Origin of the sequence: Candidatus Methylobacter favarea, assembly GCF_902806695.1 — a bacterium.
Classification (GTDB): domain Bacteria; phylum Pseudomonadota; class Gammaproteobacteria; order Methylococcales; family Methylomonadaceae; genus Methylobacter_B; species Methylobacter_B favarea.
On the sequence record NZ_CADCXN010000053.1, the window covers coordinates 1 to 49,320 of the forward strand.

Annotated in this window: 43 protein-coding genes, 1 tRNA gene and 1 pseudogene; 21 read left to right on the plus strand and 24 right to left on the minus strand. The window is 46.3% G+C overall.

All coding sequences use genetic code 11. From position 1 onward, the window contains the following. Positions 1-729: 729 nt before the first annotated feature. The 19 genes from pnp to HUX64_RS06990 all read right to left on the minus strand — a co-directional run bounded on the left by pnp (position 730) and on the right by HUX64_RS06990 (position 17,936). On the minus strand, positions 730-2,808 hold the full coding sequence (gene pnp / locus HUX64_RS06900) for a polyribonucleotide nucleotidyltransferase (protein WP_174625506.1): 2,079 nt from the start codon (positions 2,806-2,808) through the stop codon (positions 730-732). 96 nt (positions 2,809-2,904) lie between these two features. After that, complete coding sequence (rpsO, locus tag HUX64_RS06905; RefSeq protein WP_174625507.1) at positions 2,905-3,174, minus strand: 30S ribosomal protein S15; 270 nt, start codon at positions 3,172-3,174, stop codon at positions 2,905-2,907. A 127-nt stretch (positions 3,175-3,301) separates the two neighbouring features. After that, on the minus strand, positions 3,302-4,216 hold the full coding sequence (gene truB / locus HUX64_RS06910; RefSeq protein ID WP_174625508.1) for a tRNA pseudouridine(55) synthase TruB: 915 nt from the start codon (positions 4,214-4,216) through the stop codon (positions 3,302-3,304). Between the two features lie 11 nt (positions 4,217-4,227). Continuing rightward, positions 4,228-4,605 carry a 30S ribosome-binding factor RbfA gene (gene rbfA / locus HUX64_RS06915; protein WP_174625509.1) on the minus strand — a complete coding sequence of 126 codons (378 nt, stop codon included), beginning with the start codon at positions 4,603-4,605 and terminating at the stop codon, positions 4,228-4,230. Between the two features lie 5 nt (positions 4,606-4,610). Then, positions 4,611-7,310 carry a translation initiation factor IF-2 gene (gene infB / locus HUX64_RS06920; protein ID WP_174625510.1) on the minus strand — a complete coding sequence of 900 codons (2,700 nt, stop codon included), beginning with the start codon at positions 7,308-7,310 and terminating at the stop codon, positions 4,611-4,613. Positions 7,311-7,323: 13 nt separating this feature from the next. Beyond that, the gene (nusA, locus tag HUX64_RS06925) at positions 7,324-8,838 is read right to left on the minus strand and encodes a transcription termination factor NusA (protein WP_174625511.1); all 1,515 of its coding nucleotides are present in this window, start codon (positions 8,836-8,838) and stop codon (positions 7,324-7,326) included. Beyond that, a complete protein-coding gene (gene rimP / locus HUX64_RS06930; RefSeq protein WP_174625512.1) occupies positions 8,828-9,319 on the minus strand; it encodes a ribosome maturation factor RimP in 492 nt (163 codons plus the stop codon). Before rimP ends, nusA begins: the two co-directional genes overlap by 11 nt. 121 nt (positions 9,320-9,440) lie before the next feature. Next, positions 9,441-9,517 (minus strand) — tRNA-Met (locus HUX64_RS06935). A 379-nt stretch (positions 9,518-9,896) separates the two neighbouring features. Continuing rightward, entirely contained in the window at positions 9,897-10,394 is a 498-nt protein-coding gene (locus HUX64_RS06940; protein WP_174625513.1) for a phosphatidylglycerophosphatase A family protein, read from the minus strand. Beyond that, positions 10,378-11,313, minus strand: coding sequence for a thiamine-phosphate kinase (gene thiL / locus HUX64_RS06945; protein ID WP_174625514.1), 936 nt, complete (start codon positions 11,311-11,313; stop codon positions 10,378-10,380). The genes HUX64_RS06940 and thiL overlap by 17 nt, the downstream gene beginning before the upstream one ends. A gap of 6 nt (positions 11,314-11,319) precedes the next feature. Continuing rightward, positions 11,320-11,757: a transcription antitermination factor NusB gene (gene nusB / locus HUX64_RS06950; protein ID WP_174625515.1), complete on the minus strand. Its 438-nt coding sequence runs from the start codon at positions 11,755-11,757 to the stop codon at positions 11,320-11,322. Next, complete coding sequence (gene ribH, locus HUX64_RS06955; protein ID WP_174625516.1) at positions 11,757-12,233, minus strand: 6,7-dimethyl-8-ribityllumazine synthase; 477 nt, start codon at positions 12,231-12,233, stop codon at positions 11,757-11,759. Before ribH ends, nusB begins: the two co-directional genes overlap by 1 nt. Then, positions 12,211-13,392, minus strand: a complete 1,182-nt coding sequence (ribBA, locus tag HUX64_RS06960) for a bifunctional 3,4-dihydroxy-2-butanone-4-phosphate synthase/GTP cyclohydrolase II (protein WP_174625517.1) — start codon at positions 13,390-13,392, stop codon at positions 12,211-12,213. The genes ribH and ribBA overlap by 23 nt, the downstream gene beginning before the upstream one ends. 12 nt (positions 13,393-13,404) lie before the next feature. Then, complete coding sequence (locus HUX64_RS06965) at positions 13,405-14,058, minus strand: riboflavin synthase (protein ID WP_174625518.1); 654 nt, start codon at positions 14,056-14,058, stop codon at positions 13,405-13,407. A gap of 32 nt (positions 14,059-14,090) precedes the next feature. Further along, complete coding sequence (gene ribD, locus HUX64_RS06970) at positions 14,091-15,179, minus strand: bifunctional diaminohydroxyphosphoribosylaminopyrimidine deaminase/5-amino-6-(5-phosphoribosylamino)uracil reductase RibD (protein WP_174625519.1); 1,089 nt, start codon at positions 15,177-15,179, stop codon at positions 14,091-14,093. A 1-nt stretch (position 15,180) separates the two neighbouring features. Further along, positions 15,181-15,633 carry a transcriptional regulator NrdR gene (gene nrdR, locus HUX64_RS06975; protein WP_174625520.1) on the minus strand — a complete coding sequence of 151 codons (453 nt, stop codon included), beginning with the start codon at positions 15,631-15,633 and terminating at the stop codon, positions 15,181-15,183. Between the two features lie 196 nt (positions 15,634-15,829). After that, positions 15,830-16,237, minus strand: coding sequence for a ketosteroid isomerase-related protein (locus tag HUX64_RS06980; protein WP_174625521.1), 408 nt, complete (start codon positions 16,235-16,237; stop codon positions 15,830-15,832). Positions 16,238-16,390: 153 nt separating this feature from the next. After that, positions 16,391-17,173: a lysophospholipid acyltransferase family protein gene (locus HUX64_RS06985; protein ID WP_174625522.1), complete on the minus strand. Its 783-nt coding sequence runs from the start codon at positions 17,171-17,173 to the stop codon at positions 16,391-16,393. Continuing rightward, positions 17,145-17,936, minus strand: a complete 792-nt coding sequence (locus HUX64_RS06990; protein WP_174625546.1) for a GNAT family N-acetyltransferase — start codon at positions 17,934-17,936, stop codon at positions 17,145-17,147. The genes HUX64_RS06985 and HUX64_RS06990 overlap by 29 nt, the downstream gene beginning before the upstream one ends. 250 nt (positions 17,937-18,186) lie before the next feature. Between HUX64_RS06990 and radA the strand changes: the two genes are divergently transcribed. The 3 genes from radA (at position 18,187) to HUX64_RS07005 (ending at position 21,000) form a co-directional block, all read left to right on the plus strand. Further along, the gene (gene radA / locus HUX64_RS06995) at positions 18,187-19,563 is read left to right on the plus strand and encodes a DNA repair protein RadA (protein ID WP_174625523.1); all 1,377 of its coding nucleotides are present in this window, start codon (positions 18,187-18,189) and stop codon (positions 19,561-19,563) included. Positions 19,564-19,733: 170 nt separating this feature from the next. Beyond that, on the plus strand, positions 19,734-20,219 hold the full coding sequence (locus tag HUX64_RS07000; RefSeq protein ID WP_174625524.1) for a low molecular weight protein-tyrosine-phosphatase: 486 nt from the start codon (positions 19,734-19,736) through the stop codon (positions 20,217-20,219). A gap of 61 nt (positions 20,220-20,280) precedes the next feature. Then, positions 20,281-21,000 (plus strand): dienelactone hydrolase family protein, encoded by a 720-nt coding sequence (locus tag HUX64_RS07005; protein ID WP_174625525.1) that lies wholly within the window; start codon positions 20,281-20,283, stop codon positions 20,998-21,000. Between the two features lie 666 nt (positions 21,001-21,666). Here the strand turns inward: HUX64_RS07005 and HUX64_RS20405 are convergent. After that, a complete protein-coding gene (locus HUX64_RS20405) occupies positions 21,667-21,789 on the minus strand; it encodes a FitA-like ribbon-helix-helix domain-containing protein (protein WP_425484249.1) in 123 nt (40 codons plus the stop codon). Positions 21,790-22,008: 219 nt separating this feature from the next. Between HUX64_RS20405 and gyrA the strand changes: the two genes are divergently transcribed. The 18 genes and pseudogenes from gyrA (at position 22,009) to HUX64_RS07095 (ending at position 46,439) form a co-directional block, all read left to right on the plus strand. After that, the gene (gyrA, locus tag HUX64_RS07010) at positions 22,009-24,636 is read left to right on the plus strand and encodes a DNA gyrase subunit A (protein WP_174625526.1); all 2,628 of its coding nucleotides are present in this window, start codon (positions 22,009-22,011) and stop codon (positions 24,634-24,636) included. Next, the gene (serC, locus tag HUX64_RS07015; protein ID WP_174625527.1) at positions 24,636-25,715 is read left to right on the plus strand and encodes a 3-phosphoserine/phosphohydroxythreonine transaminase; all 1,080 of its coding nucleotides are present in this window, start codon (positions 24,636-24,638) and stop codon (positions 25,713-25,715) included. The genes gyrA and serC overlap by 1 nt, the downstream gene beginning before the upstream one ends. A 27-nt stretch (positions 25,716-25,742) precedes the next feature. After that, a complete protein-coding gene (pheA, locus tag HUX64_RS07020; RefSeq protein ID WP_174625528.1) occupies positions 25,743-26,828 on the plus strand; it encodes a prephenate dehydratase in 1,086 nt (361 codons plus the stop codon). Positions 26,829-26,860: 32 nt separating this feature from the next. Then, entirely contained in the window at positions 26,861-27,973 is a 1,113-nt protein-coding gene (gene hisC / locus HUX64_RS07025; RefSeq protein ID WP_174625529.1) for a histidinol-phosphate transaminase, read from the plus strand. Next, positions 27,966-30,161, plus strand: a complete 2,196-nt coding sequence (locus HUX64_RS07030; protein WP_174625530.1) for a bifunctional prephenate dehydrogenase/3-phosphoshikimate 1-carboxyvinyltransferase — start codon at positions 27,966-27,968, stop codon at positions 30,159-30,161. Before hisC ends, HUX64_RS07030 begins: the two co-directional genes overlap by 8 nt. Continuing rightward, a complete protein-coding gene (gene cmk / locus HUX64_RS07035; RefSeq protein ID WP_425484250.1) occupies positions 30,161-30,817 on the plus strand; it encodes a (d)CMP kinase in 657 nt (218 codons plus the stop codon). The genes HUX64_RS07030 and cmk overlap by 1 nt, the downstream gene beginning before the upstream one ends. 100 nt (positions 30,818-30,917) lie before the next feature. Continuing rightward, positions 30,918-32,579, plus strand: a complete 1,662-nt coding sequence (rpsA, locus tag HUX64_RS07040) for a 30S ribosomal protein S1 (protein WP_174625532.1) — start codon at positions 30,918-30,920, stop codon at positions 32,577-32,579. Positions 32,580-32,640: 61 nt separating this feature from the next. Then, positions 32,641-32,949 (plus strand): annotated as a pseudogene (locus HUX64_RS07045) (integration host factor subunit beta); the annotation flags it as partial. 236 nt (positions 32,950-33,185) lie between these two features. Beyond that, a complete protein-coding gene (locus HUX64_RS07050) occupies positions 33,186-33,419 on the plus strand; it encodes a FeoA family protein (protein WP_174625547.1) in 234 nt (77 codons plus the stop codon). Continuing rightward, entirely contained in the window at positions 33,419-35,758 is a 2,340-nt protein-coding gene (gene feoB / locus HUX64_RS07055; protein ID WP_174625534.1) for a Fe(2+) transporter permease subunit FeoB, read from the plus strand. The genes HUX64_RS07050 and feoB overlap by 1 nt, the downstream gene beginning before the upstream one ends. Then, positions 35,745-35,972: a FeoC-like transcriptional regulator gene (locus tag HUX64_RS07060; RefSeq protein WP_174625535.1), complete on the plus strand. Its 228-nt coding sequence runs from the start codon at positions 35,745-35,747 to the stop codon at positions 35,970-35,972. Before feoB ends, HUX64_RS07060 begins: the two co-directional genes overlap by 14 nt. 73 nt (positions 35,973-36,045) lie before the next feature. After that, positions 36,046-37,707, plus strand: coding sequence for an ATP-binding protein (locus HUX64_RS07065; RefSeq protein WP_174625536.1), 1,662 nt, complete (start codon positions 36,046-36,048; stop codon positions 37,705-37,707). Between the two features lie 419 nt (positions 37,708-38,126). Beyond that, positions 38,127-38,351: an OadG family protein gene (locus HUX64_RS07070; RefSeq protein ID WP_246246938.1), complete on the plus strand. Its 225-nt coding sequence runs from the start codon at positions 38,127-38,129 to the stop codon at positions 38,349-38,351. A 134-nt stretch (positions 38,352-38,485) separates the two neighbouring features. Beyond that, positions 38,486-40,264 carry a sodium-extruding oxaloacetate decarboxylase subunit alpha gene (gene oadA / locus HUX64_RS07075; protein ID WP_174625538.1) on the plus strand — a complete coding sequence of 593 codons (1,779 nt, stop codon included), beginning with the start codon at positions 38,486-38,488 and terminating at the stop codon, positions 40,262-40,264. Between the two features lie 40 nt (positions 40,265-40,304). Further along, a complete protein-coding gene (locus tag HUX64_RS07080) occupies positions 40,305-41,432 on the plus strand; it encodes a sodium ion-translocating decarboxylase subunit beta (RefSeq protein WP_174625539.1) in 1,128 nt (375 codons plus the stop codon). Positions 41,433-41,515: 83 nt separating this feature from the next. After that, positions 41,516-42,739, plus strand: a complete 1,224-nt coding sequence (locus tag HUX64_RS07085) for an alanine--glyoxylate aminotransferase family protein (RefSeq protein WP_174625540.1) — start codon at positions 41,516-41,518, stop codon at positions 42,737-42,739. 177 nt (positions 42,740-42,916) lie between these two features. Then, positions 42,917-45,106: a glycoside hydrolase family 3 N-terminal domain-containing protein gene (locus HUX64_RS07090; protein WP_246246939.1), complete on the plus strand. Its 2,190-nt coding sequence runs from the start codon at positions 42,917-42,919 to the stop codon at positions 45,104-45,106. A 13-nt stretch (positions 45,107-45,119) separates the two neighbouring features. Continuing rightward, positions 45,120-46,439, plus strand: coding sequence for a sugar MFS transporter (locus tag HUX64_RS07095; protein ID WP_174625541.1), 1,320 nt, complete (start codon positions 45,120-45,122; stop codon positions 46,437-46,439). Between the two features lie 173 nt (positions 46,440-46,612). Here HUX64_RS07095 and HUX64_RS07100 read toward each other — a convergent pair whose 3' ends face one another. From HUX64_RS07100 to HUX64_RS07115, 4 genes are all read right to left on the minus strand, one after another. After that, the gene (locus HUX64_RS07100) at positions 46,613-46,762 is read right to left on the minus strand and encodes a lmo0937 family membrane protein (protein WP_174625542.1); all 150 of its coding nucleotides are present in this window, start codon (positions 46,760-46,762) and stop codon (positions 46,613-46,615) included. A gap of 250 nt (positions 46,763-47,012) precedes the next feature. Continuing rightward, positions 47,013-48,131: a DUF1207 domain-containing protein gene (locus HUX64_RS07105; protein WP_174625543.1), complete on the minus strand. Its 1,119-nt coding sequence runs from the start codon at positions 48,129-48,131 to the stop codon at positions 47,013-47,015. Continuing rightward, entirely contained in the window at positions 48,131-48,724 is a 594-nt protein-coding gene (locus tag HUX64_RS07110) for a BON domain-containing protein (RefSeq protein WP_174625544.1), read from the minus strand. The genes HUX64_RS07105 and HUX64_RS07110 overlap by 1 nt, the downstream gene beginning before the upstream one ends. A gap of 107 nt (positions 48,725-48,831) precedes the next feature. Continuing rightward, a complete protein-coding gene (locus HUX64_RS07115) occupies positions 48,832-48,990 on the minus strand; it encodes a DUF3309 family protein (RefSeq protein ID WP_174625545.1) in 159 nt (52 codons plus the stop codon). Positions 48,991-49,320: the final 330 nt, after the last annotated feature.

Genomic DNA, 49,320 nt, shown 5'->3' on the forward strand with positions numbered 1-49,320 from the left:
AATGTAGCGGCACAGTATGCGGGAGTTTTTAAGTTCAGTGCGCTGGATATCAACTATAAAAATGCCGAGAAGGAATTACTGGGCAATAATAGTTTCCAGTAAATCGCTTACCTTAGTGGCGGCTAGTGATGAATATCCGCGTTACTATTGAACGAAACCCATGTGCAAATCGCTATTAAGATAGCCGTGCGCAAAAGCCGGGTCTTGAAACGAGCTTTGTGGCGCATACTCTTAGGCATCTTTTCGCCAGCCAGCCTTTTATTGTATGCAAAATAAGATATCCGCACCATTCATGAATAGCTGGGCCACAGCGATTTAACGGCGGCAATGATCTATACCATACCATGCAGAGGGTGACCCTCAAGCAAGCGAAAAGTCACTTGGATTTTCAGGGCTAGGTTTGCAATTATGTCTTATCAATGAGGAGTCAAGCCTATTTGAAGATATTTTACGGATGTCAGCCTATCCCTCTATTTTGGGATCATTCGTTGCATGGGGTGAAAGACTGCTAGGGTTCGGTTGGAGGCGATCAGAAAACAAAATATTTGCCTGTTTGGAATGACCGATTTAGAGTGTCTTGCAAAGCCGGATTTTATCGAAACCTCAAGTTTCTTAACGAATGCTTCTTAGTCCCACTATTGCTCAGTCGGCTGAACGGTTTATTCAATAGTCACAAAAAAGGGCCGTCAGGCCCTTTATTTTCATCCCAAGAAAGGCTCTATAGGCAGGTTAGACTTTTTCTGCTTCCTTCATGCTGAGTCTGACTCGGCCTTGGCGGTCGATTTCAAGTACTTTAACTTTGACCATATCGCCTTCGGATAATTTATCACTTACCTTATCAACGCGTTCATCGGAAATTTGCGAAATATGAACCAGGCCGTCCTTACCTGGCAAAATGGTGACGAAAGCACCGAAATCCATCAGTCTGACGACTTTGCCCTCGTAAACTTTACCTACTTCAACTTCAGCGGTGATTTCTTCAATAAGACGACGCGCTTCTTCACCCGCGGCTTTATCAACTGAAGCCACTTTAACTACGCCATCGTCGGTTAAATCAATACTGGCGCCGGTTATTTCAGTAATACTGCGGATAGTTGCTCCGCCTTTACCGATAACTTCACGGATTTTGCTGGGGTCAATTTTGAAAGTAATGATACGCGGAGCAAAATCAGACATCTGCTCACGCGTGGCCGGCAACGCCTTGTTCATTTCGCCCAGAATATGCAAACGGCCTCGTTTGGCTTGCTCCAGAGCCGATTTCATGATTTCTGCAGTAATGCCATCTATTTTGATGTCCATTTGCAAGGCGGTAATGCCGTCTTCCGAGCCGGCCACTTTAAAATCCATATCGCCCAGATGATCTTCATCACCCATAATGTCCGATAAAACGGCAAAGCTGTCGCCTTCCTTAATCAACCCCATGGCAATACCGGCAACCGGCGATTTAATAGGTACCCCGGCATCCATTAAGGCCAGGCTGCTGCCGCAGACCGAAGCCATGGAGCTTGAACCGTTCGATTCAGTAACTTCAGAGACAACCCGAATAACGTAGGGAAATTCATTCATATCCGGCAGCACCGCAGCTACGCCGCGCTTGGCTAAACGGCCATGACCAATTTCACGGCGTTTTGGCGAACCGACAAAGCCGGTTTCACCGACACTGTAGGGAGGGAAGTTGTAATGCAGCATAAAAGGCTCTTTATACTCACCCGCCAAGGCATCAATTATTTGAGCATCACGCTGAGTTCCCAAGGTGGCAACCACCAAAGCCTGGGTTTCCCCCCGCGTGAACAAGGCAGAGCCGTGGGTCCTGGGCAATACGCCTATTCTGATGCTAATGGGTCTGATTGAGTCTAAAGCACGTCCGTCGATCCGTTTTCCTTCGTAAAGAATGGCATGACGGACAAGCCTGGATTCTACATGTTCGATAACAGGCCGGATCTCGCTTTCAAAGTACTGGCCGTCAGCGGTCAGTTTTTCTATTACGGCATTCCTGATGCTTTTCAACTGTTCCTGTCTAATCTGTTTTGCCGCGATTTGGTAAGTCTCTTTAATGCCTGCTTCCACTTCTGCAGTTATCAGATTTTCGAGTTCATCATTAACTTTGGGCGCTGTCCACTGAATAACTGCGGTTCCGGCGGCTTTAGCGAAGTCATTAATAGCGTTAATGGCAATCTGCATTTGTTCATGGCCGAATAAAACAGCATTGAGCATGACTTCTTCAGGCAAATTATCAGCTTCGGACTCAACCATTAATACGGCATGGGCCGTACCGGCGACAATCAATTCCAAGCGGGATTCCTTTATAGCGGCCGGGGATGGATTTAGGAGATAGGCGCCGTCCTTATAACCCACACAGGCAGCTCCTATCGGGCCGTTAAAAGGCAACCCCGAGATAGCCAACGCCGCAGACGCACCCAGTAAGGCAGGAATTTCGGGGTCAACTTCAGGATTCAGTGAGACAAGTGTCGCAATAATCTGAACCTCGTTAGTATAGCCTGCAGGGAAAAGCGGACGGATAGGCCTGTCTATCAAACGCGATGTTAATGTCTCCTTTTCATTTGGACGACCTTCTCTTTTAAAAAACCCACCCGGTATTTTACCGGCCGCATACGATTTTTCCTGATAATTCACTGTAAGGGGGAAAAAATCTCCGCCATTGGCTTCTTTTTTACCGACGACGGTAACGAGAACGGAGGTACCCTCTACATCAATCATTACCGCCCCGTCCGCCTGACGGGCTATTTCACCGGTCTCCAGGATAATTTTTTGATTGCCGTACTGAAATTCTTTCCTGATAGGGTTCACTATAGGGTTCCTGTGTAGAAGATTATTAAAAATGTGTTCAATTCGAAGTGCTAAAACAAAAACGGCACTCACCAGGTGCCGTTTTTGTTGTGCTTATTATTTGCGCAAACCGAGGCGCTCAATCAGTAAACGATAGCGGTTGCTGTCCTTGTTTTTGAGATAGTCCAGCAATTTACGCCGTTGATTAACCATGCGCAACAGTCCGCGACGTGAATGATTGTCTTTTTTATGGACTGCAAAGTGTGGCGTCAGGTGGGCAATATGGGCAGTCAGCAAAGCAACCTGAACTTCAGGCGAGCCGGTATCGGTTTCTGATTGACGGTACGCTTCTACGACCGCTTTTTTTTGTTCTGCAGTAAATGGCATTTGTAATCCCTATTAGATTAAAAATTAAAAATAGAGCTTGTCCGAGGACGGCTCCTCAATACACTGTCTCCACGATAGGGTGTAGAGTTTCAATCGCTACTTGCGATGCTTCCTCTGAGCGTGTACCTCAGCCTTTTTCATTGCTCAAATTGAACAATTTTTTCGGCGCTAGTTTACCATCCAATAGCATTTCTCCCAAGCCTAAAAAAACTTCTGAATTATACATTCGCACCAGACCTTGAAAGCTTTCTTTTTTATAGATAAGCGATTGCCCATACTTTATACGAATGGCTTGTTCGTCAGACAACTGGACAGCAGGCAGGGCTGCCAGGGGTTTATCAACCTTGATCAGGCGCAGCAACAAGCTTTGCTTATCCATTGCCGTTAGCTGGTCAATGGTAAGGGCATTTTTAATGCTAAACGGCCCTGCCTGCAAGCGGCGCAGTTCTTTCACCATGCCGCAGCAACCGAGATAATGGCCAATATCTTCGGCCAGTGACCTGATATATGTGCCTTTTGAACACCATACATGCAGGGTTAATGTATCAGTCGAAAAATCAACGAGCGACAGTTCAAATATATTGACTTGCCGGGCCTTCCTTTCGACTGTTTTACCTTCCCGCGCCAATTCATAAAGCTTTCTGCCCTTATGCTTCAAGGCTGAATACATCGGAGGAACCTGATTTATTTTGCCGGTAAATTTTTTCAGGCAGGCGTCAATATTGCCAATCGACAGGGCAGGGAGCGCTTTTGTTTCAATTACGACCCCTTCCATATCACCGGTATCCGTCATAATGCCAAGCTGAATAACAACCTGATAGCGCTTGTCGTCTTCCAGCATCATCGCGGAGACTTTTGTCGCTTCGCCAAAACACAGCGGCAGCAAGCCTGTAGCCAGAGGGTCCAGACTACCGGTATGCCCCGCTTTATTGGCATTGAACAAGCGTCTTACTTCCTGCAAGGCTTTATTGGAAGATACTCCCGGCCGTTTATCCAGCAATAATATTCCATCAATATTATGCCCGGACTTGCGTTTACTCATGCAGGCTTGATTCAGGTCTTGCCGGACTTATCCAGATCAGGCTTGGGTAAATCATTCAGGAGTTCTGCAACCCGCATACCCGCATCAAATGAATCATCATAATAAAAACGCAATTCCGAGATATGTCGCAAGCGCATTCTTTTGGCTAATTCATGGCGAATAACAGGCACCAACTCATTCAACCATTTAACATTGTTTTGTTTGCCCTGCTCGTCAACATTTAAGACGGTAAAGTAAACTTTTGCCAGGGCGAGATCTTTACTGACAACCACTTCGTTAATCGTGATTAAGCCCAATCTTGAGTCATCAATATCGCGTTGCAGAATTGAAGAAAGTTCTTTCTGCATTTGCGATGAAACCCGAGCGCTACGGCCAAATTCTCTTGCCATAAGGATTACAGTCCCCGTTTAACTTCTATGCGTTCAAACACTTCAATTTGATCGCCTGGTTTTACATCGTTATAGTTTTTCACTCCGATACCACATTCCATGCCCATTTTAACTTCGCTTACATCATCCTTGAAGCGGCGTAGAGATTCCAGTTGGCCTTCATAAATTACCACGTTTTCACGCAGGACCCGAATAGGCAGATTTCTTTTAACAAAGCCGTCGATTACCATGCAACCGGCAATGGCGCCGAATTTGGGTGAGCGGAATACATCCCGAACTTCAGCAAGCCCGACAATCTGTTCCTTGATTTCAGGCGCCAGCATTCCGCTGATTGATTTTTTAACCTCATCAATCGCATCGTAAATAACGCTGTAATAATGCAGATCAATGCCTTTTTCTTCAATCAGTTTTCGGGCGGTAGCATCCGCTCTAACATTAAAGCCGATTAAAATCGCCCCTGAGGCCAAAGCCAGGTTGGCATCGCCTTCATTGATACCACCCACTCCGCCGAAAACAACCTTGACTTCTACCTCGTCGGTAGATAATTCGACCAGTGAACTGCGTAAGGCTTCCAGACTGCCTTGAACATCCGTTTTAATGACCAGATTCAGGCTTGCAATTTCGCCCGAGGCCATTCTGGAGAACACCTCATCCAGTTTGGATGCTTGTTGAGCCGCTTGCCGGCTTGATTTTTTCCGCTCTTCCCGATGTTTAGCCAAATCTTTGGCAATACGTTCGTTTTGAACCACCAGAAACTCATCGCCTGCATCGGGCGTACCTGACAAACCCAGAATTTCAACCGGCGCACAAGGTCCGGCGGCTTTAATCGCTTTGCCGTTTTCATTAAACATGGCTCTGACACGGCCAAATTCCTGGCCGCACAAAACCATCTGGCCGCTTTCCAGAGTGCCTTTTAGAACCAGCACTGTTGCCACTGCACCGCGGCCTTTATCCAGTCTCGATTCAATGACAATACCCGAGGCGGGGCCTTCTACAGGGGCTGTCAATTCCAAAATTTCAGTCTGAACAATTAAGGCTTCAATTAAATCATCAATGCCTTCACCGGTTTTAGCTGAAATTTTAAGAAACTGCACATCGCCGCCCCATTCTTCGGGCAGTACATTAATATTGGCCAGTTCCTGCATAACTTTTTCAGGGTTTGCATCCGGCTTGTCAATCTTGTTTATAGCGACAATAATCGGCACATTTGCAGCTCTTGCGTGCTCTACCGCTTCCTTGGTCTGGGGCATGACACCGTCATCCGCAGCAACAACGACAATCACTACGTCGGTCACATCGGCTCCTCTGGCCCGCATGGCGGTAAACGCCGCATGACCCGGCGTATCGAGAAATGTGACTGAGCCGTGATCTGTCTTCACCTGGTAGGCGCCGATATGCTGGGTAATACCGCCGGCTTCTCCGGCAGCAACGCGGGTTTTACGAATATAATCCAATAATGAGGTTTTCCCATGATCGACATGGCCCATAATGGTAACGATAGGCGCCCGCGGCAAGGCCACGCGATTATCCTCTGCCTGTACCTCAGACAGCATTTCCTGCTCAAGATCATCATCACTCTGCATTATTACCTTGTGACCCATTTCCTCAACCAGAATAACGGCTGTGTCCTGATCAATGCTTTGATTGATGGTCGCCATAATGCCGAGCTTCATCAAGTGTTTAATGACCAGCGCAGCTTTAACGCTCATTTTCTGGGCAAGATCGGAAACGAGTATCGATTCCGGGATTGCAACTTCCTTCACTATCGGCGCCACGGGCATTTCAAACTGATGCCTGGTATTGGCCTGGATACTTACACGTTGAGTTTGCTTACCTTTCTTTTTGCCTCTTTTAGCTTCCTTGCCTGTACGTGCTGCTTCTTCCTGATTTTTTCTATGCAAGGTCTCCTGTTTAGCTCCAGCCTGTTGCCTGACTTTTTCAGCATTCCGTTTAATGGATTCCTCAAGCCGGCGTTCTTTTTCCTGCTGTTTTTTTCTGGCCTCATCAAGTTCTTTGGTTTTAGCGGACTGTTCCTGTTTGGTTTTCTTTTCTTCCTTGGCTTTTAATAGGTCGAATTCAACTTCAGGCTTGCTATCCTCTGCTTCAGGTTCAATGACGGCTTCATGTTCCACCTCGACAGCAGCAGGTTGTACTGGTTGTGCTTCAGCAGGTTGTACTTCCGGCTCAAGTTTAGCTTCTTCTGCCAGTGCAGCTTGCGGGTGTTGATCCTTATTAGCTTCTTTTGCATGAGTTTCAATTGCCGGGACTTCCACCGAGGGGATTTTCCCGGCTTGAGTTTGCGCTTGCCCCAACTGAGCTATATGCTGACTCTGATCTATCTGACCAGGCTTTGGCCCAATTTCTTTGTGCTCGTCAACATCGGCTACATTACTACGTTTGATATACGTCTTTTTTTTACGCACTTCAACGCTGATGGTTTTAGTGGAGTTTCCCGGTACACTCGCCTGTTTAATTTCAATAACTTTTCTGCGTTCCAAAGTTACCCGTCTTGGCGAGCTTTTGTCTTCCCCATCGCCTTTGCCGTGGCGCTTGCGCAAATGCGCAAGCAGCTGCATTTTTTCATCTTCACTAATGACATCATCAGCAGCGCTCGCCGATAATCCTGCTTCTTTCAGCTGCACTAATAATCGTTCCAAAGGTATTTTTACAACCTCAGCCAATTGACGTACTGTTTTGTTACTCATTACTTGCCCCATACTAAGCCCTATGCTCCTCAGCAAACCAAGGCTCACGCGCCTTCATAATCAATTTTGCCGCTCGCTCTTCATTCATGTCCGGAAAATTTATCAAATCATCAATCGATTGATCTGCCAAGTCATCCATCGTGATAATACCTTGACTAGCCATATCATAAGCAAGGTCTCTGGTCATACCTTCCATTTCCAGCAAGTCTTGCGCCGGCTCGGCTGTTTCTATTTTCTCTTCATCTGCAATAGCGCTGATCAGCAAGGCGTCTTTGGCCCGGCTTTTCAGTTCATTAACAAGATCTTCATCAAAGCCTTCAATTTCCAGCATTTCACTGACTGGCACATAAGCTATTTCTTCAACTGTATTAAAGCCTTCCTCAACCAGAATCAAGGCAATATCTTCATCAACATCCAGTAGTTCTACAAATAACTGCTTGATCTTATCGGCTTCAGCCTCGCTGCTTTCTTCCGCTTTAGATGCATCGATAACATTTAATTCCCATCCGGTTAGCTGTGTTGCCAACCGTACATTTTGTCCGCCGCGACCGATAGCCTGGGACAGATTTTCCGAATTAACCGCCAAATCCATGCTATGTCGGTCTTCATCAACGACAATGGACTGGATTTCAGCAGGCGACATGGCATTAATAACGAATTGAGCATCACTTGGATTCCAAAGAATAATATCAACACGTTCTCCGGCAAGCTCATTCGAAACTGATTGTACTCTGGATCCTCTCATGCCGACGCACGCTCCAACCGGATCAAGCCGCGGATCGTTGCTTTTTACGGCAACCTTGGCTCTGGAGCCGGGATCGCGTGCGGCGCCCATCACGGCGATCATGCCTTCGCCTACTTCAGGCACTTCAAGACGAAACAGGGCAATCAGTAATTCAGGAGCAGTCCGGCTGACAAACAGTTGAGGGCCGCGAGGCTCTGAGCGTACCGTTTTCAAGTATCCTCTTATCCTGTCGCCTATGCGAATGGGTTCGCGGGGAATCATGTCTTCCCGGGCGATATAGGCTTCTACGTGCCCGCCCAAGTCCAGGAATACACTACCTTTCTCGATGCGCTTTACGATACCTGTTATCAATTCGCCTACACGGTTTTTATAGGCATCAACAATCTTCCTGCGCTCGGCTTCCCTGACCTTGTGGATAATAACCTGTTTGGCAGTCTGCGCGGCAATACGGCCGAAATCAACAGATTCAATTTCTTCCTCTACAAAGTCGCCAACCTGGATATCAGGATCATCCATCCGGGCGACTTCCAGCAAAACTTGCGTTTCCGGAAACTCAACATCACCGTCAATCAGATTATTGGCAGCTACCACTTCCCAAAGCCGGTAAGTCATATAATCACCGGTTTTTCTGTCTATAACAACGCGGACTTTAATTTGATTAGTATGACGTTTGATCGTAGCCGCTTCCAAGGCTGATTCTATCGCTTGAAATACAACTTCTTTTTCGATCTCCTTTTCATTAGAGAAAACTTCCGCTACTAATAAAATTTCTTTATTTGCCACTGCGTGCTCCTTTTTGATTAAATAAACGGGTTTCAGGCACCAAACGCGCTTTGCTCATGGCGTTAAACGGCACCTCAAAAACCTGACCCGCTTCCTGAAGCGTAATAATATCGTCTTCAACCTTTTCAATCCGGCCGGTAATTTTTCTCCGGCCCTCTATAGCTTTAAATAAATTAACGAGTACCGTGCTGCCGATAAATTGTTTAAATTGACTGACCTTAAAGAAAGGCCTGTCTTCCCCTGGCGAAGAAATTTCCAAATGATAATTGCCTTGTATAGGATCTTCAACATCCAGGACGCCGCTGATTTGATGGCTTACCTGGGAACAGTCTTCAATGAGGATTCCTTTTTCGCTATCAATGTAAATTCTTAAGCATCCATGTTTGGGATGCGGGTTATATTCAATGCCTATGCATTCATAGCCTAACCCTTCAACTATTGGCTCAATTAAATTAACCAAATGCTCAGGAGCCTGCTTCATTTTTTCCTCATTTACTAGCGCACATAAAAAAAGAGCCCAAGGCTCTTCCCTTACCAACCTGTGTAAGCTTCCTGAAACCGAAGCCCAAAAATAAAAAACCCCAAAAAGGGGTCTCCATATATGGTAGCGGGGGCAGGATTTGAACCTACGACCTTCGGGTTATGAGCCCGACGAGCTACCAAGCTGCTCCACCCCGCGATTGATTTAATAATTATAAAGACTTAACAGTAATTTAGCAACTTATTTATGCTAAAAAGCTTTCCATCCCTGCAGGAATAAAACCGGATTTTAAGCAAGAACTGATGATTTCAATAGCCTGATCTCAGGCCTAGCCAAAGATGAAATTTACTGCTTAAACCTGCTTCACAAGGTCTAAACCAAGACCCGTTAAAATAATGTAGCTAACAGATTTTTGTCTTTAATGAAGATAAACCCAAGCCTTATCTGCTAACAAAGACATTAGCGGCACTCGATAGTTCATTTTGCAAGGGGCTGGCACTCATATCGCTCCGGACTTTGACTTCCGTAGCAGCGGCTTCAGCTGTTTTTAAGTCCGCTCAGGATATATAATTAGCCTTCAATCAATAAATACCAACAGAATCCCTGCAAATATTCCCGCTAAAACATCATCGAGCATGATGCCGAGGCCGCCTCTCACCTGCTGGTCGACCCATTTGATGGGCCACGGCTTTAATATATCAAATACTCGAAATAGCAGGAAGCCCAATACCAAAGTTTTCCAGGCAAAGGGCACCCACCACATGGTTATTAAAAAACCGGCGATTTCATCCCAGACTATGCCGCCAAAATCATGCTCGCCCAATTTTTCTGCAGCCCATCCACATATCCATACACCGAAAATAGTAACTGCAATCGTTACCAGGCTGTAAACAATGCTGTTTGTCTGGACAATTAACCAATACACCGGGACTGCCGCTATGGTGCCAAACGTCCCGGGGGCTTTTTTGGCCAGTCCGGAACCAAAACCGAAAGCCAGAAACAGGACAGGATCAGACAGAATCTGCTTGGGCGACAGCTTATTCCTTCCATGATGCCGATTATGCAAAATGCTCAAAACCTTTTACCTGCAAGGGCTGAATAATACCCGACTTATTCAGGCGTAAACCCGGCTCGGACTCAATGACGCCAATTTGTTTGCAGCCGATAGTCAGCTTCGCTGCTTTCTCTGGATTTACGGTAAAACACAGTTCATAGTCATCGCCGGCAACCAGGGGCATAGTCCAGTCACCCGTTTCATTTATGTAGGTTAGTATCGCATCAGATAGCGGCAATTCATCCCAATCGAGACATGCCCCTACCTGGCTTTGTTCGAGGATATGTCCCAAATCACTGGCCAAGCCATCGGAGACATCAATGCAGGCGCTGGCAATACCTCTTAAAGCGAGGCCTGCGTTAACCTGAGGGTCAGGCTGATTAAACCGTTTTAATGCAGCTTCTGGATTCACACAGCAGTAACCCTGGTTAACCTTTAGTCCGAGTCCTGCATCGCCCAGGCGGCCGGTCAGGTAAATACAATCGCCGGCTCTTGCAGTGGAGCGCAGTAAAGCCTGACCCTTTGGCACCAGACCCATAGCCTGAACGGTTAAAGTTAATGGGCCCAAAGTGGTATCTCCGCCAATCAAATCCACTGAATATCGCTCAGCTAAAGTCAAAAATCCTTTAGTAAAAGCCGTCAGCCAATTTTCATCAACTGCCGCTAAAGTTAATGCCAGCATTACAGAAACCGGTTTTGCGCCCATGCCAGCCAGGTCGCTTAAATTAACGGCTAACAGCTTATGGCCAAGCTGTGCAGGATCGGCTCCGGCAAAAAAATGCACATTTTCAACCATCGTATCGGTTGTTACAGCCAATTCATAACCAGCCGGAATCGACACTAGCGCGCAGTCATCACCAATACCCAAATGTGTTGAAGGATTTTTTACCTTTTGTCTGGTAAAGAAACGCTGAATCAGGGCAAATTCGGAAATCGGCACAATTATTTATTTGCCTGCGGTTCTGGCTTTAATTTCTACGGCTCTTTCTTTTTGGGCGATCTTATCCAGAATGCCATTAATATATTTATGACTGCCATCGGCGCCAAAACATTTGGCCAGATTAATGCTTTCATTCAGGATCACCCGATAGGGCATATTCAGCCGATGCAGCAGTTCATAAGCGCCTATTCTTAAAATGGCTCTTTCGACCGGATCAATCATATCGACGGGACGGTCGACAAATTCGGCTAAAGACTGATCAAGAGTCTCGAGATTTTTGGGTATTTCGTGAAACAGTTCGGTAAAGTAGCTTTTCTGGGCATCTTTCAGCCGCTCTTCCTCTTGAAACTGTAACTCAATCTCGCCAAGATTCTGGCCGGTCATCTGCCATTGGTACAAGGCCTGCACAGCAGCTTTACGGGCATTGGTACGCGCTTGACTCATCAGCCTTCCAGATTTTTTAGCAGGCTTACCATTTCTATGGCTGACAGCGCAGCTTCAGCGCCCTTGTTGCCGGCTTTGGTGCCGGCACGTTCTATCGCCTGTTCAATCGTATCAACGGTTAGCACGCCAAAGCTGACCGGCACGCCGTATTGCAGAGAAGCATGAGTCAGACCTTTCACGCATTCACCGGCGACATACTCGAAATGGGGGGTGCCGCCCCGTATCACAGCACCTAAGGCAATGATGGCATCATAGGTTTTTTTAGCGGCTATACGCTGCACCACCAGAGGCAATTCAAAAGCGCCTGGGGTTTTTACAAGATGAATATCGGCGCTATCCGCCCCGTGGCGCACCAGAGCATCAATAGCGCCTGACACCAGTTGCTCAACGATAAAGCTATTAAAACGGGACGCTACCAGACAAAACTTACCTCCCTGGGCTAATAAATTTCCTTCAAATGTTGTTATTGTCGACATGATGCTTCTCTACTTTACGAATATTATTTTCTGAAACGACAGCGTCACACCTGTCATAACTAACATGCCCGGATACCTCCAGATCAAACCCGGACAAGCCGACATATTTCTTTTTGGTGCCCAGAACTTTTAATTTATGCACGCCCAAATCCGCCAGTATTCTGGCTCCGGTACCGGTCATGCGCCAATCGGTCGCCTCCGGATTCTGCACCGAACTTAAAATTCCATGGTCTTCCAGTTGATAATGATGGATCAGTTCCACCAAAGACTTATTGTCTTCACTCTGCCTGATAACCACCAAAACACCGCAACCTTCTTCAGCAATTTTTTGCATGGCTTCGCGTATTGAAACCGTGCTGTCGCTGCGCTTTGAGGCAAACACATCATCAAGCAAATTGCGCGCATGGACTCTGACTAGCACCGGCTTATCTCCGGAAATCTGCCCCATCACCATTGCCAGATGCACATTATTGTCATTTCTGTCCTGATAGGCATAGAGCCGAAAATCGCCAAATTCAGTGGGGAAGTTACACTCGCTGATTCGTTCCAGGGTATTTTCATGCTGAATACGGTAATGAATTAAATCAGCAATGGTTCCGATTTTAAGATGATGTTGTTCGGCGAAAGCCTCCAGATCCGGCCTTCTTGCCATCGAACCATCTTCATTGAGTATTTCAACAATGACGGCGGCAGGCTCGACTCCGGACAGTCGGGCTAAGTCGCATCCGGCTTCGGTATGGCCGGCACGGTTTAACACGCCTCCGGGCATGGCCATCAAGGGGAATATATGGCCAGGCTGCACCAGATCATCGGCTTTGGCGTCCGCCGCTACGGCGCATTGCACGGTACGAGCGCGGTCAGCGGCTGAAATCCCGGTTGTTACGCCGGCTGCCGCCTCGATGGAGACAGTAAAATTAGTCGAATGAGCCGTCTTGTTTTCATTGACCATTAACGGCAGGCGCAGCTGCTGACAGCGTTCACTGGTCAAGGTTAAGCAAATCAGGCCGCGGCCGTAACGAGCCATAAAATTGATATCTTCAGGACGCGTAAAAGATGCGGCCATTACCAGATCGCCTTCATTCTCACGATCTTCATCATCCATAATGACGACCATTTTGCCTGCACGTAACTCTGCTATGATTTCTTCAATTGTATTCACAAATGCCCTTCATTAGAAAAAACCGCTTTTTTGCAATAATTCTTCGGTAATGCCGCCATGATTTTTAGCGGCTGCATCGCTCAGCATTAACCGCTCCATATAACGAGCCAGCAAATCGACTTCCAGATTAACCGAGGTTCCGACCGTAGCATCACCGAGCGTTGTTTCCTTAAGCGTGTGCGGTACAATATTAACGCTGAATAATGACCCCTCGACCTCATTGACAGTCAGGCTGATGCCATTGATACAGATAGAGCCTTTTTCAGCGATATATTTGGCCAGAGTATCCGGCGCCTTAAATTTAAAGCGGAATGAGCGTCCATCGGCTTTTTTTTCGATGACCTGGCCAATGCCGTCAACATGCCCGCTGACGATATGTCCCCCCATGCGCGTGGATGGCGTCAAAGCCAGCTCGAGATTAACTCGAGTACTGGTAGTCACGTTCTTAAATATTGTTCTGGATAAGGTTTCATTGGATACATCGGCGCAAAAATAATCCGTACCCAACTCCACAGCCGTTAAACACACGCCATTGACTGCAATGCTATCACCTACTGCAGCATCACTGAGCGCTAATTTGCCGGTATTTACGGTTAACCGGCAATCGCCGGCTTTTTGTTCGATTGCCGATATTTTTCCTACGGCTTGAATAATGCCTGTAAACATCAGTACCTTCTGTTAAAAAGCAGCTTGCCCGCTTAAGGTGTAAGTGTTAATTTTAAATCCTGACCAATTTGCCTGACATCGCACAGCTTTAAATTTTTCCTGTCCGCCATCTGCTGCAAGCCCGGCATTTTAAATAAGCCGCGGCCCTGATCGCCGAGAATGCAGGGGGCTATGTAAACCACATATTCATCGACCAGCCCTTCAGTCAAGAGCGCGCCGTTCAGTATGGGGCCCGACTCAACCAGTACTTCATTGATTTGTTGCCACGCTAAAAAAATCATGACTTCGTGCAGATCAAGCCGGCCATTTTTATCCGGCAATCGGTAAACTTCAAAACCGCTTTTTTCAAAAATCTGTTGCTTCATTTTATCATGAGAGCATGTCAAGATCAGATTGCGTCCCGGCAAAGAGGCCATACGCGCAGTAAAAGGCATTTTCAACTGAGAATCCAATACGACTCTGACCGGTTGTACTACGTTCATATTTATACGCGCAGTCAGCGCCGGATCATCAGCTAAAACGGTATTGATGCCGGTTAAAATCGCCGAACTTTCAGCCCTTAGCCCATGCACGTCAGCTCTGGCCTCAGCTGAAGTAATCCATTTACTCTCGCCCGATGCCATTGCCGTCCGACCATCCAGGCTCATCGCCAGTTTACTGCGCACAAAAGGGCGGTTTTTAGTCATTCTTTTAATAAAACCGCGGTTCAATGCCAGCGCATCTTGCTCTAATACCCCGCATACCACATCAATTCCGGCCGCTTTAAGCTTTTTCAGACCTTTGCCTGACACCTGGGGGTTTGGATCCTGCATGGCCGCCACCACCCTGGTTATGCCGGCTTTTATAAGGGCTTCGCAACAGGGCGGCGTCCGGCCGTAGTGACTGCAGGGCTCCAAGGTCACATAAGCAGTTGCGCCTTTAGCATCCGCTACCTGGTTTAATGCCTCGATTTCCGCGTGTCCAAGCCCGGCTTTAACATGCCAGCCTTCGCCGATAATGACATCATCCCTGACTAAAACACAACCTACACGCGGGTTTGGCTTGGTTGTGTAAAGCCCATTTTTAGCAAGATTAAGTGCCCTCGCCATATAAACAGCATCCTGCCGAGCTAAAAGTGACATATTATTTTTTTTGTAGATGTTCAATTATGTCAGTAAATTCACTGACATCCTGAAAACTTCGATATACCGATGCAAACCGCACAAAAGCCACATGGTCCAGTGAATTCAGCTCTTTCATGACTTTTTCGCCCACTTCCTGCGCAGGTATTTCGCGCTCGCCTTTCGCCAATAATTGTTTTTTGATGCGATGGATGGCGGCTTCAATGTCATCACTGGCAACCGGCCGTTTTTCCAGGGCCTTGATCATTCCTGAACGTAGCTTGTTGTCATCAAAAGGCTCTCGAATTCCGTCGCGCTTAATAATTCGTGGCAGCGTTAATTCCGCCGCTTCATAAGTGGTAAATCTTTCTTTACAAATGTTGCATTCGCGTCGGCGACGAACCTGATCTCCTTCATTGGCCAATCGGGAATCAAGAACGCGAGTATCTTGTGCTGCACAAAACGGACATCGCATAATTAAGTCACTGCTGCAGGTATACGGGAAGCTCGAGCTTTAAATTCAAAGCTGTAAATTTTATAACACTTTTTTATATTTTATCGGTATTTATTTCCATCTTCTCAAGACAATGGAGCTTAAATACGGTTGAAAACTGAAGCCGCCCTCAATTCAGGGCAGGCTGTTAGGCAGGAAGTATACGGCGGCAATTCAGTTATGGATTGACCTGGGCAATCCAGTCCTGGAGATTATAGTAATTGGTAATACGGGCGACTTTGTTATCGCGAATTTCAAAAAAGGCGCCGGCCGGCAGACGATATTTTTGTCCTTGTGCTACGGGCAATCCTTCATCGGTTTGAATATACTCCCCCAACACAACGAATTCGGCGGCAGCCCGGGCCCCGTCGGCTGTAGCCATAATGACTATATCGACCAGTTGTTCTTTATAATTATAGTTCATGCAGGCCATGAACTGAGTGAACGCTTCCTTGCCTATTTCCCGTTTGCCTTGATTGATATCGTGAATGACATCATCGGTGAGCAGGTTCAGGAAAGTCTTCATATCTCCGCTGTTGAAAGCGGCATAGTAGTGTTCCACAAGGTTGATGCTGTCTTGGTTCATATTAATTCCGGGGGTCAAACAGGATAAGGTCAGGCCGCCTATTTTATAGTTAAATAGCAATTTTGCCCTGATTATTTTAGCCGTGTTTGCCCGGTACGGGATAAATGATGTCGATTTTTGATATTAAAATGAACTCTGCCGGCGGCAACGCTATTACGGCGCTATTTTCAAGATTGGAGGGGTGGTTACAGAATAAAGCGCCAGGCAAATGCTGTCTCTGGAATGCTTTGCTAATTCATGACGTTTTTTACCAGCCGTCTTGATGACAGGTAAAATTTTCATACTTATATGAAGCTCCTCCATTGCCAGCATGCGCAATAGGTGGGGTACAAAAGCATCTTCGCCAATGAAAGGAGCCAGTGCTTTGGTATCGCCCAGATATTCGAGAGCGATAGGCTGGATAGCTGCTTTAGTGAGCAAGGCCGGTTGAAAAAGGGAGGAATGAAAAGGCAGTATATGTGAGCCGTCGCTGGTAGTGCCTTCAGGGAAGGCAATAATTTTGCGGTGTTGCTTTAACAACCAGACCATTTTCTCGGCAGTTGTCCGAACCTGCCGTTTGTCGCCGCGGCGAATGAAAACAGTTCCGCCCTGCACAGCCAGGTAACCAATGAGCGGCCAATTCAGAATGTCGTTTTTGGCAACGAAACAGGCCGGCAGAAGTTGGCCGATTGCGATTATATCCAGCCACGAAATATGATTGCTCACCAGAATCGCGTCGCCGTCAACCACTTTGCCGTCTATTTGAATGTGCAGGTTTAAAATACGGCTAAAACATTTTAACCAGTGCATTTTTAACTGATTGCAGTTATCGGTGGCTTTATTGATGCTGCAAGCGGCGTTGATAATCGGAAAAATGATGCCTGCAATAATCAATCCTGCCAGAAACAGTACAATAATCAAGCTGGCCTTATAAATTAAGCGCAGTCTGGTTTTCATGGGTGGATAAGGGATTTTTCAGGTAATGTTTTGTGTATCTGTCAGATAGTTGATCAAGAGGCAGCAGAATAAATAAATCCATTACATTAAAATCCTTATCCCAAAAAGGTGCGCCGCAAACCTGAACGCCGAAGCGTAAATAGGCTTTAAGCAAGGGAGGGATTCCGGACTCATCTCTTTGGCAAGTCAATGAATCCGGAACGGCAATTTTCGGGCTGACATTCAGGCTGGAAGGCGCGATATTTTTTGCGCCAATAGTCCGGTAGACGGCATCCACGGCGAAGCCGCCAGGACCGGGGGAAATACTGGCGCAACCGATCAAATAATCATAGCGGCCTTGCTGAGCGTATTTGACCAGTCCCGACCATAAAGTCGTCAAAACCGCACTGCCGCGAAAATCGGAGTCAACACAAGTGCGGCCTATTTCCAGAAAACGGCCGGGCATTGCAAAAACACGATCGAGATTAAATTCAGTTTGGGAATAAAAGCGGCCCAATTGCCAGGCCTGAAACTGATTTAACAAGCGGGTATAACCGGCGATTTTCCTGGTGACGTCATCAAAGACAATTAAGTGATCGCAATAGTCGTCGATTTCATCATAATCGAGGCCTTCAGCTCCGGTTTTAAGTTTCGCGCCCATTTCTTCGGCAAATATGCGATAGCGAAGTTTCTGGGCCTGCCTGACCCATTGTTCATCGCGGGTAACAAAGCATTCAAGGCGGCCCGACTGTTTTATTTTTATCTGCGCATCCAATATTTTCATCATTAATATAGAAAGAAAAAAAGATGGCAATACGATAAAAAACAAAGATGTTATTTTGATGTCTATGCGGTTACATTTTTATGACAATGAAATTAAGGATGAAGATGAGCCGGCTTCACTTAAATGAAGCTGATCGCACGCCATGATTTCCGGATGAATTTTCAGGCCTCGCAATTACCGGGATAATACGCTTGCGCTTTAGTATAATTGCATCACTTATTAATTATTTTTACCTGCTTTTTTACAATCAATGAGCAAGAAAATCAAAACCGCGTTTGTCTGCGATCAGTGCGGTGCGGATTATCCGCGCTGGGGCGGACAATGCACAAGCTGCGGTGAATGGAATACAATCAAGGAAGTCAGACTGGGATCAACAGCTGCAGACCGCAATAATCGTTCTGCAGGTTATGCTGGAAGCCGGTCGGAAGTTAAGTTATTATCGGATATAAATCTTTTACAGACCGAGAGAATTTCCAGCGGCATTTCAGAATTCGACCGCGTATTGGGCGGCGGCATCGTCAGCGGCAGTGTGGTATTGATTGGCGGAGCGCCGGGGGCAGGAAAGAGCACCATTTTACTTCAGGCCATTGCCAATATTGCCGAACGCGGCGTCAGTGTTCTGTATGTTTCCGGTGAAGAATCCTTGCAACAGGTTGCTGAAAGAGCGCACAGGCTCAGGCTTCCTGCAAACAAGATCATGATGCTTACCGAAACTTCGGTGCAGCGGATTTGTGATGTACTGGATGAAGTCAAACCGCAAATTCTGGTTATCGACTCGATTCAGGTTATGCATACCCAGGAAGCGGATTCAGCGCCAGGATCTGTATCTCAAGTCCGGGAGTCGGCCAGTTATCTGACACAGTATGCAAAAAAACATAATGTTTCCATTTTTATGGTTGGCCATGTGACCAAGGATCATTCCCTGGCCGGCCCTATGACCTTAAGCCATATTGTAGATACGCAGGTGATTCTGTCTGCTACGGATGATGCCCGGCACAGGGTGTTAAGAGCAGATAAAAACAGGTTTGGCAGCGTTGGTGAACTGGGCTTTTTTGCCATGGACAGTTCAGGGCTCAAAGAGGTTAAGAATCCCTCGGCAATGTTTTTGAACAGGCCGGAAAAACCGTCCTCGGGCAGCGTGGTCACTGTTCTTTGGGAAGGCACCCGGCCGCTGTTAGTGGAAATCCAAGCCTTGGTGACAGAATGCCAGTATGGAAACCCGCGGCGGCTGGCCGTAGGTTTTGACCAGAATCGGCTGGCCATGCTGCTTGCCGTGCTGTCGCGGCACGGCGGTATCTTTACGGCAAACGATGAAATTTACGCCAATGTGGTCGGCGGCATTAAAGTCACGGAAACAAGCTCCGACTTGGCCATAGTAGTCGGAATTGTTTCCAGTTTAAAAGATAAGGTTATTGCGCATGATACCTTCTTCTTTGGAGAGATTGGCCTTAGCGGCGAAATCAGGCCGGTGGCGAATGGCCACGCCCGTCTGAATGACGCGGCCAAACACGGCTTTAAAAAGGCTGTAATCCCCAAGGCGAATGCGCCCAAAAAATCAATTGAAGGCCTGGAAATTTATGCCGTTTCGACTGTTTCCGAAGCCCTGGACATTTTTTCACAAATGTAGAATATAGCTGTGAGGAACAACTTTTTTAGCTTTATTTCTATGCGGATCAGCAGCGTTTGTCGGGTGGTGATGGTGTGGCGACTAAAAATGATCAATGTTATCTGCCCCTTTGATTGCCCGGCTTTAGAATAGGCGCTACTTTGTTACAATTTTATTAAATGCACACAGATATGGAAAAAATAAAAGTTCTTTTTGTCTGCATGGGCAACATATGCAGATCCCCGACTGCCGAAGGCGTATTCGCCAAGCTTCTCAGGGAGCATGCTCTGGAAGAGCATTTTATTCTCGATTCAGCCGGCACACATGCTTATCATCTTGGCGAAGCGCCCGATTTGCGCGCGCAGAAGGCAGCTCTTGAAAGAGGCATTGAATTAGGGCATTTGCGCGCTAGAAAAGTCGCCCTGGAGGATTTTGAGGAGTTTGATTTCCTGTTGGCTATGGATTGCGAAAATTATTCTGCGCTAATGGATATCTGTCCCGACAAACATAAAGAGAAAATCGGATATTTTCTTGATTATGCTTCGCATCTCGGTGAACGTGAAGTTCCTGATCCCTATTTTGGCGGTAAACATGGTTTTGAAAGAGTGCTGGATATGATCGAGCATGCATCCGCCGGGTTTTTAAAAACATTGCGCGAAACAGGGCATATTCCTTGAAATGACAGGTAATTTATGCGAATTCGGTCTTTATGACTTTATTATTAAATAGGCAAAGATGATGGCAATCGTATCAAACACCGTTTCTTATCTGGATGGCGAGGTCTTACTTGAAGCCTTTGTTGCTTTTGATGATTCATTCTCAAGCCGCAGGCCGGCTGTTTTAATTAATCATGCCTGGGGGGGACGGGATGATTTTGTAGCCGGAAAAGCCAAAAAAATCGCAGAGTCAGGCTATATCGGCTTTGCGCTGGATATGTACGGAAAAGGTGTTTCAGGTTCAGGCCCAGAACAGAATGCAAAACTGATGCAACCTTTTATGGCCGACCGGTCTATGCTGCAAAAACGGATCAAGGCAGCTTTTGACGCAGTAAAATTAATGCCCTGGGTCGATGATACCAAGATAGCCGCGATTGGTTTTTGTTTTGGCGGATTATGCGTGCTTGACTTGGCCAGAACCGGCGCTGACCTGAAAGGCGCGGTCAGTTTTCATGGCTTGCTGGACGCGCCGAATAATATAAAGGATACTGCAATCAAGGCAAAAATATTGGTCTTGCATGGCCATGATGATCCTCTGGCCCCCCACGAGCAGGTTACTGCCTTTGCAGAGGAAATGACCAGAGCAGGCGCGGACTGGCAATTGCATCTTTATGGTAATACCCAACATGCCTTTACCAATCCTGCCGCCAACGATCCTGACTTCGGCACTGTCTATCAGCCAACTGCCGACCGGCGTTCCTGGATTGCAATGGAAAACTTCCTGACGGAAATTTTTGCTTAGTTTTAGTACTGCTGCGGTTCTCAACTAATTATATGGGAATGCCGTTTAGTCACACAGAGCGGTAAGTTTGTGCTTTGGTGTATTGAAAACCCGTCAGCCTTATCATGCCACACTGCCGTTTTCGGATTGACTTCCAAGACAGTATCCAGGTACTACAGTTTTTGTTCTCTTTACCGAATTTGCACGATCTCAACCTCAATACCTATTAACTCAGTCCATACGGTATCTGCGGTTAAAATGGCAACTGCCTTTTTTCGTCAAGCCCAGACGTGTCCTGTCGCCCGGCGATAAGCCGGGGCGGCGGGTGTAGGGAAGCAGGCGATTCGCATGCAGTAAGTGCAGCTGAGTGAAAAAGACAATCTTTATCGAGGTTTGCTGTATCTGTTGAATTGGCAAGCTTACGTCAATGCCATCACGATTAAATCGTCCTGCTTCCTCACTTAAATTAACGGTGGAGATGCAGGTGCTTTCAATATATTTTCCACGACGTCATGATCCGCTTCCCGAAACAGATAAGCCAGCAACGCCGAAGCATCGAATACCTTCATTCGTTCTTCGCTTCTGATCTGTATTCCTGGATAAGCTGCTCAACCACAGAGGCGGGTTTTTTTCCTTGATAAAGTTGATCCACGAGCTGTTGCAGACTGAAGACAGGTTTTATTCCATTCAGGCATAAGCAGTTAGAATATTTCGAACCTCAGCTTCTACGTTAAGCCTACCCTGGGCCGACAGCACTCGTAATGCCGACTGTATAAGATCAGGTAGATTTCTTATGGTTAATGTTGCCATTGTGGTAGTGGATAAGATATAAAAATTAACTGTATTGCTGTCCTTTATGGACGCTGATTCTTTAACATGAGTAGCAACTATTTGTTATAATTTATAAATTAATCAGACTTGCAATATGCATCTGGCCTCAGGGAATCAGAAGCCGGGCGTTTGCTTTTAATCCAGTAACTAAAAACCATGCCAGTGTCTGTTGCGGCATTTATGTTTATATAGGGATCAATGTCAAACTTCGCTAAAGAAATTATTTCTGTCAATCTCGAAGACGAGATGAAACAGTCTTATCTCGACTACGCCATGAGCGTTATTGTCGGCCGAGCGCTTCCCGATGTCAGAGACGGCCTGAAGCCGGTTCATCGCCGCGTACTCTATGCAATGAGCGAGGTGGGCAACGACTGGAACAAGCCATATAAGAAATCCGCTCGCATTGTCGGGGATGTCATGGGTAAATATCACCCGCATGGCGATATGGCGATTTATGACACCATGGTGCGCATGGCGCAGCCGTTTTCCCTGCGTTATATGCTGATTGACGGGCAGGGCAACTTCGGTTCAGTGGATGGCGATCCCCCTGCGGCTCAGCGTTATACGGAAGTGCGCATGGCGAAAATTGCCCATGAGCTGCTGGCTGATATTGATAAAGAGACGGTCAATTTCATTCCCAACTATGATGAATCGGAGTCCGAACCCCAGGTCTTGCCGACCCGGATTCCGGCCTTGTTGATTAACGGCTCATCCGGCATTGCCGTAGGAATGGCCACCAATATTCCGCCGCATAATCTATCGGAAGTTATCAGTGCCTGTCTCGCCATGATTGACCAGCCGGACGTTACTGTTCAGGATTTAATGAAGCATATTCCGGGGCCTGATTTTCCTACCGCAGCTTTTATTAACGGCGCCTCAGGCATTTATAGTGCTTATATAACCGGGCGCGGGAAAATTTATCTGCGCGCACGCTGTCATTTTGAAGACATTGGCGACAGCAGCCGGCAAGCAATTATTACCACGGAATTACCTTATCAGGTCAACAAGGCCCGCTTGCTGGAAAAGGTCGCCGAGCTGATTAAAGAAGGCAAGCTGGAAGGCATTTCCGGATTGCGCGATGAATCCGATAAAGACGGCATGCGTATGGTGATAGAACTTCGGCGGGGCGAAGTGGCGGAGGTTGTCTTGAATAATCTCTACAAGCAGACGCAATTCCAGACGGTATTCGGCATTAACATGGTTGCCTTGCTGGATGGGCGGCCGCATTGTATGAACCTGAAGGAAATAATCCGCGCCTTCGTTGACCACAGGCGCGAAATTGTTACCCGCAGATCGCTGTTTAATCTCCGCAAAGCCCGCGAAAGAGCACATATTCTGGAAGGACTTGCGGTGGCTTTGGCCAATATCGATGCGATGATCGCGCTGATTAAAACCTCCGGCAATCCGGCAATTGCCAAAGAAGGGTTATTGTCCAGAACATGGGATGCAGGACTCGTTTCCGCCTTGCTGGAACGGGCCGATGCAGACCGGTCAAGACCGGAAGATTTAGCTGCGGAATTCGGTCTTCATGGAGGCATTTATCGCCTTTCCGAAACCCAGGCTCAGGCTATTCTTGACTTGCGCCTGCATCGCTTAACCGGCCTGGAGCAGGACAAGATAGTCAATGAATATAAACAGCTGCTGGAACAAATCGATGAATATCTGGCAATTTTGGGCAGCGATATCCGCTTAATGGAGATTATCAGGGAAGAGCTGGTAGAAATCAGGGAGCAATATTCCGATCCGCGGCGCACGGAAATTATTCAAAGCCATCTGGACTTGTCAGACTCGGATTTAATTACCGAAGAAGATATGGTGGTGACCATGTCTCACGAAGGCTATGTCAAGTCTCAGCCCTTGAGCGATTATAAAGCGCAGCGGCGCGGCGGGCGCGGTAAATCAGCCACGGCAACTAAAGAACTGGATTTTGTCGATAAGCTGATTGTCGCCAATACTCACGATACCATTTTATGCTTCTCATCCTCAGGGAAAGTGTATGGGCTTAAGGTTTATCAGCTGCCTGTTGCAAGTCGGGCATCACGAGGCAAGCCCTTCGTTAATTTACTGCCGCTGGACCAGGGTGAAAAGATTAATGCGATGCTGCCGATTCGCGAGTTCAGCGACAATAAATTTATCTTTATGGCGACTTCCGCCGGCACTGTTAAGAAGACGCCGTTAAACGAGTTTGAGCGCCAGCGCATTTCCGGCAAGATCGCTATCGATTTAAGGGAAAATGACACGCTGGTAGGGGTTGCGGTTACGGACGGCCAGCAGAATGTATTATTATTCGGCAGTACAGGCAAGGCGGTCTGTTTTAATGAAGCCGATGTTCGCTCCATGGGCCGGACGGCTTCCGGGGTGCGGGGCATTCGCCTGCAGGCAGGGCAAAAAGTCATTTCCCTGATCATTGCAACCCAAGGCACCGTATTGAACATTACCGAAAATGGTTTTGGCAAACGTACCCGGCTGGAAGAATTTACCTGCCACAAGCGCGGCGGTCAGGGCTTGATAGCCATACAAACCTCCAAGCGCAACGGCGATGTGGTAGGCGCGGTACTGGTCAATGATAACGATGAAATCATGCTGATTACCGATGCCGGCACACTGGTCAGAACCCGGGTTGACGGTATTTCGATTGTCGGCAGAAATACCCAGGGCGTAAGAATTATTCGTCTGGATAAAAAAGAAAAAGTGATCGGCGTTGACCGGATAGAAGGCTTGATTGGCGAAGAGGAAGACAATGGCAATGAAGATGCTGTGGTATTTGAACAGGACGCCGTGGAAGAAAATGGCAATGATGACATTGAATCGGGAGAAGAATCATAATGTCGAGAATTTATAATTTTAGTGCGGGCCCTTCAGTATTGCCCGAGCCGGTACTACTGCAGGCCCGGGATGAATTACTGGAATGGCGGAACAGCGGCATGAGCGTTCTGGAAATGAGCCATAGAGGCAGGCATTTTTCTATCATTGCAGAAGAACTGGAAAGCGATCTTAGAGGATTGCTTGGAATTCCCAAAAATTATAAAGTTTTATTCCTGCAGGGCGGAGCGACTGCGCAATTCTCTTTCATACCGCAAAATATTCTGCACGATAAGACCAGAGCTTGTTATGTAAATACCGGCGCATGGTCAGAAAAAGCCATAAAAGAGGCGCACAATTATTGCGAGGTTGTAATAAGCGCCAGTTCGGAAAACACCAAATTCACTCGCATTCCAGAGGTTTCAAGCTGGGTGCTGGATAGCGAGGCGGCATATCTTCATTACACAGCCAATGAAACCATACATGGCGTGGAGTTTCCTGAAGTACCAAGCAGTAATGGCTTGACGCTGGTTTCGGATATGTCATCCAATATCTTATCGCGCTCCTGCGATGTCAGCGCGCACGGCTTAATTTATGCGGGCACGCAAAAGAACATGGGGCCGGCGGGTGTTACTGTCGTTATTGTCAGGGAAGATCTGGTGGGCAAAGCCAATAACACTATACCCCCGGTGTTTGATTACGCTGAACAGGCCAAGAATAATTCGCTGCTGAATACACCGCCGACCTATAACTGGTATCTGGTCGGGTTGGTGCTTAAATGGCTGATAGAGCAGGGCGGCATTGAGGCAATCGAACGGCATAATATTACCAAAAGCAAGCTGCTCTATCAAGCCATTGATCAATCCACCTTGTATCATAATCCGGTAGACATAAGTTGCCGCTCACGCATGAATATTCCATTTATTTTAGCCGATGAAACCCTGGACAAGCCATTTCTGGCAGCTGCTGAAGCCAATGGTCTGTGTGAATTAAAAGGCCATCGATCAGTTGGAGGCATGCGGGCGAGCATTTATAATGCAATGCCTGAGGCCGGGGTGTTAGCCCTGATAGATTTTATGGCTGAATTTGAAAGAACGCATTAACTGGGCATCATTTATAACACAGCAGCAATGACCTTCATAACTCCCCTTTGTGAATTAAGAGAAAAAATTGATGCTATCGATCAGCAGATACTGCAATTGATCAACCAGCGTGCTTCATATGCGATAGAGGTTGCCAGAACCAAAATTGCCGAAGGTGAGCAAGGAACTTTTTACCGCCCTGACCGCGAGTCATTAATTTTGAGGCGGATTATAGAGCTAAACCCCGGGCCATTGTCCAATTATACGGCGGTACGTTTTTTCAAAGAATTAATGTCCGCCTGCCTGTCACTGGAAAAGCCGATGGAAATCGCTTTTTTAGGGCCTGAGGGCACTTTTACCCAGCAAGCAGCCATCAAGCATTTCGGACATTCGGTCAATACCGTGCCTGCTGCTACGATAAACGAGATTTTTAATTCGGTAGAGATCGGCAGCTCACACTTTGGCGTGGTTCCTGTTGAAAATTCCACCGAAGGTGTAATTAGCCATACATTGGACAGATTTTTAATTTCAACCTTGAAAATTTGCGGTGAAGTTGAAATCCGGGTGCATCAAAATCTGATGGGGCAAGTAGAAAATTTGGACCAGGTCACGGATGTTTTTTCTCACCAGCAATCACTAGCCCAGTGCCGGCAGTGGCTTGATAAACATTTGCCGCATGCCCGGCGCAACGCCGTTAGCAGCAATGCTGAAGCAGCACGGTTGGCAGCAGCCGATAAACAGACAGTCGCTATTGCCGGTATAATGGCGGCTGAAGTTTATAATTTGAATATTCTGGAAAAAAATATCGAGGATGAACCGCATAATACCACCCGTTTTATTATTATCGGACCCCAGGCAGTTTGTCCTACAGGCAACGATAAAACCTCACTGGTCGTCTCTACCGGCAATCAGCCTGGCGCCCTGCATCAGATACTTGAACCGTTCGCCCTGGCCGGAATCGGAATGGTTCATATTGAATCCAGACCGTCACGCCAGGGCTTGTGGGATTATGTCTTTTTCATCGATATTGAAGGTCATAGCGATGATAAAAACGTCGCCGAAGCCCTGGAAATATTAAAAGGCAGGGTTAATATGATCAAGTTGTTGGGATCTTATCCCAAGGCAGTTCTTTAAAACGTCCGTATTAATCCTTTCTGCATAAAATAATGAACAGTGCCGATAAAATTTACCACCTCGCCATACCGGGGGTTCAACAGCTTATACCCTATAAACCCGGAAAACCGATTGAAGAGCTGGAGCGTGAGTTTGGACTTACCCGAGTTATTAAACTGGCGTCTAACGAAAATCCTTTGGGTCCCGGGAAAAAAGCACTGGCTGCCATTCAGTCAATTCTTAAGGATATGGCCTTGTATCCCGATGGGAGCGGCTTTGGTTTAAAACACGCACTAGCTGTCAAATATGCTGTCGAGTCGGATCAAATTACTTTAGGGAATGGTTCCAATGAAATTCTGGAGCTGGCGGCAAGGGCATTTTTAACACCCGGACTTGAAGTCATTTTTTCACAGCATGCCTTTGCCGTGTATCCGATAGTAACTCAAGCAGTGGGTGCTACGGCGGTTGTTGTCACGGCTGTGAAGTACGGTCATGACCTTGAGGCAATGCTGGAAAGTGTGACTGAAAAAACCCGAATAGTATTTATTGCCAATCCCAATAATCCAACCGGCACATTATTGAGCCAAACAGCTTTGGAAAGTTTTATAAGCGCCTTGCCCGAAAGCTGTGTGTGTGTGCTTGATGAGGCTTACTTTGAGTTTGTCAGCAGTGCTGAGCCTATCGATTCCATAGATTGGTTGAAAACATACCCGAATCTAATCATTACTCGTACGTTTTCAAAAGCATACGGGCTCGCCGGCTTGAGGGTAGGGTATGGTCTATCCAGTCCGCAAATCGCCGATATCCTGAACCGGGTGCGGCAGCCGTTTAATAATAACGCCCTGGCTTTGGCCGCAGCAGAAGCGGCGCTGACTGATAGTGAACATTTGCAGCAAACGATCGCAACTAACGCACGGGGCATGGAGCAACTAACCGATGGTTTTAAAAATCTCGGTCTGGAATGGATTCCCTCAGCGGGGAATTTTGTTCTGGTTGATTTAAAGCGGCTGGCACAGCCTGTTTATGAGGCTTTATTACGAAAAGGGGTCATAGTCAGGCCGGTAGCTAATTATGGATTACCCAATCATTTGCGAATCAGCATAGGCACACATGAAGAAAACCGGCTATTTCTCAAGGCCCTAACTGACAGTTTGCAAGATGTTTAACCGGCTTTGTATTATCGGAGTTGGTTTGATTGGCGGCTCCATCGCCAAAGCAGTTCGACAGCAAAATTTATGCAAGTCTATTGTTGGCTATGGCCGCCAGCAGGACCTGAAAAATCTGCAGGCCGCCAAACACTTGGCTGTCATTGATGAATATTATCTGAATGCTGAACAGGCGCTTGGAAACGCTGACTGTGTGGTAATTGCAACGCCGGTCGGTGCAATCGGCGATATTTTTGCTTTGCTTAAGCCTTTCTGGTCAAAAAGCGTTGTTTATACTGACGTAGGGAGCACCAAAGGCAATGTGGTTGCAGCAGCCAAGCGGATTTTCGCAGCTGTGCCTGATAACCTGGTGCTCACCCACCCCATTGCCGGAGCCGAACAAAGCGGCGTAGAAGCATGCACTGCAGATTTATTTTTAAATAAGCGCCTGATTGTTACGCCCGTAGCTAACACTAATCCAGAAACAGTGCAAAAAGTTCAGCGCTTCTGGGAGCAGCTAGGTTCAGTGGTATCGCTGATGAGTGTCGGACGTCATGATAGCGTATTGGCTGCAACCAGTCATTTGCCTCATATTCTGGCCTTTTCACTCGTGAATATGCTGGGCCATAAAGACGAACATAACGATATTTTCAAATATGCTGCAGGCGGCTTCAGGGATTTTACCCGTATTGCCTCCAGTGACCCGACTATGTGGCGGGACATTTGTTCAGCTAATAAAAATGAAATTATTCCTTTAATTCAACAATTGAAAGAAGAGCTTGATAACATCCAACAAACCCTGAAAAATGATAATAATCAGCAGCTTTTTGAAACTTTCAGTTATGCCCGAAATGCCCGGCAACGCTTTCTTGATCAGTTCGAAAACCCTATGTCAAAATCATTAACATTCACTATTCAGCCAGGCGGAAAATTACAGGGCGAGGCTCGCGTGCCCGGCGATAAATCCATCTCGCATCGTTCAATTATGCTGGGTTCACTGACCGAAGGCGTTACTCATGTAAAAGGTTTTCTTGAAGCAGAAGATGCGTTGGCGACCTTGCAAGCCTTTCGTGATATGGGCGTTGAAATCGAGGGGCCGGTCAATGGCGAACTGACTATTCATGGCGTGGGCAAGCATGGTTTAAAAGCACCGAAAAATGACTTGTATCTTGGCAACTCAGGTACTTCAATGCGCTTATTGAGCGGATTATTGGCCGGACAATCATTCAATTCAGTATTAACCGGGGACACATCGCTATCCGGCAGACCTATGAAGCGAGTCACGGAACCTTTAGCGGCCATGGGTGCCAATATAAAAGCTACGGCTCAAGGCACTGCGCCGCTGCATATCACCGGAACAGCAGGGCGGCTTACCGGAATTGATTATGCCATGCCGATGGCAAGCGCTCAGGTCAAATCGTGTTTATTGCTAGCAGGCATGTACGCACAAGGTGTCACCAGCGTGACGGAACCGGCACCTACCCGGGATCATACTGAGCGAATGCTATCCGGGTTTGCCTATCCGGTAAAGAAGCAAGGCAATAAAGTAAGTATTAGTGCCGAGGGAATTCTAAAAGCGGTGGATATTGATGTGCCCGGAGATATTTCCTCAGCCGCTTTTTTTCTAGTCGGCGCATCCATTGCGCCCGGCTCCGATCTTTTATTAAAACATGTCGGCATTAACCCTACCCGAACCGGTGTCATTGATATTCTCAGATTGATGGGGGCGAATATTAAAGTTCTCAATGAGCGTATCGTGGGAGGGGAGCCGGTAGCCGATTTGCATGTGCTGCACAGTGCGCTGAAAGGCATAGATATTCCCGAAGCACTGGTGCCGCTTGCAATTGATGAATTTCCCGTATTATTTGTAGCTGCAGCTTGCGCTGAAGGACAAACGCGACTATCAGGTGCAGAAGAGCTTCGAGTAAAAGAATCCGACCGGATTCAGGTAATGGCAGAGGGCCTACAGGTAGTGGGAATAAAGGCACAGCCTACTAGGGATGGCATGATTATCCAGGGCGGATCAATCGGCGGCGGTATAGTGACATCGCATGGCGATCACCGGATTGCCATGGCATTTTCAATCGCAGGATTGCGCGCTGCAGCGCCAATTACTATTCTCGATTGTGAAAATGTAAACACATCATTCCCGGAGTTTAAAGATTTGGTGAAACAATTAGGGCTGGATCTGGTCTGTGAGACGTGTTGATGAGCATACCGGTTTTGACCATTGACGGTCCCAGTGGTGCGGGCAAAGGCACTGTAAGCAGGGCGGTAGCGAAAAAACTGGGATGGAATTATCTGGATAGCGGTTCAATATATCGTGCATTGGCGATTGCCCTGCAAAAACAGACTATTAATTTGGCCGATGAATTGGCTATTGCAACAGTAGCGCAATCAATGGCGTTAGAATTTGATTGCGGCGAGGAATTTTTAGTTAAGCTGGATGGCGTCAATATTACCGATCAGTTAGCTCTGGAAAGTACGGGGAATATCGCCTCAATCATTGCCGCGTTTCCGGAAGTCAGGCGGGTTCTGGTGCAAAAACAAAGGAATTTCAAACAGCTGCCTGGCCTGGTTGCAGACGGACGAGATATGGGAACTGTTATTTTTCCTGAAGCTGAAATAAAAGTGTTTTTAACGGCCAGTGCAGCGAAAAGAGCCGGAAGACGATATAAACAGTTGATAGAAAAAGGAATAGATGCTAACCTTTACACTATAATAAAGGAAATAGAAGAACGTGATCGCCGCGATATGGAGCGTAAAACCGCACCATTGGTTATGGCGAGTGATGCGTTTTATATTGATTCTTCTGAAATGACAATAAACTCTGTGATTGAAGAAGTGCTGAATTTAATCCATTAAGGATTTATATATGGCCGCCTGAAGTAGCTTCTTGTCGGTTTTTTTTAACTTTGATAAAGAAAAGGCTAGTTCGAGTTTTAACTGGCCTGGGAAAAAAGAAATGAGCGAAAGCTTTGCAGAATTATTTGAAGAAAGTCTAACCAAGACCGAAATGCGGCCTGGCGCCATGTTAACGGGTACCGTTATTGATATCGAAAACGATATGATAATAGTCAGTACTCAATCCAAATCAGAGGGCGTCATTCCCAAATGGCAGTTTCTAAATAACTATGGCGAACTGGAAGTCGAGATTGGCGACCAGGTTGAAGTCGCCCTTGATTTATTTGAAGACGGTTTAGGTGCTACTCTTCTTTCCCGGGATAAAGCCAAGAAAAACAAGGCCTGGTCTGAACTGGAAAATGCTTTTGAAAAAGCAGCAACAATTACTGGTCGTATTACCGGTAAAGTTCGCGGCGGTTTCACTGTAGCTGTGGGTGCGTTGCGGGCCTTTTTACCCGGTTCACTGGTTGATGTTCGTCCCATTCGGGATACTACTTTCCTGGAAAATCGGGATCTTGAATTCAAAGTTATAAAAATTGATCAAAAGCGCAATAATGTCGTTTTGTCGCGCCGCGCCGTAGTAGAAAAAGAATACAGCGCAGAAAGAGAAGAATTACTGAAAACCCTGGAAGAAGGCGCCATTGTTACCGGTGTAGTAAAAAATCTCACTGATTACGGTGCATTCATTGACCTTGGCGGCATTGACGGTCTTCTGCATATTACCGATATGGCATGGCGCCGCGTTCGTCATCCTTCCGAGTGCGTTGAAATTGGTCAGGAAATCAAAGTTAAAGTTCTGAAATACGACAAGGAGAAAAATCGTGTTTCGTTAGGCATGAAGCAAATTGGTGAAGATCCATGGCAAAATATTGCCCGCCGCTACCCTGCAGGTACACGCGTATTCGGTAAGGTAAATAATCTTACTGATTACGGCTGCTTTGTTGAGATTGAAGAAGGCGTGGAAGGTCTGGTGCATGTTTCGGAAATGGACTGGACTAATAAAAACGTTAATCCTTCCAAACTGGTCCAACTGGGTGATGAAGTCGAAATTATGGTATTGGAAATCGATGAGGAGCGTCGTCGTATTTCTTTAGGCATGAAACAATGCAAACCCAATCCTTGGGATGAATTTGCGGCTACCCATAATAAAGGCGACAAAATTTCTGGAAAAATCAAATCAATCACAGACTTTGGGATTTTCATCGGTCTGGAAGGCGGTATTGATGGTCTGGTTCATATGTCTGATATTTCCTGGGCTGATGATGGTGAGGCCTCAGTGCGGGACTTTAAAAAGGGGGATGAAGTGGAAACAGTTATCCTGGCGGTTGACTCCGAACGCGAGCGTATTTCTTTAGGCATCAAACAGCTTGAACAGGATCCGTTTCAGAACTTCCTTGCTACTCATGAAAAAGGCAGTCTGGTTAAAGGAACTATAAAAGAAGTGGATGCCAAGGGCGCAGTTGTTACTCTGGCTGATAATGTTGAAGGTTACTTGCGGGCTTCTGAAATTCAGCGTGATCGCGTTGAAGATGCCCGTACCTTATTAAAAGAAGGAGATAAGCTTCAAGCCAAATTTATTGGCATTGATAAGAAAAGCAAATCAATTTCATTATCCATCAAAGCTAAAGACCACGACGAAGAATCTCACGCTATTAAAGATTATTCTCAACATTCCCCGGGTACACCCACATTAGGCGATATCTTTAAACAGATGGAAAAATAAAATTCCGGAAGAGGGATAGACTGCTGTATATCCCTCTCATTATTCGTTTTTACAGGATAGTAAAATGACCAAATCCGAATTAATTGAAGCGCTTGCCAAGCAACAACCTCATCTGGCATTGAAGGATGTAGAACTGGCGGTAAAATGCATCATCGAAAAAATGAATCAGGCATTATCTTCCGGCGAAAGAATTGAGATTAGAGGTTTTGGAAGCTTTTCTCTGCATCTGCGTCCTCTCCGTATTGGCCGGAATCCCAAAACCGGCGAGTCTGTCGTATTATCCAAAAAATATGTCCCGTATTTTAAGCCAGGCAAAGAACTTCGAGATCGAGTCGATGCGTCTGGAGAAAAATTCAAAATAGTTGATTAATTCCTAATTCTGTATCGCTCCACTTTTTAATTCCCTGCCTCCGAAGATTGCGTTAAACGCTATTCTTAACCCCCTTTCATCTTATCGTGATAATACGGTTAGGGTGAATATTAATATTTTAAAGAAATTAAACAACTTCTTGTTTTAAAAACTCGGAGTTATATGATATAGTCATTTTTAATGAGAATGATTATTGATTGCTTTCCGGTTGTTTTTTATTACAGGGTTAATGCATGATGGCTATAAGCTTAAAAAATCTGGCTGTTGGCGATTTAGGGAAAATAGTGGGCTTTGATAAATCAGGCAAAGCTTATCGCAAACGACTGTTGGCTATGGGCTTGACGCCAGGAACAGAGTTCAGCATTACCCGGTATGCCCCTATGGGAGATCCTGTGGAAATCAAATTGCGCGGCTTTTCACTAACCCTGCGTAAAGCTGAAGCTGCAATAGTTTTGATAGAGAAGCTTTGATGAAAACTGATTTTATTGTCGGCGTTGTCGGAAATCCCAACTGCGGCAAAACTACTCTTTTTAATGCGCTAACTGGAGCCAGACAAAATGTGGGGAACTGGCCTGGTGTCACGGTTGAAAAAAAAACCGGTGAATATTCCTTTGCCAACAAAAGTATCGAATTAGTAGATTTACCGGGCACTTATTCATTAGAAGCTGCCGATGACCAGGTATCATTAGATGAGAAAGTTGCACGGGATTATGTTGCCTCCGGGAATGCCGACTTAATCCTCAATATTATTGATGCCTCGAATATAGAACGGAATCTTTATTTAACTTCGCAGCTCATAGAAATGCGCGTGCCGATGATACTGGTTCTCAATATGATGGATACCGTCAAGCAACGCGGCATTAAAATTGATATTGATTTTCTCAGCTTGCATTTGGGTTGCCCCGTTATTCCTATCATTGCCTCAACCAAGGCCGGCTTAGACAGTTTAAAATCGGCAATTAACAGTTCGGCTGTTACCAAGTCTATCCCAACGGCAAAAATTAACTATCCGCTGTCCCTGGAAAAAGCCATTCAGGATATTTCACCGTTGGTGAGTGAAACCGCAAATCAGCATGGATGCGACCAGCGTTGGCTTGCAATTCGGCTATTAGAAGACGATACCCTTGCCAGACAAATTGCTGGAAAAAATATATTACCCCATGTTTTAGAATTACAACAGAGGATTGAAGCTGAAACGGATGATGAAATCGATATCCTTGCTGCCGATGCCCGTTATGGATTTGTAAACGAGTTAACCCGCGGCGCTGTTTGCAAACTGACTGAAATTGGCCGGCATGCTACCGATAAAATTGACAGCATTGTATTGAACCGCTTTCTGGGCATTCCTGTTTTTCTATTGGTCATGTATGCGATGTTTATGTTTACCATTAATATTGGCAGCGCCTTTGTCGATTTTTTTGATCAATCGATAGGCGCCTTATTGGTCGATGGCTTGAGTCTAATGCTGACAACATTGAACTGGCCTCAGTGGCTGATTGTATTGATAGCGAATGGAATGGGCGGCGGAATTCAGGTTGTAGCTACTTTCATTCCCATTGTCGGCTTTTTATTTTTGTTTCTATCCGCACTGGAAGATTCAGGTTATATGTCCAGGGCCGCTTTCGTCATGGATAGGTTCATGCGTATGATAGGTTTGCCGGGAAAATCCTTTGTGCCGATGATAGTGGGTTTCGGTTGTAATGTCCCGGCAATTATGGCGACGCGCACGCTTGAGAATCACCGGGACAGGATACTTACCAACCTGATGAATCCTTTTATGTCCTGCGGCGCCAGGTTGCCGGTTTATGCTTTATTCGCAGCCGCCTTTTTTCCGGTGGGAGGTCAAAACCTGGTTTTTGGGTTATATATTCTGGGCATACTGGTGGCTGTACTGACGGGTTTGATAATGCGCCATACGATGTTTAAAGGCGAGTCAGCCCCGTTTATTATGGAATTGCCCGCTTACCATATGCCGACATTGCGCGGGGTTTTTATGAGAAGCTGGGATCGGCTTAAGTCATTTATATTTAATGCCGGAAAAGTTATTGTACCGATGGTGCTGGCGTTAAATTTTCTTAATGCGCTGGGTACAGATGGCACATTTGGACGGGAAAACAGCAATAAATCCGTATTAAGCGAGATTGGCAGAGGCTTGACGCCGGCTTTTAAACCCATGGGCATTGAAAAAGATAACTGGCCGGCGACGGTAGGTATTTTTACCGGTGTGCTGGCCAAAGAAGCTGTCGTAGGCACTCTTGATGCCCTGTATAGCCAATTAGCCATTCCCGATTCGGTTAACTCAAATAAAACTTCTTTTAATCTAAAAGAGTCCTTAATCAAGGCTTGTTTAACAGTGCCTGAGAATCTACGCGCTGTCGCTGATAATCTTTTAGATCCCTTTGGTCTTAATATCGGTACTGTCAACGATATGGCTTCTGCTGCGGGTGAGCAGGAGGTCAATGCCGGCACATTCACAGCAATGCAGCTTAGTTTTAATGGTAAAGCCGGCGCTTTTGCCTATCTGTTATTCATTCTGCTCTATGCGCCTTGTGTAGCCGCCACCGCTGCGATATACAGGGAAACCAATTTGGGCTGGACTTTATTTGTGGTGCTCTGGACTACCGGCATTGCCTACATGACTTCCATTATTTTTTATCAGGCAATGACTTATAGTCTGCATCCAGAATACTCTTTAGTGTGGATAACAGGATTAGTAATTGCTTTTTTATTAGTTTTATTCGGCTTGTGGTTAATCGGGAAAAATACGGGCGCCAAACATATTCAGGAGTCGTTGGGTGATTTTATCTGATTTAAGAAGCTATTTAAAACAACAACACAGAGTTGCTCTGGCAGATTTAGTCAATCATTTCGCGATGGATGCCGATGCTCTGCGCGGCATGCTGGGCAAATGGATCAGCAAAGGCAATGTTCGCAAATTATCCACCGGAGCCTCTTGCGGCACCCGTTGCTGTAAATGTAATCCGGCTTTAACAGAGCTTTATGAATGGATAGATAAAGCCTGATTGATATTTCTGACGTTTCAATCGCTTGAAATTGGTCTAAGCTTATTACAAATTCCTCAAGCTTAGGTCAAAAATGTCCGCACAACTACCCAGTATACTGATAGGCTATTTATCTGAAGTCCGTGGTGATGGCATGGAGGCCAGAATGGCTGAAGAACACTCAAACGAAACACCTATAATTAAAATAGGTGATGAGGAAATCCTGGCCGGTCACATAGGTTCGTATGTTATTATCCGGCAAGCGAATATTGGTGTTTTAGCGCTTGTGTTCAAGATGTGGGAAAAAGACCGCTTTGATACTGTCGATATGCGCAAAACAGATCGTTTTATTTCCCTGGTCCCGGTAGGTGAGATTCAGGAAAACGGTACTTTTGTTCGCGGCGTGCGCCATTATCCGACGCCGGGCGCTAAAGTGTATGCTGTAGGCATGGAAGAAATCAACGCCATTTTCTCAAAATTCAGGGATTATAAATTTTTCATCGGCCAATTATCTTCGCATAAAGACTATCATTTAAGCCTTGACCCCCGCGCGCTTTTCGGACGACATTTTGCTATTGTCGGACAATCCGGTTCGGGTAAATCCTGGACTGTCACCAGTCTGATTCAAAATACCATAAAAGCCATGCCCAAAAGCCATATCATCATGCTGGACTTGCATGGCGAATATTGCTGGAAAGATGATAAAGACGTGTTGCAATCGGCGTTTCCGGGCGAACTGGTCAATTATGTCGATGCTATGGAAATGGAAATGCCATACTGGATGATGACGTATGCCGAACTGGTGGATTTATTTATAGACCGCAGGGACCACGGCGCTTCTACGCAGATGTCATTTATGCGTGAAGTGTTGCAGCAACTCAAGCGCAAGGAAGCCAAACAAATCGGCTTGGCTAGCGTTTCCATCGATACGCCCATCTACTTTTCTTTAGCAGAAGTGTATATGCAATTTAAGGCGGCTAACGAAGAAAGAAAAGATTTCGGCAAAGTGCAGGGGGCTTTATTCGGACAATTTGATGAATTCCTGATCAGGATGCAAAGCAGGTTCAATGATGTCCGTTATGACTTTTTACTGAAACCAAAAATTCGTAATAACTCTGCAAGCATGGCTGATTTATTGCGCCAGTTTATCGGGTTGGGCGTTAAAAAAGCCAATATCACAGTGGTTGACTTAAGCTCTGTGCCCACCGATGTCAGGCCCGCCGTTTCCGCTCAGGTTGGCCGCCTAGCCTACGAATTTAATTATTGGAATCCTCAGCGGCGCGACTTTCCGATTACCCTGATTTGTGAAGAAGCCCATGCCTATATTCCCCGGGAAAAAGGCGGGCAGTTTGAGGGCACAAAAAAAATGATGGAACGGATCGCTAAAGAAGGCCGTAAATATGGAGTTTCCATAGGCGCTGTCAGTCAACGGCCCACTGAATTATCTGAAACGATGCTTGCCCAATGCAGTTCTTTTATCTGTCTGCGTACCACCAACCCGGATGACCAGGCGTATATCAGAGGATTAGTCCCGGAAGCTGAGGGTGATTTAACCGATATACTGACTTCACTGGGAAGAGGGGAAGCACTGGTATTAGGCGAGGCCGCGCCCTTACCTACGCGGGTGCAGATTTACCGGCCGAATCCCGAGCCGAAAAGTAATGATGTGGATTATTTTACCAGCTGGCGGGAAGGGCCGGATGACCTGAATGTAGAAGAAATAGTCAATCTATGGAGAACTCAAACCAGAAAATAAAATTATATGGCTACTGGCTACTGAACGATTAACCCTGGTTATAAAACCCTCCCATGCCTTTCCTGATTCACCCTTTACCTGGAGCTGATTGACGTTGTAAGCGGCAATGGTCCCAGTTTGTGCTTCATTATAAAGCGGGTGTTAACTCTCTAATCTCGCCTCACTTTCAGTTTTAAGGTATTGGTTATTAATCGTCTAATCCATATTTAAATATGGATTTAAACACAAAGATAATTTTATCGCCCCTGAATAAAGTTAAAACAGTTAGATTAGTGATAGCAATAAGTGAATATTGATGTTAATTATAAAAATAGTCAAATTCAATTATCTTTAATTTGTTTAGTCGCGGTGTTTTATGGATAATGCCTAATAGTTTCAGGTTAATAATCCTTATAGCAGTTTTAAAGATGACAGAGCTGATGAGTAGCGGTATAGAAATAATGGTTGCAGGAATGGGCATTGTATTTTTGTTTTTGGCAATGCTGGTAGTCTCGATAAATATTATGTCCTCGCTTGTGCACCGCTATTTTCCTGACCCAACCTTACTATCTCCAGTGGCTCGGGATATAAAAAGCACTTCTGATCAAAGTCTCATCGCCGCGATTACAGTAGCGGTGCATCAGTATCGAAGCAAATATAAATAAATTTATAATTTTGGGCGAATGTAATTCTAATTTTTTGCCCTGTATTGTGCTATATAGCATGAACCTACGCCGTCTATCAATAAACCCAAAGGTTAATAATCAAGGCCTTTAAAGGTTCGCGGAGAAAATACAAGATGGCCTCAGATATAAACAAGCCTTTAGCTATCACTGAAGTTGTGCTGCGTGATGCGCATCAATCAATTTTGGCAACCCGCCTGCGCATCGAAGATATGCTGCCCATTTGCGAAAAGCTGGATCAGATCGGTTACTGGTCGGTTGAATCATGGGGCGGAGCGACTTTTGATGCCTGTATCCGTTATTTGGGCGAGGATCCTTGGGAAAGGCTTCGCTTACTAAAGGCTGCGATGCCCAAGACACCTCAGCAAATGCTGCTTCGCGGCCAAAATATTTTGGGTTATCGTCATTATGCCGATGATGTCGTTGATAAGTTTATAGAACGCAGTGTTATTAATGGGATTGATGTATTTCGTATTTTCGATGCCATGAACGATATGCGCAACATTGAACACGCGGTAAAAGCCGTACTGCATACCGATGCCCATGCACAGGGCACTATTTCCTATACTACCAGTCCGGTGCATACCATGGATGTGTGGGTAAATCTCGGCAAACAGATTGAAGATATGGGCGCGCATTCCATCTGCATCAAAGATATGGCCGGTTTGCTCAAACCGTACGATGCCTTTGAATTGGTTACACGGCTGAAAAAAAGCACCAATATTCCAATACACATGCAGTGCCATGCCACTACCGGCTTGAGTGTCCCCAGTATTATTAAAGCCGCCGAAGCGGGTATAGATAATGTCGATACCGCTATTTCATCGTTGAGTATGACCTATGGCCACAGTCCTACCGAAACTATCGTTGCCAGTCTGGAGGGCAGCCACCGCGATACCGGTCTGGATCTCGTCAAGCTTGAAGAAATCGCTGTTTATTTCCGGGAAGTCCGTAAAAAATATGCCCAGTATGAGGGTAGTCTGAAGGGTGTGGATGGGCGTATTTTAATTGCCCAGGTACCGGGCGGTATGCTGACCAACCTGGAAAGCCAATTGAAAGAACAGGGTGCAGCCGATAAGTTTGATGATGTGATGAAGGAAATCCCACGCGTACGCGAAGATTTGGGCTTTATTCCGTTGGTCACTCCCACTTCGCAGATAGTGGGCACCCAAGCTGTCATCAATGTGATGAATGGAGAGCGTTATAAAACTATCACCAAGGAAGCAGCCGGAGTATTGAAAGGCGAATACGGCACAACCCCTGCGCCGGTAAATACACAATTGCAAAACAGGGTGCTTGAAGGGGCGCAACCGATCACCTGTCGTCCGGCAGATCTTATAGAGCCGGAAATGGCCCGGCTGATTACCGAGGTGGAAAAAAAAGCCCAAGCCGAAGGCATTAAGCTTTCGGATAATATAGAAGAGGACGCGTTAATCAACGGCATGTTTGCTCAAGTCGGCTGGAAATTCCTGGTCAACCGGAATAATCCGGATCTATTTGAGCCGGCGCCGAATGGGGAAGCCCTTGCTACGGCTAAAGCACCTAGATCAGAGAGTCCAGTCGAAACCTACACGGTTAATGTCGACGGCAGAAATTTTAACGTCTCTGTAGGACCCGGCGGCTCGACGCTGTCAGTTCAGCCGGCTTCGGCAAGTGCTGCCTTTGTAACCCCTGCTGCCAGCAGTGGTACTGCTGTTGAGGCGCCGATGGCGGGCAACATACTGAAAATCCTGGTTAGTGTGGGCAGTAGCGTGGCCAAGGGTGAGGTTGTTGTGCTCATGGAAGCGATGAAAATGGAAACCGAAGTACGGGCTAAAGTTGCCGGTATCGTCAGTGCTGTCAATGTCAAGGAAGGCGGAGCAGTCGCCAGTGGCGACATTCTGGTTTTTTTATAATACTGCATTAAACCGCCGCCTAACTCAATAAGAGACAGTTATGGAAAATCTCCTTTCACTCTGGCAAAGCACCGGCCTCTATAACTTTTCCGGCGGCCAGGCTTTCATGATGATTATCGGTTTTGTGCTGCTGTTTCTCGCCATCAAAAAAGGTTTTGAACCCTTGCTGTTATTGCCCATAGGATTTGGCGCCATACTCAGTAATATTCCTGTCGCCGGTATCGCTGAAGAAGGCGGGATTTTGTATTACCTGTATTTCGGTATTAAAACCGGCATTTTCCCGTTACTAATTTTCATGGGTGTGGGCGCAATGACCGATTTTGGTCCGATGCTGGCTAATCCAAAAACCTTGTTATTAGGCGCGGCGGCGCAATTTGGTATTTTTGCATCGCTGCTGGGAGCCCTGGCGCTTAATATCATACCGGGGCTTGAATTCACCCTGAAAGATGCCGCCGCGATTGGGATTATTGGCGGGGCTGATGGCCCGACCGCTATTTATGTGGCCTCAAAGCTGTCGCCGGATCTACTAGGTGCAATTGCGGTAGCGGCTTATTCCTATATGGCGCTGGTGCCTTTGATTCAGCCTCCGATCATGCGCGCACTGACTACGGAAGAGGAACGCAAAATTGAAATGCAGCAAATGCGTATGGTAAGCAGGACCGAAAAAATAGTTTTTCCATTGATGCTGCTTTTTCTTACCGTTTTACTGCTGCCTTCCGCTACACCCTTGATGGGTATGTTTGCTTTGGGTAATTTGATGAGCGCCTGCGGTGTTGTCGAACGTCTCAGCCAAACCGCGCAAAATGAACTGATCAATATCGTTACTATTTTCTTAGGGCTGTCGGTAGGATCAAAGCTAAGCGCCGAAGCTTTTCTGCAATTCAAGACCCTGGGCATCTTGACGCTGGGCGCCATCGCCTTTGCTATCGGTACAGCATCCGGAGTTATCATGGCCAAGATCATGAATAAACTCAGCAGCACTCCTGTTAACCCGTTGATTGGCGCGGCCGGCGTATCTGCAGTGCCTATGGCGGCGCGGGTTGCCAATAAAGTAGGGCTGGAGAGCAACCCCCACAATTTTCTGTTGATGCATGCGATGGGCCCTAATGTCGCGGGCGTAATTGGGTCTGCGGTAGCGGCCGGGGTTCTGTTAAATTTGATTAACTAACAGCCATTAAGGATAATGGCTGTTAGTTAATCCCCTTGTTTGTCGATACGGTAGTTTGCTTCACAATTAATCAGGAGATTTTAATGACTATTTATCCGGCTTTGGAAATTCCGAACACGCTAGCTGCAGGTCCCGGCCCAGGAAATACAGATCCAAGAGTACTGGAAAGGCTTTGTAAAACGGGCGTTGCCGACCACATGCAAGCCGATGTTTTACGCGGCATGATTGAAGCCAAAGAAATGCTGCGCGCGGTTTTCGGTACCCAAAATATTTATACCTATGGCGTTGGCGGCACCGGTTTCAGCGGTCTTGACTGTGTATTAAGCCTGATCTTGCCCGGCGATAAGGTGGTGGCATTTATGAATGGCACTTTCAGTGGTATTGATAGCTTAACCATTCGCATGAAAGCAGCTACGCTTGCTGAATTAGCCGCCGATCCGCTCAACCCAAAACCTGCCGGCGTAACAATTGTTGAGGTGCCGCACGGCCAGTCTGTTACAGGTAAGCTCGTTGATGAAGCATTAGCCCTGCATAAACCCATGTGGGCGTTTATGGCGCACTGGGAGACAGGCAGTGGACGGATCAATGACCTGCAAGGCTTTAATGATGCCTGTGCCAAATATGGCGTAATGGGTATTGTCGATGCAGTTTCAAGCCTTGGCATTGCTGATTACCGTATCGATGATTATCCGGCTGTTGTCGCATGGGCTTCCTGTCCGCAAAAAGGCATAATGAGCCTGCCTTTAACTTACGCGCCTGTCAGTTTTAAAGATGAAGCGATTCAGCTACTGGCCGGACGCGGTTGTTACACCTATGTACACCATCCCATTCTCGAGGCCCGGCATTGGGGTATTGTTGGGGGCAAAGACGTCGCTACCGGTACCTACCATCGCACCCACTCAGGTTATGCGGTTGCCGCCTTTCACGAAGCATTACGCTTGCTGCTGACGCACACGGTGAAACAAAAAGCGCTTGATTATGCTTACCATGAGAAGGCCTTCAGACAGGCTGTTACTGCAATGGGCTGTGAAGTCACCTCCAACATGACCAGCCTTATTGTATTTAATTTGCCGGCTAAACTTGCCGGATCGGAGAAAGATCTGGTGGCAAAGTGTCGTGCAGAAGGCTTTGGGATATGGACAACACTGTCTGAACCTGTTCAAATGCGCATTGGTATCCTGAATCAGTTGACGGTTGATGCCATTACCGAGATTGTCAGCCGATTTGCTGACGCTATGATTAATAAGGGCGCCGAATTCAATAAAGATCAGGTTATGGAGGGTCTTAAAGCCTATTACGCTGGGTAGGGTTTTATTATACTTTCAGGATCCGGTGAGCTCCCGTCGAGTAGTTAAATTTTTGTTATTGTCGAGATGGCTGAGGCAGAAGTATAACGAAAAGGCTTAAACCCTAATCGAAGAAAACAAGTGCAGCCAAAAAATTCCATTTTTATCCTTAGCCTTTTTCTCCTATTCGGATGTTCCGTGAATATACCCATACTCCACAACGGCATAGCTAATAAAATAGAGAATCTTTTGTCGCAAATGACCCTCGAAGAAAAAGTAGGACAGATGACTCTGATTGATGCCAGTGTTGTCACTGTTGGAGAAGAACAGAAGGCCGACAATCCCATTGACCAAGCCAAACTGGAAGAAGCTATAGTTAATCGCCATGTCGGTGCCATTCTTAATACGCCCTATACGCCTCATAATAAAGCACAGTCTGTTGAGACCTGGCGAAAAATAATCAGTTCCATACAAAAAACGTCGGGAAAGTCCAGGTTAAAAATCCCGGTGTTATATGGAATTGATGCGATTCACGGTGCAACCTACATAAAAAATGCTGTGTTATTTCCACAAGCCATTAACATGGCCGCTACCTTCAATCCGGAATTGAGCACTAGAGAGGGGGAAATTACGGCAAGAGAAATACGCACTGCCGGTCTGCAATGGAATTTCTATCCCGTGATGGATATTGGCCGGCAACCGCTATGGCCGCGCTTGTGGGAGACTTACGGCGAAGATGTGCACTTGGCGGCCGTGCTGGGGACAGCTTACATTAAAGGCCATCAAGGCGATGATTTTTCGGCTCCCGATAAAGCCTCCACGTGTTTAAAGCACTATGTCGGCTACAGTTTTCCCATTAACGGGAAAGATCGCACCCCTGCCTGGATTGGCGAGCGAATGCTGCGCGAATATTTTCTGCCTGAGTTTGAAGTCGGCGTGAAGGCAGGCTCACCCACCGTTATGGTTAATTCAGGGGAAGTCGACGGTATTCCGGGGCATGCAAATTATCACTATCTAACCACGATTTTGCGTGGCGAACTGGACTTTCAAGGCTTCACCGTTTCCGACTGGGAAGACATCAAACGTCTTTATACGCGGGACAAGTTAGCCGCTACGCCCAGGGAAGCGGTAAAAATAGCTGTGATGGCGGGCGTTGACATGAGTATGGTGCCGTTTGATTTTTCTTTTTATGACTTATTGATTGACCTGGTCAAATCGGGAGAAGTGCCGATTTCACGGATAGATGAAGCAGTCTCGAGAATCCTTACGGTAAAATATCAGGCAGGATTATTTGAAGCTAAACCGCACTCTTTTTATGAAGAAAGCCCTGTACAACTTGCAGAGGCAGCGGAAACCAACCGCCAAGCGGCGCGCGAGTCTATTGTTCTGGCAAAAAATGCCAACCATATTCTTCCGCTCAAAAAATCAGCCCGCATTTTGGTGACCGGCCCTACCGCCAATCTGTTGAGCGTTATGAATGGCGGCTGGACTATAACCTGGCAGGGCGATGATGAAAGCTTGTATCCTAAAGACAAGTTAACGGTTCTGGAAGCTTTGCAGCAAAAATCAACAGGCAAAGTTACCTATGTGGGTGGAAAATATTTTGATGAAAAAATAAATGTGCAAAAAGCCGTAGAGGAAGCTAAAAATCACGACATTATATTACTTTGTCTCGGAGAGAAACCGTATACAGAAACAATAGGCAATATTAACTCTTTAGCTCTCGATCAAGCGCAAATTAATCTGGCCCAGGCGATGATCGCTACCCAAAAACCGGTGATTCTGCTAATGCTGGGCGGTCGACCGCGTATTATTTCTGAAATTGCTGAACAGTCCGCGGGAGTTATTTTAGGCTTTTTGCCGGGCATGGAAGGGGGCGGAGCGATAGCAGATATTTTATATGGCTACTATAACCCCAATGGCAAATTGCCGATTTCCTATCCAAGGCATACGAATGGCATTACCCCGTATGATTACAAACCCATCGAATCCTTTGAACTTAATACCTATAATCCCTTATATCCCTTTGGCCATGGCTTAAGTTATACCACCTTCCAGACCAGCGGATTGAAGGTGGAAAAAGATAAAATTACCAGGGGAGAAAATATAAATATTGCCGTGAATGTTAAAAATACCGGCTCATTTAAAGGCCAGGAAACGGTTTTGCTTTATTTAAACGATGTTGCAGCTTCCGTATCCAGGCCCAATAAGCAGCTGAAGGCCTTTAAAAAAGTCGATCTTGATCCGGGACAAGATGAAAACTTGAGCTTTACCCTGACTCCGCATGATTTGTCATTTATTGGCGTTGATCTTAAGCGAATTGTCGAGCCAGGTGAATTTAAAGTGATGGTTGGCAAGGAAACGGTCAATTTTTCTGTAACAAGATAGTAGCCCGGCAACAATGAAGACAAATACGGCCAAGCCGATAATTACCGCTAGTAACTTATCGGCTGGTTTCGATAAAAATTGCACTACGGTTCCCTTAACCGCCTTAACGTTTCTGTTTTTTATCTGGGGTTTTATAACCGCTTTAAATGATATTTTAATTCCACATTTAAAAGCGGTATTCATCTTAAATTATACGCAGGCAATGTTGGTTCAATTCTGCTTTTTTACCGCCTATTTTGTGGTTTCCATTCCAAGCGGCTTTCTGGTTGAAAAAATCGGTTACAAAGGCGGAATAATTATAGGATTATCCATAGCGGGCATGGGTTGCTTATTATTTTATCCTGCTGCAGGCAGGCCCTCCTATCCTCTCTTTTTAGCGGCTTTTTTTGTTCTGGCATCAGGAATAACTTTATTGCAGGTTGCCGCAAATCCCTATGTCACTGTTTTAGGGAAACCTGAAACTGCGGCAAGCCGGTTAACATTGACCCAGGCGTTTAATTCACTGGGCACGACGATTGCTCCTTATTTTGGCGCCTTGTTTATTCTTTCCACGGCTGTTAAAACTGCGGATGAATTAACCTTATTAAACGCTGCGGAATTATCCGCTTATCAGGCGGCGCAGGCGGCTGCAGTACAAAGTCCTTATTTGCTGCTTGCGGCGGTTTTATTTTTTATTGCCGTAATTTTTGCCCTCCTTACCCTACCTGACATTAATGCGGCCGGACAGCCCTCAGCATCTGTAAAAGGATATAGCGATGATGATCATCAAAACGCCTGGAGTTATAAACACCTCGTCTTGGGAGCCATTGGCATTTTTGTTTATGTCGGCAGCGAAGTGGCTATTGGCAGCTTTCTTATTAATTTTCTGGGGGAACCTGCTATTGCCGGACTGAATGAGCAAGAGGCTGGAAAATATATTTCCTTTTATTGGGGCGGCGCTATGGCAGGCAGGTTTGCCGGTGCGGCTATCATGCAAAAAACCCGGCCCGGCAAGACTCTTGCTTTTAATGCGGTAACAGCAGCTCTTTTAGTGTTAACGGCCATAATCAGCAGTGGGCGAATCGCCATGTGGGCTCTTCTGGCAGTCGGCCTGTTTAACTCCATCATGTTTCCCACTATCTTTTCACTCGCGGTTAACGGCTTGGGAAAACACACGGGGCAGGGTTCGGGCATTTTATGCGCAGCCATTGTCGGCGGGGCCGTTATTCCTGTTGTGCAAGGCCTGTTTGCGGACCGGATCGGCATCCAGCAGGCTTTTTTTATCCCGGTTCTGGGTTATTTATATATCGCTTATTATGGCTGGCAAGGCCATAAGCTTTCGGCCATTGAATAAGTGAAAAAGCTTACGACATTGAAAAAACTATAAATAAAGTCCGTTCCGTAGAGATTGAAACTTAAAAATATCTCATTTAAGCAATTTTGATGCGCCGGCAACATCAGCTACAAGAGGCAAATGCTACTACCGCATCACATTGCTCTATTACTCTATAAGTTTTTCTTTTATTGCTAAACAGGACTTCGGCCTTGAATAACACGAACCAATATCACCACGATCGCAACGACCAACAGAACATGAATAAATCCGCCCAATGTATACGAAGAGACCAGGCCCAGTATCCAAAGGATGATTAAGACAACCGCTATAGTTTCAAGCATTTTCTTCTCCGGCAGAGGTCGCCATATGACGACAAGTTAATTAAATAGCCGGCAACCTAATGCCAGCAAATCAGGCAGCCAGGGCCATCAAGTACTAAAATTCGAACGGTCAGTCCCAAGCTGAATTCATTAACATATTTTAAACTTTCTGAAGTACTATGCTTCCTTATTGTTCTTGTAAAAAACTCGGCGGCTATTTTATTTTAGCTTCCTGGCAGGTGCTTTGATCTACTGTCATTACTGGCCTTTGTTAAAAGTGGAAATGAGCCCCTAAGCCGAAATACTCGATTTTTTCGTTATAGAACTGGCCGCTTGGAGAATGACCGTTAAAATATTCCGCTAAAATCTGTAGATTTCGACCCAACACATTTAAGCTATCAAATTGGACACCTGCTCTCGCAGAGATGTCGGTGCTCCAGTTATTCTGTTCAAAATTCTTGAAGTCAGCCGCCGCTACCGGCCGCATCATGGCAAAGTCCATGCGCCAGGGACTTCTGAACTCGATGCCGTATTGTGCAGACCAAGGCTTTAGTGATGAAGGCTCGCGATGAAATAAACCGCCGCCGCCGCCATAAAGCCTGACGCCGTAGGGGAGCTCATAAGAAAGTCTAAGGTCAGCGCCTTCATAGCTGAGATTGACGCGCTGAATTCTGGTGCGCAGTAAAAACTCGTCCCCAAGATGTGAGCTTTGATGATAGATACGGCCAAAAGCCGAGAATTCCCCAACCCGCAGACTGGAATATGCCGAGGCGATAAAGTCAGTATTAATGAGATCAGATGATGGAGCATCCCAATTGAAGTCACTAAATACCCCGGCCTGGATTCCGGCTTCCCATTGTGCTGTGGCTCGCCCAAGGCCGAAACTACTGCGGTAAAAAGGGATGGTCTCGCCGAAACTGACCGTTGCTATATTGGTTCCATCAAAACCGCCGCCATTATAATAATGATAGGCTGCTGAAAAATGAGCCCATCGAGGATCGGCCAGCAAAGGCTTGAAAAGATGGCCTGTAGGTAGCAGACCCGTTGGTAAAAGCACTGATCCGCTCGTCATTGCAGCTTGATCAACTACTGCTGCATCAGTTGATGAAGAGTCAGGCTGATGGCTATCGGGAGTTTCTATGCCGGTAACACCGGGAATAGCCGATAATACTTCAAGGACTTTCGTCGGGTCAGTATTTTCCAAATTGCTTCGAGGCAAGGTAATAATGCCCTTATGCACACTTAAAGATGGCTCACTGATTTTAAACTCGCGCTGTAAAACACCTGTGGCATAGCCAGCAATATAGGCATCCTCGTGGATAACATTATCGGCAAGACAAATACCCGGCAAGAGTAGTCCAATAACCTGGAAAAATCTCAGCAAATACATCACCTTTTATCCGGTACTGCACTGACAACCAGATTATTTTCTACTGATTTTACACCTTTAACATTACGCGCGATTTGCAAGGCTCTATCTATGCTTTGCTGGGAGTCAACCGCACCGCTTAAGCTTGCGACACCACCCACGGTTGTTACACTAATCTGGGTGGACTTGAGCAAGGGATCGGCCAGAAATTCAGTTTTTATTTTAGTGGTAATAACTGAATCATTGACCACATTTTCCGCGGATTGAGTTTTTGTCCCTATTGATTCTTTGGTTTTTTCAGCCGATTCCTCAATGGTATCTTTGGCTTTTTCTCCAGCTTCCTCGACTCTTTTCTGTTTATATTCCAAATTTTCTTTGGTGGCCTCAGCTGACTTGTCAATATTCTCTTTTGCCTGTTCAGCTCTATCCTCTACGGTTTCCTTGGCACCTTCAAGTTTTTCAGTGGTTCTTTCTGTTGATTCATCAATTTTTTGTTCCGCTTTCTCTTCGGATCCCTGCTGGCAGCCAGCCAATCCCAAAGCAGAGGATAAACACATCACTATAAAAGCTCTTTCCGATATGCTTAAGTGCCTGTACGCATTTTTAGTTTTCATAGATTTATTCCTTAATTATTTGGTTCAGTAATAAGGGTAAGTTATTAAGGTAGGCTATTCCTAACTGCAGACTCATGGTTTGAAGCAAGATTTATATTAAATCCTAATCAGATTCTGCCTAATAAGATCAGCACCAGGAGAATGACCAGTATTAACCCCAGGACTCCACTGGGCCCATAACCCCATGCCCGGCTATATGGCCAGGTGGGAATGACCCCTAATAACATCAAGATAATAATTATTAGTAAAATTGTGCCAACGGACATAATGTGCTCCCGATAAGAAAAATGTCAGGATGTGTAACTTTTTAGTTCAGGCAATGTTCCCAAACCTGGTTTAATTCTAACGACAAAATCCAGTTATCGTCTGTTCGCTGTCGCACATAGCCGCTGTTCCTGATTGAGTAAAATTTTTGCGTAGAAAAAACCCGCTTTAATAGCGGGTTTTTTTATTACTCTATTGGAAGTCGTGCAGGTCAAGCCCTGCCAGTTAATCCAGCCAGACCAGGACCACCCGGCGGTTTTGGGCGCGGCCTGCTTCGGTGCTGTTATCGGCTATTGGCTGCGATTCGCCATAGCCTTTGGCAATCATATGGT

Bases quoted from the DNA above. Each gene is read 5' to 3' on its own strand.
- rpsO (WP_174625507.1), bottom strand. From the start codon at position 3,174: ATGCCATTTACTGCAGAACAAAAAAAAGCGGTCGTAGAAGCGTACCGT.
- truB (WP_174625508.1), bottom strand. From the start codon at position 4,216: ATGAGTAAACGCAAGTCCGGGCATAATATTGATGGAATATTATTGCTG.
- rbfA (WP_174625509.1), bottom strand. From the start codon at position 4,605: ATGGCAAGAGAATTTGGCCGTAGCGCTCGGGTTTCATCGCAAATGCAG.
- infB (WP_174625510.1), bottom strand. From the start codon at position 7,310: ATGAGTAACAAAACAGTACGTCAATTGGCTGAGGTTGTAAAAATACCT.
- rimP (WP_174625512.1), bottom strand. From the start codon at position 9,319: ATGAAGCAGGCTCCTGAGCATTTGGTTAATTTAATTGAGCCAATAGTT.
- nusB (WP_174625515.1), bottom strand. From the start codon at position 11,757: ATGAGTCAAGCGCGTACCAATGCCCGTAAAGCTGCTGTGCAGGCCTTG.
- ribH (WP_174625516.1), bottom strand. From the start codon at position 12,233: ATGTCGACAATAACAACATTTGAAGGAAATTTATTAGCCCAGGGAGGT.
- HUX64_RS06965 (WP_174625518.1), bottom strand. From the start codon at position 14,058: ATGTTTACAGGCATTATTCAAGCCGTAGGAAAAATATCGGCAATCGAA.
- ribD (WP_174625519.1), bottom strand. From the start codon at position 15,179: ATGTCACTTTTAGCTCGGCAGGATGCTGTTTATATGGCGAGGGCACTT.
- nrdR (WP_174625520.1), bottom strand. From the start codon at position 15,633: ATGCGATGTCCGTTTTGTGCAGCACAAGATACTCGCGTTCTTGATTCC.
- HUX64_RS06980 (WP_174625521.1), bottom strand. From the start codon at position 16,237: ATGAACCAAGACAGCATCAACCTTGTGGAACACTACTATGCCGCTTTC.
- HUX64_RS06985 (WP_174625522.1), bottom strand. From the start codon at position 17,173: ATGAAAACCAGACTGCGCTTAATTTATAAGGCCAGCTTGATTATTGTA.
- HUX64_RS06990 (WP_174625546.1), bottom strand. From the start codon at position 17,936: ATGAAAATATTGGATGCGCAGATAAAAATAAAACAGTCGGGCCGCCTT.
- radA (WP_174625523.1), top strand. From the start codon at position 18,187: ATGAGCAAGAAAATCAAAACCGCGTTTGTCTGCGATCAGTGCGGTGCG.
- HUX64_RS07000 (WP_174625524.1), top strand. From the start codon at position 19,734: ATGGAAAAAATAAAAGTTCTTTTTGTCTGCATGGGCAACATATGCAGA.
- HUX64_RS07005 (WP_174625525.1), top strand. From the start codon at position 20,281: ATGGCAATCGTATCAAACACCGTTTCTTATCTGGATGGCGAGGTCTTA.
- HUX64_RS20405 (WP_425484249.1), bottom strand. From the start codon at position 21,789: ATGGCAACATTAACCATAAGAAATCTACCTGATCTTATACAGTCGGCA.
- gyrA (WP_174625526.1), top strand. From the start codon at position 22,009: ATGTCAAACTTCGCTAAAGAAATTATTTCTGTCAATCTCGAAGACGAG.
- serC (WP_174625527.1), top strand. From the start codon at position 24,636: ATGTCGAGAATTTATAATTTTAGTGCGGGCCCTTCAGTATTGCCCGAG.
- pheA (WP_174625528.1), top strand. From the start codon at position 25,743: ATGACCTTCATAACTCCCCTTTGTGAATTAAGAGAAAAAATTGATGCT.
- hisC (WP_174625529.1), top strand. From the start codon at position 26,861: ATGAACAGTGCCGATAAAATTTACCACCTCGCCATACCGGGGGTTCAA.
- HUX64_RS07030 (WP_174625530.1), top strand. From the start codon at position 27,966: ATGTTTAACCGGCTTTGTATTATCGGAGTTGGTTTGATTGGCGGCTCC.
- cmk (WP_425484250.1), top strand. From the start codon at position 30,161: ATGAGCATACCGGTTTTGACCATTGACGGTCCCAGTGGTGCGGGCAAA.
- rpsA (WP_174625532.1), top strand. From the start codon at position 30,918: ATGAGCGAAAGCTTTGCAGAATTATTTGAAGAAAGTCTAACCAAGACC.
- HUX64_RS07050 (WP_174625547.1), top strand. From the start codon at position 33,186: ATGGCTATAAGCTTAAAAAATCTGGCTGTTGGCGATTTAGGGAAAATA.
- feoB (WP_174625534.1), top strand. From the start codon at position 33,419: ATGAAAACTGATTTTATTGTCGGCGTTGTCGGAAATCCCAACTGCGGC.
- HUX64_RS07065 (WP_174625536.1), top strand. From the start codon at position 36,046: ATGTCCGCACAACTACCCAGTATACTGATAGGCTATTTATCTGAAGTC.
- HUX64_RS07070 (WP_246246938.1), top strand. From the start codon at position 38,127: ATGAGTAGCGGTATAGAAATAATGGTTGCAGGAATGGGCATTGTATTT.
- oadA (WP_174625538.1), top strand. From the start codon at position 38,486: ATGGCCTCAGATATAAACAAGCCTTTAGCTATCACTGAAGTTGTGCTG.
- HUX64_RS07080 (WP_174625539.1), top strand. From the start codon at position 40,305: ATGGAAAATCTCCTTTCACTCTGGCAAAGCACCGGCCTCTATAACTTT.
- HUX64_RS07085 (WP_174625540.1), top strand. From the start codon at position 41,516: ATGACTATTTATCCGGCTTTGGAAATTCCGAACACGCTAGCTGCAGGT.
- HUX64_RS07095 (WP_174625541.1), top strand. From the start codon at position 45,120: ATGAAGACAAATACGGCCAAGCCGATAATTACCGCTAGTAACTTATCG.
- HUX64_RS07100 (WP_174625542.1), bottom strand. From the start codon at position 46,762: ATGCTTGAAACTATAGCGGTTGTCTTAATCATCCTTTGGATACTGGGC.
- HUX64_RS07105 (WP_174625543.1), bottom strand. From the start codon at position 48,131: ATGTATTTGCTGAGATTTTTCCAGGTTATTGGACTACTCTTGCCGGGT.
- HUX64_RS07110 (WP_174625544.1), bottom strand. From the start codon at position 48,724: ATGAAAACTAAAAATGCGTACAGGCACTTAAGCATATCGGAAAGAGCT.
- HUX64_RS07115 (WP_174625545.1), bottom strand. From the start codon at position 48,990: ATGTCCGTTGGCACAATTTTACTAATAATTATTATCTTGATGTTATTA.